Below are 56,604 nucleotides of genomic sequence, written 5' to 3' on the forward strand. Positions count from 1 at the left end.
ATCTTCTGGTGGACCCGTAATATGAGTTATCAAAGCAGAGCAACCATCCTCTGAATACTTGCCAATTAATATTCCACCAGTTTCGAATGGCATTTTATCTCGACAAAATCCTAACATTTGTTCGATGATTTCACTGCTAAACACAACTGTGTATCTAAAGATATCATGATGATAAATTTTTTTATTCATCCCACTGCTCCTTATGGACCAGTTCTACACCGCTAAACATGCCGTCATCTGATTTCTGCTCATAAATAAGTAAAGTGGGTCTACTTGCTGGATTAAGAATATAATTTTCAATCCCTTTTACTACAATTGCAGACATCAACCATACGTCATCAGTTCTCGCAGGAAAAACGGGGTGCCAACACCCAATACCGTCTCTAGGAAGTTCATTTTCCGTATAACTATTCTTTTCCTTCTCAATCCAGGGATTAAGCATACTAAAAAAAGTATCCGCAGAAAAATTTATTGTCCTATGGGTATAAAAAAATAAACGTTTTGCTGCATAACCCAATGATGCAGAAATGAATATTTTGGGACTACTGAGAGAGAGAGTCTGTAACTTATATATGACATCATCTTCTCCAGTACAGTCTAAAATCACCCGAAAATTAGTAACGTCCAACTCATCGGAAGGAAAACGCGCCATGATTCCCTCTACCTTGCTATGCGGTACACAATCATTTAGTTTTTTTGATAACGCCCACGCTTTATTTTTCCCAAGAAACCGCATATCTAGGGTATGTCTCATTAAATTTCCCACCTGCAGAAAATCAATATCAACAATTTGTAGTTTCTGCAAGTCTGCTCGTACTAATTGTTCGGCGACCATGGAACCTAGAGAACCTGCCCCAATTTGAAAAATAGAGCTTTGTGAAATTCTCGAGTCGAATCTTCCTCTAGTTAATATTTCGTTCCTATTCCAATTTTCGGTATTGATCCAGTTAATCTTGTCATTCTTATGCAATATCTGCGTTTTATCCCTATGCCAGTAACCCATTTCACCTTTACGAAACCCATTAGCATATAAATTACCATATGATAATATCGGCAACTTAATTGCCTGCCAGTTTATTACCATAGCACCTTCGCCAATGACTTCAGGAATGGGAAAACCAAGTAAAATAAAGTGATGATTTCCATCACGAAATAAAGGTGCATTGTCCTTTATAATGTCCATCAAATTTATGCTCTGAATCAATAATATTCTTTGAAGTTCTCCCCATGTAAGTGGTACATGCCATGGTTCTCTAATAGGTACTTCAGACAACTTTATCCAGATACCTTTTCTGGTGTGTTCCTCCAAGTTAGAAATTGTAGTTCCCCAGTTAGGTTGATAATAATCATTATTTTTCATTAAATATTTTCTGGCAACCCATACTTCTGGGTCACTTTTCAATTTGGAAAATTCTACTTTACCGTGTATCTGTTTTAAATCTAACCATTTTTGAAGGGAAATAGGACTTTCTGAAAAAGCAATTTTTTCAATCGACTCACTCGGAAAAGCGGGTAGTTCATACGGGTATCCTGGGCATGATAACTCGTTTTTTGAAGCCAGTTCAATCCAGTGTATCGCTCGACTGAAATGCCAAGACAACCTATTTGAAGCGTCCTGAGGTTCAATGTCATTTCCATATCTTCCAAGAACTTTAACAGACGTATCAAGACATAACTTACCTTTTCTCCATGGTCTATCATCACTATATGTTGCATTATAGTTTTGATGGGGAAACGTGACCTGAATCCCCCCTTGAGTTGCAGGATAAAAACCAATCTCCCCCCGTGGATACTCTGGGTCAATTAAAACATACCAAAAGTTCAGCTTGCCTACATATTCGGTGGTAAAAATATCTAGATTAATTGAGCAAAAAAGGACCCATTTTTGAAGCACTGGGTCCCAACGTAGATCTTCAAGTAATTCAACTTCCTTAAAACTTTCAATTGCCCTTCTACCAATTAACAACAATTCATTCGGGGCTTCTGTTTTTAGATTAAGCAAACCTTCCACCACCAGGGGTAGACTTTTCAGTTCTGGATGAAAACCCACCTATAGAACTACTGTTTGTGGTATTGGTCTCTGCAGGGGGAGGGGGAAACTTACTGCCAAATAGTTCTCTCCATTTGTTCGCACTTTCCTTGACAGTCGTAGCATCTAAAGCTTCCCGCGCTATAATAGCAGCTGTTTGCACATTCTTATAAAATGCTTCATATTCTTCATCTGTGATTCTTGCGAAAACATCATGATTTGGCACACCATGATCAGATAAGAAGGGTTTGTCAGGATAATTAGACACAATAGCTTCCAACGAAAGTGTAACACCTTCTGCTATGGAAGATATCCCGTCAGGGCAAGTTTGACCTATTAGATGTTCAAGAGGGTAGCTTTTAGGATGATTATCTGGATCATTTACACGTTTCCACCATTTCAATGCTTTGACCACATTTATAAAATGCCCATTACAAGAATCATTTTTGTTCCACGTCCAGCGTATTTGTTCTAGCGGATGGGTTTCCTTCCATTCCTGAACATTTCGATCCGGTATGTGTAAAGGGCAAGTTTTCCACTCGGCTTCATTATTTGCAAATTCTAAAAATCCCCGTACTTCACTGTTATATTGATGAGCTGGTAAGGACTTTACAATTGATTCTAATTCTTCAATGGTAGAATCAGCTTCCACACTTTCATTTTCTAAAATTCCACTCTCTGCTTCTGAAGGAGCAGAAGTAATCACCACATCTAAATCTACATAGCTAAGCTCAATTCCAATTGATCTTCCTTGGAAACGATATTTGCCTTTATAGTGTTTTTCCATGAATGGCTCGAAGACTTTCATCGCCTCTTCAGGTGAATACTCATCTTTATCTAATTTCGTAACTACAATGACATCCACATCGGAACGTTGGTCACTCTTGGGTCTAACAGCTGTCGATCTTCTATAACTTCCTTGAAGAAAAGTACTTACAATAATTGTTGAAAGAACATCATCAGCCTCTAAACGTTCACGTAAAGTTTTATGGCCTTTGATAAGCTCCTCTACTTGATTCTTTGTTAAACGGATATCAGTTAGGAAGTCATTAAAATAGGTTGGCAACTTCATCTCAAACACACTCCTTAATAGGGAAACGTTATGGTCGGTTGATATCCACCTGGTGTTTGTTTGGTAAAATCATATTCATACATAGTGCAGGCTCCAAATGATTTGGACAATTGACCAATGAAAAAAATTAATCCATTAGGACCGGAATAAAAAATATGGAGATGAGCCAGCCGTTCTTTAATCAGACGACTTCTAAGCTTTGTGCTAATTCGATTAGCAAGAAAGAACGCATGATTTGCATCCACTATCGAAGTTGCACCTGGACCTCGTCCATTTATATAACATGTGATCATCCGTCCTATAGGGAGACAAGCTTGTTCAATGTAATAGGCTACATCATCTGAAACATCGTGAGTTGCGGATATTGCAATTGCCACGTCAGATCCTTTATCGATTAACTGTTCTACATAAGTCCAATCATTGTAATCTCTGACAAGGGTTTTATCAGTAGGTCGCCAAACTCGTTTTCCCATAGTAAAACTTTTTTGGATTGGAGCTATATCTATTCCACATTTCACATCTAATTCATGACCGGCGGCGAATGCAATTGTAGCATGAGTATCGAGATCTAAGTCGTAAGCTCGTCCGGTTGAGATATTAGCCCTAACAAAATCAGTTAAAGTTGAAACTACATCGCTTTGCCATCTGAAATTATCTTTTAAGTATCTGCCATCAAAGTACTTTGTAAAACAAACCATAGCATCCGTTTCATTTTCCATATTCTCAGCCCAACGAGGAAAACTTCGAATACCTAGCTTGGTGAATAGAGCACTCTCAACTTGATTTTTTTCCGTATATAGTCCTTCAGAACGGCACCATTCAAGCAATTCATCACGTGTGAATGTTAATCTCCCTTTTTTTAACAATCCTTGTACTAAATCGACATATTTGTGAGTTGTTGAATCTGCGTCAATTGGCATCAAACCAGCTGAAATCAGCTGTATATTGAGTTGGTCGCCTAACATATTAATATTACCTGAATTGGGGTAAATCCTTAGTGACTCCAGAACATTAAACAATTCATTGTCACTATCTAATTGCAAGTGTTCCCGCCAGATTCTTCTAATCTTACCCATTCGACTTCCGTCCGTTTTTCCGACCATTAATTTGTCTAGACGTAATTCACCACCAATATTGCTTACCAGTTCAGCTAATGGATCTTGCGCCGCGATACCCCATGGTGTTACTAAGAAACAGCGGCATTCTTTTCCTTTCGCTTTCTCTATTTGCACTGCGGATTTTAATCGCTGTAAAAAAGAAACCGACTCAGCGTTAATAAAAGCTGGGTCAATGAGGCTGGAACTCTCGATTGCACCATTTTGCGTTACGTGAAATTTAATTTGGTAATAATCAGCATGAATTAGTTTTCCTCTTTCATCCGGTATGGGAGTTTGGTATTCTACTACAACATCGTCAAATGATTTTGAGGCATCATATTCATAAGAAACACTTTTTATTTTAGAGTGGGCATGAAATATATTACAAGCCTTACTCCAAAAATACAAAGCTTGATAATCATCACCCAGCATACGTGAAATAACTGATTTGCTCATATGCACCCTCATCTAATCAATTTAGGTATATTATACCATAAATCTTTCCTACCTCTGACTAGAAATCAGGTAGCATAACAAAAAACCTCTAATACGTCTAAACGAAGACGCTTAAAGGCTTTATAGTAAGTAATTCAACTAAAGTGTAAAATCCATCCTTATAAACGTTCTCCTTCTGTTCATCCATCTCCACCGCTGCCGATTAAATGTTATTTTCTCTAATTTTGCTCTTCGTTTAACCGCGTAAAATAAAAACCTCTGTCTTGATCGACTGATCGAAGAAAATTTATTCGTATATCCTTTTTTCATCTTCATACCTAAATAGCTATAGGAGCCTTAATACCAGGATGGGAGTGATATCCTTCAAACTCAAAATCATCGAATTTATAATCAAAAATGGAGTCTGGCTTACGTTTAATAACAAGTTTGGGTAAAGGATACGGCTCTCTTGTTAACTGCAATTGAACCTGCTGAATATGATTTAAGTAGATATGCACGTCGCCACCAGTCCAAATCAGATCTCCAACTTCAAGATCACACTGTTCCGCCACCATATGAGTTAGGAGGGCATATGATGCCAAGTTAAATGGAAGTCCCAAGAAGGAATCAACAGACCGCATTTGGAACATACAGGACAGCCGGCCTTCAGCTACATAAAATTGAAAAGCATAATGACAAGGCGGTAAAGCCATCTGGTCCACCTCTGCGACATTCCAAGCACTGACCAAATGCCTACGGGAATCGGGATTGGTCTTTATTTGATTTATGACATTCGTTATTTGATCAATGATTTTACCATTAGGGGCGTGCCAGGTCCTCCACTGAGCACCGTAGACTCGACCAAGATTGCCCTCCTCATCGGCCCATTCGTCCCAAATGGTAACACCATTCTCACGCAGATATTTAACATTCGTACTACCGCTTAAGAACCACAGGAGTTCATGTACGATTGATTTAATATGCAATTTTTTTGTTGTCAGCAGTGGAAAGCCTTCAGCTAAATTGATTCTCATTTGTCTTCCAAAAACGGAAATGGTGCCTGTCCCGGTTCGATCCTCTTTACGAACGCCATGTTCTAATACATCACTAAGTAAATCTAGATATGCTTTCATTGTTCACCTCTTCAGATACTTTCTTCGCCGCGGCGTAAGACATTATTAAATATCATTATATAACGAGTCAAGGTTTTTAACTATAATTTCATTACCATACATTAAACTTGAAATTTCAGACATTGTGTAATCCAACCTTATCAATTCCGAAACAAATGTCTGTCGTAATTGACGGGAATTCACTTGATACATCGCTAAAATTTTTTGGAGTTGGCGAAGGCCTAACGCTTTTACTTGATCCTTAACAAACAAGTATTCGCTCGAATCATCTCGTTCGTTTAGATATTCATCTACTACCCTAACTACATTTTTATGAAGAGGGATCTTACGTACGATACCCTTTGGAGATACAACCCTTAAGACAACCAAGTTCATATGTTGCATAACATCTTGCCTTCGTAGCCTTAAGCATTCATCTACCCTGATACCTGTATACAGGAGTATAGTCACAATAGCTTTATTTAATAAATTGGGGTCTTGTTCTAGTGAGCTTATCAACATTTTTACACGGAGCGAATCCAGTGGTAATGCACTTTTATTATCTCCTATGAAATTAATAATGTATTCCTCCCACACTGCATTAGCCTGCTTTATTCAGCTATCCAACATTCCTTATATATATCTTTAGCTTCTTCTATAGGCATTTTTTTCAAAAGCTCCTCAAACTCAAGAATGATCGCAGACGCATCCATTGAATCTGCATATTCAACTTTATCAAATGCAGCTATTAACGAACCAATCGCCTGTTTGAAAGTAATCTGATTACTTATACTATGAGAAATATTATCTATAAATAATTCACTATTAGAAAATGCCGCTTTTTGAAGAATTGGGTCTTTGGTCTTTAAAAACCCACGGATTGATTCAAGATAATTTGCAAAAGTGTCTTCACCCGGAAGTTTATCAATATGACGATCTAAAACATTGATTAATAAAGCGACTTTTTCAGTATCATTTAACAATGTCATGTTTTTTCAACCCCGATACTTTTTTGACCGCAGCTCGTTTTTAAGAAGTTGCAGTTTTTTTGAAAATTCTCGTTAGAATGCCCAGAAGTCTGCTCTTCAAGAGCCATGTATTATTCGGTGAGAAGCCGTCTATACTGCTAGCTTAGCCAGTTTGAATTACGGACTGTGTTCTTTGTTGCCAGTACGTCTTGCAAATTTTTATACTTAGTTTGCAACTGATAACTCATCAATGTTTATTATCTTCCCAAGGAAATTGAATTAGATTATTTTCATTGACGCTATGTTTGGCCCCTTCTACCTTACTCTCAATTTTCAAAATTCTGTTACTCATTTCAGCAAGTAATTGATTTTGCCTCTCGATGGTTTTCCCGCGCATGTTAGCTAATCTTTTATATTTCTTTAACTCATGTTCCATATCCTTAACCTGATAAACCCATTTGGCGACTTCCATCCTGCTTTTTTCTAATTTGTTTAGCAAGACCAATTTGTCATCGCCTCTTAATTCTGGTTCTTCATGCTCATTCATTAAGCCGTTACCGGTTAATTGACCAATTTTTTGCAATAACCGCTCGCGAAATCTGTTAGTCCATTGAAATCTTTTAGGATGCTTGAGTGTATTTCTGTCACAACCGGCTAATTCGGCTATACGCGTCCAGCTTACAAATCTAACGGAAATTTTCTCTTCTGCCTTGTGCAATCTTTTAATCTCATGCTCTATTCTTTTAAACGTGATTCTGATTTTTACATTTTGCTTCCACCAATCCGTTTGATTCTTTTGGTCATACGGGCTACCCGTTATCTCAAGGCGATCATCTTTTTCGATCCATTCATACTCTGAATTCTCATTCAGCAATTGCTTGATGAAATCTGGACAACTCAATCACTCACCTCATTTGCGTCAAAGCCTAACCCTTCTAGGACCGATCTCGCCTCTTTTACAAACGCCATGTGAATATCTTTTGCGTGTTGCATTTGTGGATCATGGAGTTTTTTTACATTCTCTTCTAGGACTTTTTTCCAGATAGGTATTTTATCTGTTGTAATCACAGCATTGTGACATTGATTGGGATTACATTGAAGTTGTCCAACACATGGTGGATGTTCCAACCTACCGCTTGGTTTAACAATGTCTTTTTTACCACCACAATACCCCAACCCAACATCAGCAAAGGGTAATGAATTCGACGCCAAGTGATCAATGATTTCATCGAGATCCCAACCTGCAAGCATCATACCCTGAAAAAATTCTTCACGTCTCTTTTTAAAATTCTCTTTATTTCCGCCTTCTATCGGTGAATCTGGATGATAAAGCGATCTGGCTAGATCCTGTTGAGTTTGCCGTATAGCTGTTGCACTATTAAATATTTCTTTAGAAATTCCTCCATAGCCAATTGTAACATTACTAACAGTTTGTACGGAGGAAACCGCACTGTGTAAATGTTTCAAATGATAAGTTATATAGGGAATTCCCAATTCTGCCCGAACCATGTGCAGTGCCAATGTATGTCTTAACCTATGCGGTGATATTTTGTTGGATTTGTCCTTAAACTGATTCAGTGTATCAACTTCATCTACATAGTCCTTAAGTGCATTTACTAAACCAGTTAGTGACATTGGCTTCGCTTCTTCATCACGGTACACTGCAAAAATATTTGAAACCAGATATTGGTTAAATGTAAATCTTGTTATTTTCTCGAGAGCTGTAACCGCATCAATAACGATTGGACATGCAATCCATTGGTCTCTATCTACTGGGACATTGCTGGGGATAAACTTGGTCTGTGTCCCTAGTAGCACCGTTTGACCCGTATCTAGTTTACGCAAGCAACCAACCTTAAATGAAATAGCCTCACTGTATCTAGTTCCGGTATATTGAATTAGCAGATAAATTGCAGCCCTTTGAAGTCGTGTAAGCTTTTTTGAAAAGTCATTGACAGATATATAATATTTCCTCAAGAAGACTTGCCTCTGCAAACTCGTTCCTTGTCTTCTTTTTCCCATCGATAAAGAATGCTTCTTATCGATTTCTCTGATTGTAACGTAGTCCTCAAACATCTGGTTTAAATCAGGGCAACATTCAAAGAGTCCTTCATTTTTTGCATCATGAAGCGTCCCCTTTATATCACACTTTTGTAGAAAACTATACACATCTTGGGTTGCTTGCTTACTTAAAAATCGGAAAAATTTATCGTCGAACGGTTTATCACAATAACTATCAAATTCCTGTCGCTTTTTCCTTCTAACAAATACAAGATTATCTAAGTCCGTTGGAATCCATTTCACTGGATATTTCATATATTGTTTGCTTACAGGACTGCATATGAAAAGGAGACTTTGTTTTAACCCATATTGTGCATATTCAAATGTATCAAGTGCTTCACTTATATCCTCTAATGTAATATCCTCTAATGTTGAAATAAACGATTCACTTTTTATTCCCACTATATCCAAACATTTTTCCTTAAGTACATGTTCTAAGAAACGAATTAGTGTCGCAATCATCCCTGCTACAGTATTAATTTTATACCCAGTCCCTCCCCTACGCTGAGTATTACTGTAAACTCGAGGTACCTTTAATAAGAAAAATGTAATTATTTTAAGATCTTTAATAATCTCCTTTGTTAGTTCTTGCGACCATCTCCCCCAATCAAACTTCAATTTATCATCGGGCACCGAATTCATTCTTTGTTTAGTTCTGTCTCTAAAATCCCAAATATCCTCTTCAAAATAATTCTTTGAGGATACAGGATGTTGGGGATTAACAGTAAACGTACCTTTTACTACGTGCTCCCATTCAATGAGTTCTGATTTAGCCAGTTTCATAACGTTTCCTCACTCACAGGTTTATAGGTTACTGGATCGATGAATACATCCATATATCTGGCCGACTCAACAGCGATCTCAATATCAGTTTCATCAAACTCACTCTTTGTCGGGTCGAGTATCTTTTCAATAATACTGAGTGTATTTTCGTAGAAAAATGAATTGGGTAAATCGTTCATGTTAGAACTCTCAATTTGTTTTTTATAAACCGCTAACATGGGAAGATGGTGCTTCATGATAATCACATTATTACAGAATAGGCACATATTAAAACGGGTACATGCTTTATTAGGCTCATAATTGGGACTATTCTTCACTTGCTCCGGCGGGTCAAATGGATTTTTGCAATCGGCTACGATTCCTTTATAAATGATTGAAGGATTGTCTGGAGAGTTACATTCATCATTGCTATACGAAGGCTTATTCTCTTTTGCCCAAACTTGGTTTTGATGTATGGTTTCTAAAGCTTTAAGAATTTCTCGTCTTGCTGTAAGTTCAAGATTCCGCTTAGATAAATAACGGAGAGTTGTTGTAATACTAGCATGTCCAGCCTGGTTCATGATCTCGAAAAAGTCATATCCTCTTCTCACTAAATTAGTAATCCTAGTTGGCCGAAAACGCACTAAGTTAAAATTGAGAGGCTTCCCGTCTGAGCTAGTCAAATTATATTTCTCGACCATTTTTTTGCACCAGTCTGAGGTTACTCCATTATCAAGGGCTTTAATCTTCCCACGATCTCTGTTGCCATATAGCTGATGAAGAAATAATTTTTTCTGCAAATGGGGCGGGGCTTCCACCCTGATATCCTTTGTTATTTGTTTAATCCGCTCAATCGTTCGTTTTATGATTCGGGCCTCTTCATTTTTTAACTCCTTGACCTCAGTGTTTTTGTCATATAAAGATAAATGAAGTTCCTTTTCACCTGAACTTCTTTCCTTATAATATTTAATGTAAGGTACTCCGCTTAAAGGATGCTCATCTTCATAACAATCTACAGAAAGATCTAAAACAGAGTCTGGATTCATCCCTGTTTCGGCTATCAATTTAACTAATAATGGCATAACTAAATCTGGCTTGACGAAGGGAGTAATTCCAAATGAAGCATAAATCCCCTTTAAACCACCAATGTGTGAATAATACTGGGTGGCTACAGATATAAACCGAGGATGCTTTTCTAAATTTTCTTTAGTACCAAATATAGGGATGCAATTCATTTTATTTTCAAAATACCATTGCAGATTATCAATATGTTTCCAGCCCCATCCTTCAGGATAGCCGATACCATTCTTCCGGGGAGGTTTTAACTGGGGATCACGCCCTTTTCCGGTTTTGACATAGGGACCTTGGTCAATTACTTTGAGTACATGAGTTAATTCCATTTGCATTGCCGAAGTAATTTGGTCATATTCTTGATCCGTGTAAGCCTCATGATTCGTTGTTTCACGAACAGGGTCGGGAACAGCAACAGGAAACACATGGTCAGAAGCCGTAAGCTTCTTCTGAATTGCATATTCCATGACCTGCTTTATTCCATATATAATCCCATGTACTGAAGCAGACGTAATGTATTTTGGATTTGTAGGTATATTAGTCTCATTTATGAAAGTTTCAAATTTAACTAACGCGAACTCATCCCAATGCTTTGCTAAGTAAAATCTTGGATCAGAAACTAGAGAATCATCATAATTTGCTGTAGTTGTTAAAAAAGTCTTATACCAATTCAATGATGATCGAATGCTTGTACGTCTCGATTTGTTCTTCATTGCAGCAACTCTTTCAAAAATATAATCTACTTGCACCAATGGCTCACTAATTGTTGGTTGTGGCAGCTTTATAGGCATTGATACTAGATTACTAATACTCATCAACTAAATTCACCTGGCCTTTATTCTGCCTCGCCTTTCCAAATGTAATTTTTGAGGCTTATAAGTACGCTCAAATATTTCTTGTGATTCTTCGAATCGGCATCTAATTCCTTGCTTTTCATCTTCATTTCTAAGATTGTCTAAAGCCGGAAATGGAATTGTCACATACATTTCGGTCGTTTTGATATCTTCGTGACCGAGAACCTCTTTAGCTAACACCAGTCTTTCTAAGCGATCGTTGCCATGCTCACTTTTCAGTATGGATACAGCGAAGCTATGACGAAATTTATGTGGTGAGAATTTACTTGGTTCCATTCCATTTCTTACCGCCGTAGCCCGAAACATTGTTTTAATGGCGTTGGCCGTCAACACATTCCCATGAATATTTAAAAAGCATGGAGGGTCCTTCAACTTCACCGTTGTTTTCATATAAGTTTTCCAGTTATTGTGAAGCAGATTTATACGTTGAATCATCGCTCTGGATATAAGCGTATACCTGGGCTTCTCCTCTCCTCCTCTCCCTTTAGAACCGCTTATATACAAATCAAAGTACATTTGATCTTCTGGGTAGTTGGATAAATTGGGAATATCATTTTTCTTGATTCTTGGAACCTCAGAGACACGAACTCCGCAATCATACAAAAAATGGACTAAACAGCGTTGACTTTCGTCGTGCATAAATGTCATAAATTCAATGATTTCTTCCTTTGTAAGATACTTAGGAACCTTCTTTTTAGATGCCGCGCTTTTAAGTTTTCCTTTTACGTATCCACTTTCCTCTCGAACAGTTCCTGCTTCCGTTGAGGTTAACCATTCCATGAAACCTTTTATTGCAACATCTCGATTTCTTATGGTTGAAGCTCCAATTCCTTCTTCCTTTAATTGAATAAAATAATTATCGATGTGGTCTCCATCAATAGCGCAAAGCAGTTCATCGACTGAATAGTCATCATTGCCTCCCAGCTCCATTACATATTCACAAAAGTACTTAAGTGATTTAGAGTACTGATGTAACGTACTAGTACTTAAACGAGGTTTCCTAGCCAGACTCCTTATATAGTAGGTCGGAAGTTGAATTACCCTCTCATGTTTATCCAAATAAATACGTTTATCGGACTCACCAATGTAAAGCATAGAGAACACCCCTTCCTATAAATTTATTATTAATTTCATACTAGCACGGTTGTATTCCTAGTCAACAGATTGTACAATTAGTCCATATTGCCAATTTAGGCAACAGGAATGATTGATTACGAAGGGATTCCGACATGAGATATTCAACGATTTTATCGCAATATATAAAGCTTTCGGGTCTATCACTCAACGAAATATGTAATAAGCTTGTGGAGAGAGGATCTCCTATAGACCGTTCTTACATAAGTAAATTAAAAAACGGTCATAAACTCCCTACTAACGATGCCATCTCGCTAGCCCTAGCTGAAGTTACTGGAGGAGATCCAGACGAACTTATTGTTGCAGGATTCATGGAAAAAGCACCGGAGCAATTAAAAAAATCGATCATGGAGATCGATTTTTTCCTCAGGGATACTTTTGATATGATAATGATATCCTCAGACAAAGAGCATTTTCAACAAGCACTTCTTTTGTTATCACGAGCGAGCATTAACAACGCATTTTTTAAAAACATCATTCCAGAACAATCGACCGATCTAGATATCGATGATTTACAGTTTACACTTTCCATTCTAAGTACGGTTGGAATAGAAATACTGTCTCTACAAGATAAACTCACACTAACTGTTGCTGTTTTAAAAATATACAGAAATATGGATTCAAATTTAATCCAACAAGAACAATTGAATAATGATTATATTCAAACAAAAAAATCACAAGATACACTAGATACCGATAAAACCAACAGCTTTCTTATTGGCCAAAAAAGCTTAGAAAAAATAGACGAGAACGAGTACGAATTTCTCTTAAAGTGTCTTGAAGCTTTTCGCATACAAAAAAAAGCATGGGAAAAGAAATATTTTATAGAATAATTACTTGAGAAGAAGCTTTGTATCAATATGAGGGAGTGGCCTAATGATTAAATCAAGTAGCCCCTCAGTATTATCATCTTGTAGTTCATAAACTAATCCAAGATATATATAGAGATTTATTACATCAAGCATATTTTGAGGGTAATTATACCCGTTTGCTTTTAATCTTCGTTTGACTTGAGTTTCCCTTGAATATAATAGTTCATATTCATCTTCCTCTTCTTGTGACATATTCAGAGGGAGTTTAATTGAGAAATCGATAAACGTATTTGATTTCACCTTTTGTTCGAGATACCTAACGATATCGTCTTTGCTTAAATCGCAGGCGATATAGTGACTAATGTAAGGTAATGATGTAATACTCGGCATAGGAAGCCACGTTCCCCAACCAAACTCATAGAATCGATTGGGTATAACACATTGCCCAGTTGGAATGAGTCCTAACCGAGTCAATGTTCTAACCGTTACTTTACCATTGGTAATAAAGTTAAAGGTGTCATTCTGAAAAGAATACATGCTCGGCTCCTGTCTGTATAACATACGGCAATATATCTAATGGCCTTTCATTGTTAGAAATTTTGTATTCAAAATCCATACAACTTTCATTTAATGATTTGTTGAAACATATTCCTGTAACCCAAAATTCCTCACTGGAGTTTGAGCAATGCATTTTGATATTAAAGTCAAGCCCGTCGACATAATCCTTTACGTTGCCTAATTCTTCATTTTTGATTTCAATAAGTTTCAAAAATCCGTCTTCATATCTTGTTCTTAACATTTTGTATTTTTCATTTTGGTGAAGTAAGACGTACTGCTCGTTTTTATAAAAAATTATCTTTTGAAATTTAAATGCTATTTGCTCTAATAATTGATTTTCCAGTATTAATGTATCTACATTTCTCACTTTAGGAATAATTGGAATCACCCTCTAATAATAATAACTAAATAATAACACTTTAAGTGATAATTATCAACTTTTTAATCTTATAGTGATATTTTTACTCGGAATTACAGACCTCTAAAATAAGGAGAATATCCGATGGGTGAATTAAAGAAAGTTATTGGTGATAAAATTCGATATATCCGTAATTCCAAGGATATAACTTTGCAACAACTTAGCCTTGCAACGGGGCTTCAAACTTCTTACCTTGGCGAAGTAGAAAGAGGCAAACGAAATACCTCTCTTGATTCTTTAGAGAAAATCATGAATGCTCTTGAAATAAAACCTGGTGATTTATTTGATTTTCGTGAAGTGGATGTAAATTCAAATGAATTTGAAGTAAGTTCCGTTTTAGAGGTTCACTATCAATTCTTAAAAGTTAAGAAAACAGAGGATGTCAAAATGATCCATCGCATAACTAAGGATATTTTTAACTCAATCGAGGAAAAGCACTAAAATGGCTATTGAAGTTCCATATGCAAGAGGCTACAATGAACTTGTTTCGGTTGAAACAAGCGAACCTCATCGTAAGGCGGCTAACCTTTTTGGCGATGAGGTATTTCGCTTGGTTATAAATATGATAGAAAAGGCCTTGGAAAGTCGGGACGCCCCATGATTGAAGCCGTGATCGCCGGCGAAACGGACCCGGGCACCTTGTCCGAACTGGCCAAACCAAAGCTGAAAAGCAAAAAAGCGGATGTAAACCATGTTCAACGGCTTGATGGGTCCTCATCTGAAACTTATGCTGGGTGCCCAACTCAGGCACATCGATTATTTAGATGAAGAAATAAGTAGGCTGGATTAAGAGATCAAGAAGCGTATGCTCCCTTTTGAGGAAGACCTGGAACCTGCTTGACACCATTCCTGGCGTAGCCAGACGAACGGCAGAAATGATCGCGGTCGAAATCGGTCTGGATATGAATCAATATCCCCTCTACCGCTCACTTGTGCTCTTGGGCAGGGCTGTGTCCAGGTCAGAATGAAAGCGCCAACGGAAACGATCATGGAAATCAATCTGTTTCTTGCGCAGCAGGACAAATTCGCTCAACAAAAGGCGCTGGCCATTTTAAAAGAGGTCTTCAGAACCCCGGAGTAAACATAAGCGATCGATCTTCCGGACGCAAAAAAGGCGAACAATCGCAAAGAAAGCTCCTGCAGATGCAGGAGCTTTTTTGACAACCCGGAAGCCTTTCACCTTTATTGTTTCACTCGCATCAAGCGCAAACCATTTAAGGCGACCAAAAGCGTTGCCCCCATATCGGACAGAATGGCGATTCAAAGCGTTAATCAGCCGGGATTAACGAGCAGTAAAGCAATCAATTTAATAGCAAGCGCAAAGGTAATGTTTTGCTTGATGATATTTAGAGCTTTACGGCTAAGTTTTATCGCAAATGGAAGTTTCCTTAAATCATCCCCCATTAAAGCAACGTCTGCGGTTTCCAAGGCGGTGTCGGTAGCGGCTCCACCCATGGCGATCCCTATGGTAGAAGCCGCAAGCGCCGGCGCATCATTAACCCCATCCACAACCATGGCAACATTGCCGTATTCGGATCTAAGCTGTTTAATAGAGAGCAACAGCAAAAGCTCCTGCAGCTGCAGGAGCTTTTTTACGATCATCGAACGTTTAAGGCGATACCATTATGGTTTAACGGCCGTAATTACTGCCGAAGCAATGTAATTTTCAACGTTAGATCCCGGCACCCAATCCTTGATAAATGTTTTCGATTCATCCTTCGGCTCCACGACCACATCCGTAAATCCGCTTCGGGTTAGCATGGCTTTGACTTCATCAACGGAGGAAGCTCCTGAAATACAACCCGAATACATCACATCCAGGTCGTTTTTGATTTCCGCAGGCAGTTCCGCGGTTGTGACAACATCCGAAATGGCCAAACGGCCGCCGGAGCGCAGCACCCGAAACGCTTCGTCGAACACTTGCTGCTTGGCCGGGGAAAGATTGATCACGCAGTTCGAGATAATGACGTCCACCGTTTGATCGGAAATAGGCAAATGTTCAATTTCCCCTAAACGGAAATCGGTGTTCGTAAAGCCGCCTTTGGTGGCATTAGTGCGGGCGCGGCTTACCATTTCCGGCGTCATGTCTACGCCAATTACGCGACCGGCTTCTCCGACTTGACGCGAGGCGAGGAAACAGTCAAAACCACCGCCGCTGCCAAGGTCGAGCACGACCTCGCCCGGTTTGAGTTCGGCAATCGCTTGGGGATTACCGCAGCCAAGACCAAGATTTGCTCCGTCCGGAACAGCGGTTAATTCTTCGCTCGAATATCCAAGCTTGGCAGACACATCCGCGTAATCCACCGGCGCATCACAGCAGCCGGAGCTTGCGGAAGTTGGCGCACAGCAGGAGCTATCCTCTACCGGCTGCAAAGCAATTTCTTTGTAACGGCTGCGAACATTTTGACGAATTTGATCATTACTTACTTGAGTCATGAACAATCACTCCCTTAGGTTAATTTTTATATAATCAACAGCAGCCAGTAGCGCAGCAAGCCGTTGGTGTTGCCGTCGCGATTTGCCGCCGCCGAAAGAATCTTCCCGATTGCTTTTGCGTGGCTTCGGACCATTTCCAAGCTTCCCTAGCGGATCGTTCAATATCGTCTTGCTTCTGTCTCATGAGCGTTTCCGCAACGTACCGATTGAGATTCATAGGGGCCACACTCCCTTATGTAAAGATAGGCTATTTCAGCTTTTCAGATGACGTAACAGCTTTCCGATAACAAATGCTGCGTCCGGCCCCACCCCCCTTAAAGTCGCAGAAGCAAAGGAACGCTGCCCTTCGAGTCCCACATAATAAAGCCCAGGGACGGTGCTTACGCCCGCTTTATGTAATGGCCTTCCTTCTGCATGCAGCGCGCCAATCGCTTGAAGGTAGGGAATATGCGGTCGGTATCCGGTCGCAAAGATCACCGTATCCACCGGTTCCTTTATCCCGTTTGGCCAAATGATGCCACCCTCATAAAAGGACGTAAACATCGGTTGTTGATCCGGCTTTCCTGCGGCCAGTCGCTCCTTGTATTGGCCCAAATCAATGACCGAAGGTGAACTCGGTGCAGTTTTGCCCAATCGCCAAAAGGGAAAGGTGTCTATACCCGTCACTTTGATCCAAAAATGAAGATCCTGCCCCCACACTTTTTGCTTCATGAGCTGAACGGGCCGTAGTACAGCTAACGACGTCTTGCTTACCTCGGCCAGCTCGACGGCGATCTGAACGGCCGAATTGCCACGCCCGACCACCACCACTCTTTGATTGATAAAAGGCTCCGGAGTCCGGTATGCGGAGGAATGAAGGATATGGCCTTGGTAAGCCCCCTGTCCCGTTATAGCTGGCGTAAATGGATTGTGAAATGATCCGGTGGCATTAATGATCGTTCGGGACCAAAACGTATCCCCTGCCATCGTGATAATCGTGAACCCCTCCCCGTCCCTTGTTATGGAGTCCACACGCTGATTGGTCATGACCGGCAGCTGAAACGTTCTGCTGTAATCTTGCAAATAGAGAGTGACTTCATCTTTATGTGGATACCGGTTCGGCTCGCTTGGGAACTTCATGCCCGGTAGCGACGCGAAGCGTGCTGGAGAAAATAATTTTAGACTGTCGTAATAGCGCGGCCAGGAACCGCCTACTTGGTCGCTTGCTTCTAAAATCAAAAATTGAAGTCCCTGCTTCTGTAGATGATATCCGGAAGCAAGACCCGCCTGCCCCCCTCCGATAACAATCGTATCTAATACCTTATTCATACCAATGCCCTCCGATTTATTTGCAATTTACAAGTTTTAGAGAAAAGAAATCACCCCAAAGGGGTCGTGCAGCATTGGCTGGATTTCGCCATGGCCTCATTCAAAAGTTTAATGGAGCGTATGACCGTTTCTTTTTCAAAATCGTTCATATGAGAGAACACTTCACCTAAGTAAGCGTTCATTTGCTGGTCAATCGTCGTGGCCACGTATTTACCTTCTGTCGTGAGCGAAAGCACATATACCCTGCGGTCGTCCGGATCAGGCGATTTTTTCACTAAATTCATTTTGATTAACGATTGGATTTGTCGGCTAAAGGTCGTAATATCAGTACCTAACGCCTCTGCTATCTGCTGAATGGACGGTTTATGCTGACGGTCAATTTCGTAAAGAATATGGCTTTGGACCAAGGAAATATCGCATCCACCGGCCGAACAGCAACTTTTATTGAGAAACCCAAAACGGCGTGTCATGATTTGAAATAGTTCGCGAGCATTTTCCACTGTGGTTTCACCTCATGTCTTAGTTATACACGAATAATTTGCATTATGCAAATATTTTAATCGCAAAAAGAAAACCACTCGGCCTGAGTGGTTTCTTGCGTACTTATTTACCGGGATATAATTTGTTCAGGGATTCTCTCTGTGATGGCTTAATATCAATGATGCTGCGAATGCTCTTTGCCTTCGCCTCGGCTTCGTCGAGCGTAACACTTAAGCCCAAAGCAAGTAAGGTGCCAGCGGCTACCGTACCGGTCCGTCCTTTTCCTCCGCCACAATGAAAGGCAACTTTCTTGTTTTGCTGGTAAGCTTCGGTGACGGCCTGGATCGCTTGTTCAAAAGCTTTTTCTTGCGGCACAGCAGAGTTGTCCGCTAACGGAATTTGAATCCATTTCGCATTCGCCGCTGGGTAGGCACATTCCGTCGCTTCCCCGCGAAGATCCACGACCACTTCAATGCCTTCGTTTTTGACCATCGATTCAACGTCAGCAGCCGCGCCCATGAAAATTTTATCCGGGATCAAAGCATGATATTTTTTTTCAGACGACATGGACTAAACTCCTTTTTTAAATGATCCAAATTCAATTGCAACCGGAGCCGATGGTGGCGCGCAGCATAAGGATAAATCCTTGGTTTCTCCGGCCGATTCAAATTCCGAATCTTCTTTTGTGTAGAAAATCTCCCAAGCGTTGCCGTCTGGATCATACACCCAAACTTTATCCTGTACCGCATAGCAGCAAGTCGTATTCATCTCGTCAATGAGCAGCAGCCCGCTTTGACGCAGCCGCTCCCCCATGGCCAGTACTTCTTCGGTGTTATTCACTTGGAAACCCAAGTGATTCAGTACACCCTTTTGTTCAAAGGGACGGACATTTAATGAAAAGTGAAGGGCCGGTTCTTCTAGTTCAAATTTTGCATAATTATCTTTGATTTTGCTTGGTTCTGCCCCAAAAAAAGCACGATAAAAATCAAGGGACTTATTAAGATCCGTACAGTTTAAAGCGACGTGCATTCTTTTGATCATAGCAGCCACCTCATTTCCCTTCTTTGACGAATTGCTCAATCCGGCTCTTAATCGAATCGCGAACACTGCGGAACTGATTCATGATTTCTTCTTCCGTTCCGGTTGCTTTTGCCGGGTCATCAAAGCCCCAATGCCATTTCGTTACGTTTTTGTTGGAGATCACCGGGCAATGCTCGTCGGCGTGACCACACAGCGTAATCACATAATCGGCACGATTTAAAATTTCAGGATCAATGACATTCGACGTATTTTTGCTAATGTCTACACCAGCTTCGTTCATGACTTGAACCGCACGCGGATTCAGTCCATGTGCTTCAAGACCAGCGCTTTTCACTTCGTATTTGTCGCTGCCCAGTACGTTCAAAAATCCATCCGCGATTTGGCTTCTGCAAGAATTACCGGTGCACAAAAAGTAAATCAGGGGTTTTTTCTCCATGGTAATAAATCTCCTTTTTTTATATGAATTCGTTAAGCGCCTTGATGCCCTCTTTTGGTTTGTTTGCTTGCCAATATGCTTTTAATGATCATCGCAACAACAACGAGTACAACGACAATCGCCACAATACATACCCATACATTCACGTTCCATGTTTGGATGACATAGAGCCATAAGTAAAGACCTATGAGGGTAAACAACAACGTTGGAACGGTTAAAATAATCCCGATTTTAAAGTAATACCCCCAGCTGATTTTCACATTTTTCGTGGACAGCACATGCAGCCAAAGCAGAGTTGCCAGTGAGCCGATCGGAGTAATTTTCGGCCCTAAATCCGAACCGATCACATTGGCATAGATCAGCGCTTCACGAATGAACCCATCGGTTTGAGTGCCTTGGATCGCCAGTGCATCGATCATGACCGTTGGCATGTTGTTCATAATGGACGACAGGATTGCTGCAATAAAGCCCATACCTATCGACGCCGCGAACAGCCCATTGTCTGCGACCGCTTGAATGACGCTGCCTAACGCGTCGGTAAGACCGGCGTTTCGCAAGCCATAAACGACCACATACATACCAATGGAGAAAATGACAACGGCCCATGGCGCACCTTTCACAAGCTTCCAGGTATGAATCGCTGGGCTTTTTCTCGCAGCGATCAAAAAGGCAATCGCGGCGATCCCGGCTACAATGGATACAGGAATCGAGAAAAATTCACTGACGAAATACGCAACAAGCAGCGCAGCTAAAATGACCCAAGATAATTTAAACAGCCTCATATCCTTAATGGCTTCACTTGGCTTTTTAAGCTGGGTAAGATTGTAGCTTTTCGGGAGGCTTTTGCGGAAATACAGATACAACACCAGCAGACTCGCGATGATGGAAAAGAAATTCGGAACAATCATACGGCTCGCGTATTCCGCAAAACCGATGTTGAAATAATCGGCAGACACAATGTTCACCAAGTTACTGACGACAAGCGGCAAGGATGCCGTATCGGCAATGAATCCACTCGCCATAATAAACGGCAGAATCATCTTTTCATCAAACTTAAGCGCCCGAACCATAGCCAGTACAATCGGCGTGATGATCAAAGCCGCGCCATCGTTGGCAAATAGCGCTGCGACCGCCGATCCAAGCAGGATGATAAACACAAACATAAGAATACCGTTTCCGCGTGCCAGCCGCGCCATATGTAACGCTGCCCACTCAAAAAATCCAATTTCATCCAGCACCAATGAGATTAAAATAATGGCTACAAACGCCAATGTCGCATTCCACACAATGCCGGTTACCGTACCCACATCAGCGAAGCTGACCACGCCGAAAATTAAAGCAAGAATCGCTCCAGCACTTGCCGACCAGCCGATATTTAATCCTTTGGGTTGCCATATTACAAAAGTTAGGGTTACTAAAAATATAAGAAACGCCGTGATAGCCATGTAATCCTCCTGCACTAGTTGCAATCATTTTTTAATTGATCAATTTTTTCTTTTAACGATGGAATATAGCCCAAAACCGCCTGGATGTAGGGTTTGTCTTCTATATTCAAGGAATAATAAATCCATTGTCCTTTACGCGTTTCGTTCACAAGACCCGCTGATTTTAATTTACGCAGATGCTGGCTGGCGTTGGGCTGTGACGTTTCGAGCAAGTCCACGATGTCACAAACACAAAGGGGTTGTTCCTTCAATAAAGCCATCATCGTGAGCCGGGTTTTGTCACCGAGCAGTTTAAAATTCTCTGCCATTTCATTGATTTGTTCCATGTAATACCTCCCTTCACTCGCTATACGATCTTTTGCTCTTTTAACAGCTGCAGTACTTTTTCTTGAATCAAATCGCGAACGGCCCGAAATTCTTCAATGCTCCCCTCGCCCTGGTTTGGAGTTGGATCAGGGATATCCCACTGCACATTCATGATGCCAAAAGGCACAATGGGGCATTTTTCATTCACTTGTTCGCAAAGCTTAATGACGATTTGGGAACTGATGAAAGCTTTCATATCAATTCGTTTCGATTGTTGATCCGATATATCGATGCCTACTTCTTTCATGACCTGAACCGTTAACGGGTGAATTGTACTTTCTTCCACGCCCGCGCTGCCAGCGATCACTTTTTCTCCAGCGTAATGTTTGGCGAATGCTTCGGCCATTTGGCTTCTACACCGATTATGAACACACAAGAAATACATGCGCAGCGGCTTATCCATATATTCACCTCACATCAAAGGAATTATGTAATAAATATATATTAATGTACTTATATAATCAACGAATTATATTGTGAAAGGTTTGTAAACAATTGCGATTAATACCAGATCATCTTAGTAAAGTAATACCTAAAAAAGCACTTAATAACCCCAGCAGCACGGAAGTCACCACATAAACCCCAGCTTTTACGACTTCCCCTTTTTGTACAAGTTGGCTTGTCTCGTAGCCAAATGTCGAAAACGTCGTGTATGCACCACAAAACCCTGTGCCGACTATCAGCCAAACCAAGTCCGAAATCGCATGGTTCGTGTGTAGGGAAAAGAATATCCCTAGTGTAAATGAGCCGGTTAAATTAATCACCCATGTTCCCCAAGGAAACGTTGATTTTCCCTTGGCGCTTATCCATTTCCCCAGGTAAAAACGAGAGAGCGTTCCTAGAACGCCGCCAAGACCAATAAGCCAAATCATGCCGTTCCCTCTCTCTTTTGCACTTTGGCCAAATGGACTCCGGCAAAAGTCAGCAGTAACCCGCCAATGATGCTTAAGAGAACATACAAAGCGGCGACAAAGAAGTGCCCATGTTGCATAAGATCAACCGTTTGGACCGAAAACGTTGAGAACGTGGTAAAAGCCCCGATCACGCCAGTACCTAAACCAAGTCGTATTTCAGGACGAATGTTCCAGCGCTCCAACGTAACCGTAAAAAACCATCCTAATAAGAAGCAGCCCAAGAAGTTAACTATTAAAATGCCAAGTGGGAACCCGTTTGATAATGGAGGAATGAAATCCCCAGTCGCATATCGCAGGATCGTCCCAATGAACCCGCCAATGACAAGCGCAACAACATTCATGCACAACTTCCTTTCATCAAAAAATAAACTCCTACCAGCACAAAAACACTGGTAGGAGTCATTAGCACAAGGCGGTTATGGCGAACTCCATCGCCGTTTGAAGATCAGATTCATTTTATGCTACAAATAAATGCGCGTCAACGAATGAAACGTCTACAACGTTCCCTCATTTTCTTTTAATGGTTTAGACCCCATAAACATGACCTTCAACATTGGAGGGGCAATCAACGTGGTCAAGATGATCGTAATGATAATTGACGTGAAGTATTGCGGCAGAAGTAATCCAGCTTGTAAGCCGGTAGCTGCAATAATCAAAGCCACTTCTCCCCTGGAGACCATACCTGATCCAATGGCTAATGAAGAACGCATATTAAACCCGGTCAGTCTTGCCCCAAATGCACCGCCAACTAATTTTGTGATGACGGCACATACGGTCAGCACCACCAAAAACCCAATCTGACTTCCCACACCCTCAAAGGAAACGTTAAGGCCGATGCTTACAAAAAAGACAGGAACAAAAATGGAATACGCGATCGGCTCAATTTTTTGTTCCACATGGTGTTTAAAGGGCGTTTGTGAGATCGCTAGTCCAGCAGCAAAAGCCCCAATAATTCCGGCCATCCCCATGAGTTCCCCGAAATAGGCAAATGCGAAGCAGACCACTAAGGCTGTGGCAATAACGGGCTCGGTCACTCGGATATTCGAAAGCCATTTTAAAACTCTTGGGACAATTAACCACCCGGCTACAAAAACTCCGATAAAGAACAAGAGTTTTTTACCAATCACAAGTCCCAAAGAAACATCGGCCCCTGTTCCAAGGAAGCTAGTCAAGACGGCCAGCAAAATCACAACCAATACATCATCCACAACTGCCGCGCCCAGGATCGTAGTCGCTTCTCGCGAATTCAACTGATTCATTTCTTTTAACACTTGAACAGAAATACTGACGGAGGTGGCGCTGAATAGCACACCAAGGAATAACGCATGTCCTTGAGACATACCAAACAATTCCCCTACCCCATAGCCGCCAACAAAAGGGAGAATGATGCCGCCAACCGCTACAGCGAAAGCAGGCTTCCAGTTTTTTCGCAGCTGGTCCATATCGGTTTCCAGTCCGGCAATAAACATCAGCAATAAAACACCGATTTCAGCAAACTGATGAATGAAACTCCCGTCTTGTATCCAGCCAAGTACCGCAGGACCTAAAATAATGCCGACGAGTAATTTGCCTAGTACCGCAGGTTGTCCTAAACGGACGGATACGTGTCCAGAAATTTTGGTAAAAAGTAAGATTAATACAAGGTACAAAACAAACTCCATTCGTTGAGTCTCTCCTTCATGATTACGTCTAATGGTTCGTATGGGCTTAAACTGAAGCCATGATAACACATAATTTATTTATTTAAAAATGTTTTTAGGTCAATAAAAAATATCGTTTTTAAAGGCTTTATTATGCGTTTTAAGACAGATAAACACCTAAGTATATCCCTAGCCACATGATTAGTATGCCGACTTCTTAAAACGTAAAATATAAAGGTATACGGTGCGTGCAATTTTCTCGGTCTAAGTTAATCGTGAGTTGAACAACATGAGCATTTTATTATGGGCAATTTGTTTCTTTGAAAAACAAGTTTCTACTGCCCCCGGATCTAATGGAACGATCGCAAAATGCTCATTCACTGAAACAGTGTTGGATCTGAACAAAGAAAAGACCCCTTCTAAATAAGGGGTCGCAATTCACATTGAATTTAGTTTGCGGTTTCACGCGACCGGCCTCTCCGACTTGGCGCGAGGCCAGGAAACAATCGAAACCGCCGCAGCCGAGGTTCTAGCACGACTTCCCCCAGCTGTAGCTCGGCAATCGTTGGTGGATGGCCGCAGCCAAGACCAAGATTTGCGCCGAACTGTCCTTAATGACCGCTAGGCGATTCGATACCAATTCTATCTATAAGCCGTTTGCTTTCTTCATTTAGCCCTAAAATTGTAACATCCTTATCTAATTGACGATATTTCGCAATTGTTTTCGCGATAGCATTAACCGCAGAGTGGTCCCATACATGCGAATGCGAAAAATCAATGATGATTTTATCCGGGTCGTGCATGTAGTCAAACTTATCAACGAAATGTGATGTGGTGGCAAAGAACAGCTGCCCTGATACCGAATATATCTTATGACCGTCCGATTGCATTCGGCTTGTGATACGCAGGTTAGATATTCTCCAGGCAAAAATAAGTGCACTCAGCAGCACGCCTGCCATAACCCCGTAAGATAGATCGTGGGTAAGAACTACGATACTGACCGTGACGATCATCACAAGTGAATCGCCAAATGGGATCTTTTTTAACTGAATAAGCGATTGCCAGTCAAATGTTCCAATCGAGACCATAATCATGACACCGACAAGCGCGGCCATTGGGATTTCTTTAACGACATCGCCGAGAACAATAATCAGGAAGATCAGAAAAACACCTGAGACAAAGGTGGAAAGTCGTGTACGGCCTCCGGATTTTACGTTTATGACCGATTGGCCAATCATGGCGCAACCGGCCATGCCTCCGAAAAACCCCGTTACGACGTTAGCGATACCTTGTCCCTTCACTTCCTTGTCCTTATTGCTGCTTGTATCTGTCATATCGTCAACAATGGTTGCGGTTAATAAGGATTCCAGAAGACCGACTAAAGCCAGCGAGATGGAATATGGCAGAATGATCAATAAATTGTCCAGGGATGGAACAAAATTAGGTAAGTGGAAAACCGGAAAGGAGCTCGTAATGGTTCCCATATCCCCTACTGTGAACACGTCAATCTTTAGACTGATCGTGATGACCGATACGATAATGATGGCTACCAAAGCAGACGGTACCGCTTTGCTGAATCGTGGGAGTACATAAATAATCAAAAGCGTTAGCGCAACCAAACCGTACATAACCCAACCTTGGCCAACAAAATGCGTCAATTGAGACATGAAAATAAGGATAGCCAAAGCGTTCACGAAACCAGTCATAACGGAATGAGGCACAAAGCTGATAAACCTACCCAGTTTTAAAAAGCCGACAATAACCTGAATGATCCCCGTCAATATTGTGGCAGCAAATAAGAATTCCACCCCGTGGTCTCGAACGAGCCCAACTATGAGTAGGGCCATGGCTCCCGTCGCGGCGGAAATCATCCCAGGCCGTCCACCAAAAAATGAAATGATGACTGCAATCGAAAACGATGCGTACAAACCAACCATGGGATCGACCCCAGCTACGATTGAAAAAGCAATCGCTTCAGGAATGAGTGCAAGTGCGACGGTCATTCCGGCTAAGATGTTCGCTTTGGGATTTGAAAACCAAGTTTTTCTCAAGCTGCTTACATTAGTTGCCAATTCGTATGCCTCCTGTAGCAATATTTTTATGACTTTCCACTCTCAGAAAAGTCGGTGTCCGATGGCTCTCCCTTAAGGATTATACAAAGCGCATATTTTTATGAAAAGGTACCTTTAAAGCCATGAAAGCGCAAACAAATTAATTTTTCGTCGATTTTCTTGTGTTTTCTCGTTAAATCTCCGTTTATTGCATTTATATATAAACCATGTATAATTGAGTTATATTGACTATAACCATTTTACCCTTTTCGTTTACCAAAAGTCAGACTTTTCTTTGACGCTCGGTTTTTAAACCCTCTATAATGAATAAATGAATAATTTGATGTGAGAGGGAGTTTTCATTTTGGAACATGAGATTATGACCATTGAACAAGTAGCGAAATACCTGCAGATCAGTGAAGTGTCCACATACAAATTAGTCAATGCAGGACGGATTCCAGCATTCAAAATTGGCCGTCATTGGCGTATTCGTAAAATCGATCTTGAGGAAGCGCTCGAAAAGGTAAAACGCGGCGAGCGTCTATAAGTCAGTCAGAAAGGATGTCTCTATGTGTAAACCGATGATCACCGAAGTAGAGAATCAATCCCCAATAGTCCGCTCCAAACGCAGAAAATCTATTGCCGCTAAACAGGACGTAAAGATCTTTTCATTGGGCGGTCTTAGTGAAATCGGAAAAAATATGTATGTCGTTGAATATGCCCATCAGATTGTCGTTATTGATGCCGGCGTTATGTTCCCCAGGAGCGATATGCCGGGCATCGACTACATCATTCCAAACTTCGAGTATTTGGTCCAAAACAGGGATAAAGTAAAGGGTATCTTTCTCACCCATGGTCACGAAGATCACATCGGCGGACTGCCCTATGTGTTAAAGGAACTGAATGTACCCGTTTATGGTGCTCCTTTGACCATTGGCTTGGTTCGTGCCAAACTAGAAGAGCATAAGCTTGATAAGCAGGCTATGCTGCATGTAATAAATGAAGATTCGGTTATCGATCTTGAACCGCTTCGCGTTCATTTTTTTCGTACTACCCACAGCATTCCAGACTCCTTAGGGGTCGTAGTCGAAACACCGCAAGGAACCATTGTGCATACCGGTGATTTTAAGTTTGATATGTCCCCCGTAGATCATCCTGCGGATCTTCACAAGATGGCTGAGTTAGGCCGTAATGGTGTGCTTGCTCTATTGTCAGACAGTACAAACAGTGAAAAACCAGGGTTTTCGCCATCGGAAAAAACGGTAGGTAAGGCCATTTTAGATACCTTCTTGTCCTGCAAAGGACGTATTCTGTTTGCTACCTTTGCTTCCAATGTGCATCGCCTTCAGCAAGTTGTGGAGGCAGCGGATTTACTAAACCGACATCTTGTCGTTTTGGGCAGAAGCATGGAACGCGTCTTCCGAATTGGACAGGAACTCGGAATTATCCGCATCCCAAAAGGACTGCTGATCGATGTCAAAGAGATTCACAAGTATACAGATAACCAACTTGTTATCCTCTGTACAGGGAGTCAGGGCGAGATCAATGCTGCTTTGTCCCGAATAGCTTCAGGTCGCCACGCTCATGTGCACATTCATGATGGGGATACGGTTGTGTTTTCTTCCTCCCCTATACCCGGCAACACACAAAATATAAATCGTACGATTGACTTGTTATTTCGCAGTGGTGCGCATGTGATCTATGGTTCATTGATCGATATACATACATCCGGTCATGGCTGTCAAGAGGACTTGAAATTGATGCTGAATATGGTCAAACCAAGGTATTTCATTCCGATTCACGGTGAATATCGAATGCTTGTGCAGCATGCGGATTTGGCTGAACGAATCGGTATTTCACGTGATCGTATTTTTATATTGGATTTGGGACAAACCGTAAAGATCTCATCAGACAGGGCAGCAATCGGACCAAAGGTACCAAGCGGCCAATGGCTCGTACGCGGTTCACATACTGGCTATATTCATCAGGACCTTCTTGATGAGCGCAATCAAATGTCGAGCCAAGGTATCATTATGGTTGTTGTTGTTTTGAATACGGCCTCAACTATCGTTGCTGGACCCGAACTCATCAGCAGAGGCTTTATTTATGTCAGAGAATCAACTGCTCTGATTCGTGAAGCCACTTCCAAGACGAAAAAGATTCTTGAGAAAATTCTTTCTCGGCAACCACAACCTCCTTTGAATAGATTGGAACATGATTTGAAACAGGCCCTATCTTCCTATTTCGTGAATAAAATAAGCAGAAATCCAATCATTCTTCCGGTGATCAGCATGGAGAAAGAAATTGGCAGTTATATCTCCTAAGGAGGTTTAAATCATGTATAAAAGAATCTTAATCGCTGCAGACGGGTCAGCACATTCCCTGCGCGCTGCGGATCATGCGTTCAAAATTGCCGCTTGTGATCCAGAAAGCATTGTCGAAATTATTTATGCACTGGATGCAGAACATGTAAAAGCTGACGTGCTGCATCATTGGAATGACCTGGATCGATCCGATGTGCGTAAACAACGGGTCATCGCTGTGGAAGAGAAAGCTGTGAAGGCCGGTGTGAAGTATGAAACGAAAATTTTGCATGGGGAACCTGGGCCTGAAATCGTCAAATATGCGAATGAAAATAAGGTTGATTTAATCGTACTTGGAAGTAGAGGTCTGAATGCCCTTCAGGAACTGGTTCTTGGAAGCGTTAGTCATAAAGTGGCCAAGAGAGCACATTGCCCTGTTATGATTGTGAAATAACACAAAAAAGACTGAATCACCTCTTGGTGATCAGTCTTTTTGTTTAATCTTAATGTGGTTTTCTGCAGCATTTATTTCGTGGGATATAGTTTGATCAGGGATGCCTTCTGGGAAGGCTTGATATCTTTGACAGACTTTTGGCTTGTAATTCGCTTTATCATCGGTATCACTTAATCCCAAGGCAAGTAAGATCCCCGCCGAAACCGTACTGGTCCTTAACCTTTCCCTCCACCACAATACGGGCGTTACGGATGGCTTGCTACTTTTATAAAAAGAACCCTAAGAAATCACTCAGGATTCCAAATAAAGCACATTTATTTCGTGACTTTTCCACTCCAAGCGCCAATGCCACCTTGCAGATGAGCAAGCCTCGTATAGCCGTTCTTGCTGAGGATCCGTGCGGCGTTCTTGCTTCTCATGCCGCTTCTGCAGTAGAGCAGTACATGGCTCTCCTTCGGAATCTCCCCGAGCCTCCCGTTAAGCTGGGACAACGGAATGTTCTTGGCACCTGGAATGCTGCCGCTTTTAAACTCAAATGGTTCACGCACGTCGATCAGCAGCCGGTCAGGCGAATTTTTCATTTCGCTCTGAAAGTCGGCGTCCCTCAGCGTCCTCAAACCTTTGGTCGGACGAAAACGAGTATAAGCAAACCAGATAACTAAAATGCCAATCGCAATATTGATGAGTGTACTGCTGTCCATAATCGATCCCCCACTTTCTTAGATGGTTGTCGCTCAAATCAGAAAAGCGGTTATGCGCAAAACGCATCGCGCACCGCATATAACTGGTGGAAGCCCCGCCTTTTGAGGATTCGTGCAGCTTTCTTGCTTTTATAGCGGCTGTCTGCAAGGATGAGAACCGAATCGTTTGGTGAGAGCTCTTTGCCCCACACAAAAGGCAGGCGGCCGATCGATATGTTAATCGATCCATTGACGTGGCATTCTTGAAAGTGCGTCGCGTCTCTGACATCAAGTAGTTTCGTGGTTTGAGATATTTCTGAAGTTTCCTTAAGGACCTTTGAGTCGACAAAGACCAAACCGCCCACAGGCCAGATGATCCGCACGATCCAAAGGAAACTAAATCCAGTGACCAGCACAAGAATAAGATTCATCTGTCCTCCTCTTTTCTGTTGTTATTGCAGTCAAACGGTGCTTCCGCTTACGCAAAATCCGGCAGCGTCTCGCATCCTCGATACCTGTAATGCCGGCATTTGGCCGGATTATCGACTCTTTACCAGCAGGGCTACAGCTTCTTGGACCAATTTGTTCGTATCTCTGCCCGCCGATTGTTCCTCAAGCAGGCATTGCTGCAAGTTCTCGGCGACAATTTGTGCCATTGCTTTATCCGCGGCATTCCGAACCGCGGACAGTTGGCTCACGACATCCTTACAGGACTGGCCTTCCTCCATTAAGCGAAGAACCCCCCGCACTTGTCCTTCAATTCTTCTCAAACGCGTTTTCATTTGCTCTGTATAATTGTAATCCATGGTTATACCCTCCTATGATATACGTGTATGGGTATATTATAAGTCAAAAAAATAATTCGTCATACCCTTAGATAAACAAGTTCACCTTCGCGTTTGTCGCATCGCCCAAATAACCGGCTACGCCCGCAAGCTCCAACCCATCAATCAATTCTTCCTGTTTCAATCCAAGAAGGTCCATCGTCATCGTGCACGCCACCAGCTTCACGCCTTGTTCCTGAGCAAGTTCAATCAGCTGAGGCAAACTTAGTGCATTATGCTTCTTCATGACATGCTTGATCATTTGTGGACCCATGCCGGCCATATTCATTTTGGACAATCCGAGCTTCTTCGCGCCGCGCGGCATCATCCATCCAAACGCCTTCTCGAGCAGTCCCTTGTCCGTTTTTACAACCTCGTCTTTGCGAAGCGTATTGAGACCCCAAAACGTAAAGAAAATCGTGACATCGTGATCATAAGCCGCGGCACCGTTCGCTATAATAAACGCCGCGATCGCTTTATCCATATCACCGCTGAATAATACGATTGTTGTTTTTTCTTTGGTCGTTTCCATCTTTGATTTCCCCTTTTTTTATTATACTTATACCCCTATAGGTATAATACAACAGTCATTGATGAATTGCAACCCCCACAAAGTGGCACATGCAAAAAAAAAAGCGAGCGCGTCCTAAAACGCGCTCGCTTCTCTCAGGGTGAGGTTTACACTTTTTTCACAAGAAATTTATAAACGCCATTATCTTCTTCATGCTTGATGAGTTCATGCTTCGTCTGCTTCACCCACGCCTGAAAATCGTTGACTGAGCCTTTGTCGGTGGAGAGCACTTCCATGATTTGTCCAGGCTGCAGCCCATCCAGCGCTTTCTTTGCTTTGACGATCGGCATTGGGCATGCCATTCCCTTCGTATCTACAGTAAGATCTGCTTGCATGTTGAAACATCCTCCTTTAATTATCGTGCACGGCACATCGGTTCGGGCCAATCTCCATCTCGCGCTGCGCTTCAATGTCCGGATTGATTTTGCCCATGTTCATCTGACGGATATCTTGGTAGCTATTCGGATGCCGCGGCAGATTTTCCGTGACAGTGCGTCTAAATTCCGATTCATCCGGGATGTTTAAGCCCGGGTTATTGCGATACAAATCCGCAAGTTCTGCGGAGACTTTGCCCTTTCTGAGCTCAGAAATTTTACCGAAATGAGCCGGAAGTACAATCAGTTCCTCCGGTAGCGCCTGATATCGGCTGTATAACGTCTGACGGAGATCACCAACCCAGTCTTCTGCCTGACCCGCTAAGTCCGGACGGCCAATGGATTCAATAAACAAGATATCCCCGGTGAGCAAATATTGGCCGTCCAAAATCAAAGACGTACTTCCAATGGTATGACCCGGTGAGTATACCGGTTCAATCACGATTGTCGCTTGTCCTACATTGATGGTATGCCCCTCTTCAAGCTTCCGGTAATCGAACGTGACTTCGACGGCATCTTTCGGGGGCAGCCAATAGGTGGCTCCCGTTTGTTCAGCCAGCTTCCTGCCTCCTGAAATATGATCGGCATGCAGGTGCGTATCAATCGTATGCTTTATTTGGACGCCGTGTTCGTTGGCGAAGCTCTCGAAGACATCGGTCATTCGCATTGCATCGACCACCGCTGCCTCGCCGGATGATAACACCATGTATGACAGGCAGCCTTTGCCTATTCGGATAAACTGATAAACGGCGCCGCCGTCTTTCAAATCACCGATTTTGACCGGCTCCAAATGCTCGCTCCAGGATTTCATGCCGCCTTCCAGATAAAAAACATGGCCTCGTCCGGCTTCGACAATCTGCTCCGCCACAAATTTCGAAGAGCCTTCTTTTGCGCAAACAACCAACAGGTTTTTATCGTTTGGAATTTGATCAAGCACTGCATCGACACCGTCGAGCAGTTCAAAATAAGGGATGTTGATGACGTCAATCCGTTCCCCTTCGATTTTCCACTCATTAAAGTCGCTTTCGTTGCGCACATCCAGTATGAATAGCTCTTGTTTGTTTAAAACGACCTGCGTAAGCTCCTTGGCAGTCATTGGGTTCATTCCGGTAGCGGTAGTCATTCCTGCTGTCCCCCTTGTTTTAGAACGTCAGCGAAACGTTGGCATCCTTTGCGAAATCGAGAAATGTGACGGCACCGCCAACCTCGATCCCTTCGATAAAGTCCTCTTTTTTCAGGTTTAGAACATCCATTGTCATCTGGCAGGCGATAATCTTCACACCCATCTCCTGCGCCATGGAAACCAGCTCCGGGATAGACGGAATATTGGCATTTTTAAATCCTTCGGCAAAATGTTCTTTACCGGTTGGCAGCGGCAGCTGGTGGTGCGCCTGTTTGTGAATCAAGTTCAATCCTTCGAAGGTGAAGAAGATGGCGACTTCCGCATCCGTCGCGGCCGAAGCCGTTGCGATGTTAAACACCTTGTAGGCATCAAATAAACCGCCGTTGCTTGCGATAATTGCTACTTTTGTACTCATGGTAGTTGACCTCCATTATATGTGGGTTTTTATCTTAATTGTTTTGTTCGGTAGGACCTGTCCAGCCGGACATGCCGGGAACCACGTTTGTTACCCGCTTAAACCCTTTTTCCGCGAGCAGTTGGCAAGCCATGTCGCTTCGGGTACCGGTCCTGCATATGACATGGATGTCCTCGTCTGGATTCAGTTCCTTCACACGATTCTCCAACTCTCCGAGTGGAATGGATTTTGATCCAGGGATTCGATTAAACGCGTACTCCGCCGGCTCACGAACATCCAAAACCGTAACCCTTTCGTTTGCTGTGAGCTTCTTCTGCAGCTCCTGAGTGGTTGTTGTAACTGTATATTTCGTTTCTTCTTTCACTTCATCCGGACTTGACTTGCGAAGGTAATGTTTCAAGACGTCGCCTTCTTCAATCGTGCCCAGATACTGATGTCCGGTATTTTTGGCCCAGCCCTGAATATCGGCTAAAGAGCCTTTGTCTGTGGCTTCGACTTCAATCACCTGACCGGCTTGCATGGCGTCGATGGCTTTTTTTGTTTTCACAATTGGCATCGGACATGCAAGGCCTTTACAATCCAGTGATTGGTCCACCTGGATGCCTGATGGTGCAGTCATTTGTAAATCCCTCCTTTTGGCTTCTCAGTAGGAGCACCATATGATGGCTGCATGCCTAAACGATTTGTTTATTCTGTCCAGTGATTTACCACTTTATCGAATAACAGGATAACACGTACTAGATTCTCTATACTAATACCCCTATAGGTATAATGATAGGCGAGACTTAAGCATTTGTCAACTCACATAAAAGAGGACTGAAACGCGGCCCTCTTCGATGCGAACCGATGGAATGTACAGGTTATCGACTTTTATCAATAACTGCGATCAGGCGCTCTTCGATATCCTTGGCAATGCCCATCAACGCGTCGTTCTCCACCAGACCAATTAATGCACTTGGCTTAGGGAGCCCGATTTTAGTCGTGCCACCGTCCGTATACACAGCGATTTTACAAGGCAAAAAGTACCCCACAAGCAAGTTCTCGGTCAATACTCGCTTGGCTTCAACGGGATTGCAGACTTCAAGAATATGATACGCCTGTTCGAAATCGACGCCCTTTTCTTTCAGCTTTTCCCTCATGTCCAGCTGCCACAAAACTCCGAACTTCTCCGCTTTGAGATTTTCCTCCAAAGCTTTCATCGCCTGCTCTGGTGATTGAGCGGTTTCAACCGTATAATGAAACATTACGTTCATCCTCCCTTAGCTTATCGTTTATCTCTCACACACGATGACATAGTGCGATTCCGTGGGAAAAGAGATCCGGCGAATTCGAAGTCCATGCTTCTCCATATTTTGTTTCATATCCTCGGAAGAAATACGGTGATGCAGAGGCGGACCTTGCTCGGATTGTCTTTTTTCCCATTCCAATATGAAGGCGATACCGCCTTCAGCCATAACCCGTTTCATTTCAGCCAATCCTTGGTCCAGTGTTTCTGCCTCATGAAGCACTAGTGAGGCAATCACTCGATCCGCGGCACCATCCGCTAACGGAATTTTTTCCATGACGCCCTGCATGTAACTAATGTTTTCAACCTTCTCTTCTGCGGCTTTTTCTCGGATCACCTCCAGCATTTTGGGCTCGACATCAAGGGCATAAACCGTACCTTCTGTCATTTTTGCAGCTGGGATGGTAAAGTACCCACTGCCTGCTCCGATATCAAGAACACAGCTTGCCGACCCCAGATCGAGTTCTGCCAATAGACGCTCCGGCGGAAAAAGCTCACGCCGCTGCGGGTTATCGAGTTTTGCCATATGTTCCGGATTAAATCGCCGTTCGTGCATGTCTGATCTCCTTTATAATCTGTTTCACTGCCAACTTGTCCGTCAGTGTTTTACCGGCTTTTGACCAGCAAATGCATGGCTTCTTTAACCAGATTTCCTGTGTTTTTTCCCTGGTCCTGTTCCTCCAAAATGCATTGCTCCAAATTGACCGCTACAATGTAAGCCAACGCTTTGTCGGCTGCACTCCGCACAGCTGAAAGCTGTGACACGACATCCTTACATCCTTTTCCCTCATCCATCATTTTCAAAACTCCGCGAACTTGACCTTCCATTCTTCTCAGCCTTCGAAACACAGCTTCATCATACTTCGCCATGGTATGACCTCCATTCTGCAATCCATCGGCATGACAAAGTGTTCTGCTAATAAATACCCATATAGGTATTATATTTAACGATCAATCGTTTTTTTAGCAATTTCCATATAACGGTCTCACTCGGCCTTAGATATCCTTGAATACCGCTTTACAGAGTTTCAATTGCACGATATAATAAAGCCGAGTAAATCAATAGGAAATAGGAGGTATCTATGCTGACTAAATTAAAAAATCTTTTTATAAATAGATGTCCATCATGTAACGGAGCTTTAGCGTATGAGAATGGTGCCATGTGTTATGTGAAACTGTGTCCACAGGGCCATTACAAAGAAGAGACTTATTGCGCGCTGGAAGTTAAAATCGTGTATGATCATTTTAAATAAGCGAACACATGTGAATGTGTTCGCTGTTTATTTGTATTCCCTTTAAACTTTTCTCACATAAAATTTATAGACGCCATTTTCTTCCTCATGCTTGATGAGTTCATGCTTCGTTTGTTTTACCCACGCCTGGAAATCGTTAACCGAGCCTTTGTCGGTAGAGAGCACCTCCATGATTTGTCCGGACTGCAGACCGTCCAGCGCTTTCTTTGCTTTGACGATCGGCATCGGACATGCCATTCCTTTTGTATCAACGATAAGATTTGCTTGCATTGTCGTTTCCCCCTTATTTATCGTGAATCGCGCAGCGGTTCGGACCGATTTCCATTTCACGCTGCTGTTCGTTCTCAGGCTCGATTTTTCCCATGTTCGTCTGACGGATTTCCTGGTATGAGTTCGGGTGCTGGGGGAGATTATCCGTTACAACACGTCGGAATTCAGCTTCGTCAGGAATATTAAGGCCCGGATTCTTTTCATACAAGTCACCCAAACGGGCGGATACTTTCCCGCCTTCGCCGAGTTCGGTAATTTTACCGAAATGTGCCGGCAGTACAATTAAATCTTCCGACAGTTCTGTGTAGCGGTTGTATAGTGTGTTCCGCAGATCTCCTACCCAATCCTCCGCTTGTCCGGCGAGGTCGGGACGGCCGATCGATTCGATGAACAAGATATCCCCTGTGAGCAGGTATTGATCGTCGACAATAAAGGAGGTACTGCCAATCGTGTGCCCCGGCGAATAAACCGCTTGAATCTTGATTTTGGTGTCGCCAACCGTAATTTCTTGGCCATCAATCAATTTTTCGTAATCAAACACAACTTCTTCGGCGTCTTTCGGCGGCAGCCAGTATGTTGCTCCCACCTGCTCGGCTAATTTTCTTCCTCCTGAAATATGGTCGGCGTGAAGATGCGTATCGATAGTGTGTTTGATTTGAGCCCCTTTTTCTTTAGCAAAGCTCTCGAAGACATCGGTCATTCTCAGCGTATCCACAATGGCTGCTTCACCGTTAGAAACAGCCATATAGGATAGGCATCCCTTACCGATACGTACGAATTGATAAAGCGCTCCGCCATCTTTCAAGTCACCGACCTTAACGGGTTCCAAGTACTCACTCCAGGACTTCATCCCGCCTTCGAGATAATATACATCGCTTCTGCCGGCTTCAATCAGCTGCTCCGCCACAAATTTCGACGACCCTTCTTTGGCGCAAACAACCAGCACCTTTTCGTTCGCCGGAATTTTGTCAAGCACGTCCTCTACACCCTCGAGCAGTTCAAAATACGGGATATTGATCGCTGTAATGCGCTCCCCTTCTATTTTCCAGTCGTTAAAATCACCTTCATTACGCACATCGAGAATAAATAACGGTTCCTTATTCAAAATGAACTGTGTGACCTGCCCTGCCGTCATTCCCCGTAAATTCGTTGTCGTCGTCATTTATCAAATTCCCTTCGGTTTATAAGTTAGAGTAACTGCATAATAAGGACCTTCGTTCAAGATCCGCCTTAAATACTTTGCTCCGTAGCGCCGTTCCAACCGAACATACCAGGAACCACGTTTTTCACCTGTTTAAAGCCCTTGTCCGCCAGCAGCTGGCAGGCAAGATCGCTTCGCGTCCCTGTTCGGCAAACGACATGAATGGCTTGATCCGCCTGCAATTCTGCCAGCCGCTCTTCCAAATCTCCAAGTGGAATCGATAACGCTCCTGGAATATGGTTAAAAGCAAATTCCGCTGGTTCGCGTACATCCAGCACGATGATTGGTTCACCGGCGTCAAGCTTCTGCTGTAATTCCGCATTCGTGAGTGTATGTGGGAATTTGATTTCTTCTTTGGCATCGCTAGGGCTGGCCTTCCGAAGAAAGTGCTTCAGCACATCCCCTTCGTGAATCGTGCCTAAATAGTGATGGCCCGTATTTTTGGCCCATCCTTGGATATCGGCCAGCGACCCCTTATCGGTAGCTTGCACCTCCATAACCTGGCCGCTACTCAGCTGTTCGATCGTTTTTTTCGTTTTTACAATCGGCATCGGACAAGCAAGTCCTTTGCAGTCGAGCGTCAGATCCGCTTTAATGACGGATGGTGTGGACATGTTCATGACCTCCAGTAATTCATTTATTTTTCTATATACTTATACCCCTATGGGTATAATATAACTAAATTTTTTTGCCCTGTCAACAGGGCACGTTTCAGCGCAAATTACTTCTTTCCAAACTCGACGTTACCGTTCCACTGGGACATACCGCCGGTCATATTGACGACATTGTAGCCGAGCGATTCCAAAAGCTCGCAAGCCAGTCCGCTGCGGTTGCCGCTTCTGCATACGACAATCGTCTCCTGCTCAGGATTAAGTTCCTTATGCCGCTCTCCGATAAACCCCAGCGGCATATGCTTGGCTTCTTTAATATGCCCGGATTCCCACTCTTCAGGTTCACGCACATCGAGAATATGAAGCCGTTCCCCTTGGTCCAAGCGTTCTTGTAATTCCGAAGGTGTGATCGCTTTTGAAAATTTGCCTGCCATTTTTCATCTCTCCCTATTATGCCAAAATGTCGATCCAAATTTTAATAACGGTTGCGGTGATCAGCCCGGCGAGTACCCATTGTAATACTTTTACGTTCATCTTTTGCCCGATTTTAGCTCCTATAGGCGAACCGATAATACTTGCGACTACCATCACGATGGACGGAATCAGCAGCATATGTCCACCCATTACTTTACCAACGGATGATCCGATTGATGATATAAAGGTGATTGCCAGCGAGGATGCGATCGCAACCCGGGTAGGGATTTTTAAAATAACGAGCATAATCGGCACGATGATAAAAGCACCAGCAGCGCCAACAACACCCGATAGAATCCCTACAACGGCGGCCGCTGTGGAAGCGATCCCTTTGTTGAATTGAAGATTCGAATAATCGTCGCGATCTATACCTTTTTTCGGAAAAAACATCATAATAGCTGCGATTAATGCCAGTACGGCATAGGTCAGGTTAATTGCTGAATCCGGAAGAAATTTGGAGCCGTAGCCCCCGATAAAGCTCCCCAGCACGATCGGAATGCCCATATAAAGAACGAGTCTTTTGTTGATTAATCCGCCTTTTCGGTAGGCGAAGACGCCTGCAATTGTGGCGAAAAACACCTGAACCGCACTAATCGCGGACACCTCTTGCGCCGTAAACGCGAGAAATCCTAGCGCAGGCGGAATATATAACAGCATCGGATACTTGATGATGGAGCCTCCAATACCAACCATGCCCGAAATGAATGAGCCAATAAATCCAATGGCAAACAAGGTAATAATCCAACCGATATCTAGATCCATAAGCCACTCCTTTCCCTGGTAGTATGTTTAACCAAATTCGTGCACATACCCCTGTAGGTGTTATTTTTCAGTGAAATGGGATGCGTTGCTGCAGAGCTTCGAAATCAGTACTGCCCTCTAAGGTAATGTTATCCCCTCCACCATCAATTTTATTTTATTATACTTATACCCCTATGGGTATTATAATAGGCTATGAAATGTCTGTTGTCAACCTTTTGGATCTCTCTATAGGTTTAGTATGAATAGTTTTGTATCTTCGGACATGATTCAATAGTTTCAAAGTTATAAACATGAGTAGAATGGGTAATGACACATGATAGTTTATTCCTCTACGGATCAGCGAGAAATCTGGCTAGCAAGGGTCAAATGGATTCTTAATTGATTTAACAAAGGAGATAACATGCGTAAAATAGCGTTTCTATTCGTTCTTATAGGCATTGTATTGCTACTTTATCCAACTCTGAACTTATGGGTTAGGGACATGAAACACCAGCAATTACTCCTAACTTTGGAGGCTGATCTGTCCGCTGAGCTGTCTGAAAAGATTACTGCTCAATCAATAGGCAAGGAATTGAATCAACTATTACCGAATGACAAAATGCCTCCTGCTTCCAGCATAGCTACATCTATACAAGATGATACGCAAGCGGAAGATACGCAAGGAATACCACTGACCTCAATTGTTAGTTCCAAATCCGGTTCATCCACTCAGCAATCGAAGCTTTTAGGCATCATTAAGAGCGATGCCATTAATCTCAAACTTCCAATTCTCAAAGGGGTTAGCTCAGAGGAACTAGCGATAGCGCCTGGTCATATCCCGGGTACCGCTCTGCCCGGCCAAATAGGGAATTCAGTTATAGCCGGTCATCGCAGTTACGCTTATGGACGAATGTTTAACCGGTTAGAAGAATTGGAAACAGGTGATACCATTCATACTGAACTCGGTGGGCAATCGTATGAGTACGTGATATATGATAAAAAGATGGTTGATCCGACCAACGTATCGGTGCTGAATCAAACCAAAAAGGACAAAATCCTTACGCTTATTACCTGTGATGAAACAGGCAAGGAGCGACTCATTTTACATGCAAAGCTGAAACAATAAACAAGATCTCACACTTTCCTACATAAACTCTGCGTCTGTTCTGTTAAATACCTATAAATAACGGTTAATTTATAGCATCTGTCATGTTAGAATATGTTTCCCAAGATACCACTCGGCGTGCCGTCACGTAACGCTTGTTGTAGTATGTATCGCTTAACTTGCTGATGGTCACGCCCTTATTGCTCGAGGAATGAGCAAACCGCCCTCCACCAAGGTAAATGCCAGCATGCGAAATTCCTTTTCCATTTGTATTAAAAAAAACCAGGTCGCCTTCACGCAGCTCACTCTTTTTAACGGCTGTACCGGCCTGAGATTGAGTCACAGTCGTTCGGGGTAGTTTTACATCGAATTGAAGAAATGTATACAATATAAATCCCGAGCAATCAAATCCTTCGGTCGAAGTCCCACCCCATGCATATTCCGTTCCTATAACTTTATTCACCGATTCTTCGAGTTTCGTTTGATTGGCAAACACACTGTTTGCTCCAGTAAATAACATCATGATAGCAATCATTATGAGTACGATTTTTTTCAATGACATTTCTTTCTCCCTTCATTCTGGGTTAGCCGCTGGGTTGGATTAAAGGTCTATATAGTACCTTATGATAAATGAATTGGCCCATATGGTTTCCCCCTGCTTATCGCATGTTTAGATTGGTTCTGACCACTTTTGTAAGGAATGCAGGCATATTCAAAGAAACCGTTCTCATTCCCCTTGTTTGGATCCCGTCGTCCATTCCAAGATCACTTCAGTGATACCATAGGCCGTTAATGTACGAGTGAGCAATGCCTTCATGCGCTCGGATTGTTGTTTGTCCACTTCACTTTTTCGTGCATGAAGTGTTACAACGCCATGTTCATTGTGAAAAGCAACTCGCTCAAGCGATGCATCCAAGGGAAAGGGGTTCTCGAACCCTTCAAGTCGGGTTCTAAGCAATTGCTGAATAACGGTTATTCTTGGTGCCCTTACAGAAGTCAAATTGATCAACTGTGTTTCCACCGGAACGACGTGACCATGTTGATATAAATAAACCGTATAGGGTTCACTCTTCTCTTGGTTTTCTTCTCGCAGTGCTTCCGAGCGCAGCAATCCTTCCTCGATCTGTCCAAATAAGTTCCATACCTCAGCTGTCTCCATAAATCCTTCAATGCGGTATAGTTCGCTATCGTTATGATCCAAAAAGAGCGTGGTCGGATTCTTTTTAGCGCGATAGCGATTGGTCGTTGCATGATCAACATCCACATAAACGACTTGATAAGCAAGATCATTCTTACAGGCGTGGATTTCCCCAATGACCGTGTTCATCGACCGACCCATCGGACAAGCAGACAGTGTAAAAAGGATCATTTTTTGAACCTTCTGCCTCATGTTGTATACCTTTCCTTTCTGATTATTTAATTTTTGATACGGCATCTTTCATAATTTCATAATTAATTGCGCCCTGAAACTTTTCCCGAATCACGCCATTAGAATCGAGAACATAAGTGGTAGGATAGGCGACAACTTGATACGTTTGCAGCACATCACCTTCCTGATCGAGAACAATTGGGAATGTGAGCTGTTGATCCTCCACGAATGCTTTTACGTTATCCGGATTTTCCTCAGTAGTCGTCATATTGACACCCACAATAACAAAGTCTTTTGATTTGTAATCCTCATAAAATTTTTGCATATGGGGCATCTCCACGCGGCACGGCGGGCACCATGTTGCCCAAAAATTAACCATGACTTTCTTGCCTTTAAAATCAGAAAGCGTAACCGGATTTCCGTTCAAGTCGGTTAAGGAAAAGTCCGGGGCAAGCTGCCCCTTTTGAATGCCCCTCTCGACGTTCGCTCCACTTGATTCCACAGCTTGTCCCGTCTCTGAAGAGGATGTACGATAATAGTCGTACCCGCCATAAACGACGAGCCCTATCAACAACACTACAGCAATAATAGTTTTTTTCATCAAGTTCAGCTCCTTATGTTAAAAATTGATGTCCCAAAACGTATATCGAGCAAGCCATGCACTGATCTTTTGCAATTGTCCGGTGAACAACAGAAAACCCATCCCGATAAGAAGCCACCCATTGATTTTAGATAGAAGAGGCATCCATCTGTTCATTTTCTTCATTATGTTCATCGAATACGTCAACAACCATGAAATCAATAAAAACGGAACTCCCAATCCAAGCGAATACACCGCCAACATCCCGATCCCATTCCACAATGTCTCCGAAGATCCGGCCAGAAGCAAAATAGACGATAACGCCAACCCCACGCATGGACTCCAGCCCGCACCAAACGCCAACCCAGTAAGAAGCGAACGGATGGCGCCGCGGCGCATATCTGGTTTGGTTTCCCACGTTTTACCGGACATCAACAGACGAAGATTTAAAATGCTGGCCATTTGCAGACCAAACACAATAATCAATAGACCGCTTATTCTTTGTACCAACTCGCGTTCTTCAGCGAAGAAGCGACCAATGAAACTTGCAGACGCACCCATAGCGATGAAAATCAGACTAAACCCCACAATAAAACTAAGAGACTGAAAGATCAGTTTCCCCCGATGCACGACAAGTTTACCCTCTTGAAAGGACGAGCCTGTCAAATGGGAAACGTAAGCGGGAATGAGCGGAAATACACAAGGCGATAAAAACGATAGCATCCCCGCAGCAAAGGCAACGAAAATCGTTAGATTATCCAAGAGAACCTCCTTTTTGCTTCTTCTCGTCAAACCAAGCCCATCCGGTCAAACAAGCGGCAACAAGTAGAAAAATAACCTGCTGTTTACTGAAAGAGAAGAGCCACATGGTACGATCGGGGACTAGAAACAAAAGGAGCACATTTCCGATCGAGAACCAAATGCCATATGTGATCAATCTTTCTACCTTATTGGATCCTTTTTGAGAAACCAATAATAAAATCAGGAGAACAGCAGTCAATACGGCGTTTACAGCATGAAACCAAGTGGGTTCCTCCCCGATAGCGAATAACAACATGTGATAGATCAACCAACCCGCAAACAAAAACCATGCCGCGATATCGATCCACATTTTTATAGACATATTCTGCTTCGGGGATCGGAACCAAACATAGGCCGCCGTAACCAGGCTCGCCGTCCATCTCCCGCGTTCCCCACCATCAAAGTAAAGTAAAGACATGGGCTGTAAGATAACCTCAATCGGATGAAAGATCAGGAAACTCCCTTTCCATACGATCAACCACAGCCAGAATGCATTCGTCGCATAGGACAAGATTAAACTCCGCTCCAGCATGTGTCGAAGCCGGTATTGTAGCATCAACCAGCCTGCTGCCCCATAACTCAGGTACAAGATCAGTTGTCCGTTCAAAACAAATGATCCGATCTGTATACTGCGCAATTTCCCCCGCCCCCTCCCTGTAGAACAGAATACCTTTCTTCTTTAAAGAAATGATAAAGTAATCCATTGGAAAAAATTACATTCAGTCCGTTTAATCTCCTATGCTAGGCTTAACTTAGACCGTTAGCTAATCATTTCCGCTACGGTAAATGTGTAAATCTACAGGAGGTATTACAATGTTGAAGAAAAAAATGACCTTGACGCTCTTGGCTACCGCGCTAATTTCTGTCACGATTTTAGTGGGACAACCTACCGTTTCGGCCGCAGGACAAGATGGCATCATCGAGAAAAGTGTTAATTTTCGGGAGAAGCCTTCCTTAAGCGGTGACCGCATTCGTTATCTGAAAGCCGGTGAACATGTCGATATATTGGGACAAGTTAATCATTATTGGTATAAAATCAAAGATCAACGTGGCTAGACTGGATACGTGACCACTCAAAGTCAGTTCATAAATACGAATGACTCCTCTTCGGACAAAGCTAAAGCAACCGATTTCCGGGACGTCCAAAAGCATTATTGACGCAGGAATGAAGTACTTGGGAACTCCTTATGTATTCGGTTCAAACCGTTCCAATACCCACACGTTCGATTGTTCCGATTTCGTCAGACAAGCATTTAAAGATGGAGCCAAAGTTATTCTTCCAGGGAATTCAAGGACACAAGCCGATTATGTAAAGAAAATGGGTGACATTAGGACAAACTGGAGGGATCTAAAACCCGGGGATATCATGTTCTTTATGTCCTACAAGGGGAGTAAAAGCAACAATTACTCCGGAATCAATAAATCCTCGCAGCGAATTACACATAATGGTATCTCTCTCGGAAACGGGAAAATACTGCATACGTACTCGGAGAATTCGGGTGGGGTTCGAATCGATAATATCGAAGAAAAGCATTGGGAATACAGATTTGTATTTGGCGGGGACGATTTAATGTAATATGACTTGGAAGGCCCTATAATCCACCAGGCTATCGGATTGAACATTTTCTTGTTCAGGTAAAAAACCATTGAAGCATGAAACCATCAATCGAATTGTGGGCGCAGGTGAACAAATTCTACACAAACATGACCCAATCAAAAAAATTAAGGATTCATGCTCATGATGCAATTACAAACTATTTTAATACTTACAAGCAAATTGAAATCAGTGCTACTTCAAGAATCTTCTGCATATAACAAACCAAAACAGACTGGCGGAGTCCATACCGGTCTGCTTAGTTATTGTGTAAGACAAACAAGATTACTTTTTAAAATCAGATTATTTCGAGTTACGGGGGATCGTTACCCAAAACGCATGTTTGTTATTCTCTGATATTAGCCCGACTCTGCCTCCATGTTTCTTCACAATTTCTTTTACAATTGCCAAACCAAGCCCACTTCCTTTTGTTTTTTCTCCGCGATGTCTCGATGGATCCGCTTGAAAAAAACGTTCAAATACAAGTTCTCGCAGCTCTTCCGGCAGTGGCTCGCCAATATTACTGACCGTGATTCGATAATGAAGAGGCTCGATTACTCCGGACACCCAAATCATTCGCCCCACATTATAGCTTGTTGCATTCTGTAACAGATTGTTCAGCACCTGCCTCAATCCATCCTCGTCACCGATGACGACTCCAGGTGCAAGAGATACATCTACCTCCATATTCTTGGTCTGGAGTTCCCATTGAAAAGACTGCGTGCAACGCGCAATCAACTCATCGATTTGTATGTTGCTATTAGTCATGCTTGTAGCTTGTCGGTCCTCCCATACTGAAAGCTGATGCAACTGTTCCACGAGCCGGGTGATATGCTGAGATTCTTCCAGCAGCGAAAGATACAAGTCCCGGTCCCCAATAAGCACACCGCTGCTTAATGCCTCTAAATAGCCGTTTAGATTACTCAGAGGAGTTCGCAAATCGTGCGAAACATTGCTCAGCATTCTTTTACGATTTTCTTCCGTTCGCTTCAAAGTCAAAGTCAGATCGTTAAAATACTGAGTCAATTGACCGATTTCGTCTTCTGACGATACTTGAATGGGTTCTGGGTATGATCCCTCTATAAGCTGACGCGTCGATTGGGTCAAACGTTTTAAAGGAGATAATATTTTTTTGATAAATACGAAATGGATGACCGCGGCAACAACGATCGCAAGCAAACTTGCCCGAATCAGGTAAAAATGCATCGTTCGGTTAAAGAAAAAGTTTTTTTCTTCACCGACAAGTCGATACTTTTCTACAAGCACACATGCAAAATCTTTGACCGAAACGCCTGCTAGCCAGATGACGATGAGCATAACCAGAACGTTAACCCCGATTAACTTCCAGGTTACCTGCTGCCTCCATAAATTAAGCTGCTTAATACGCGACAAAGCGATACCCCATTCCACGGATCGTTTCGAAAAAACACGGTACTTCGCTGGATGTTTCGATCTTTTCTCTAAGCTTTCCGACATGAACATCTACAGTTCGGTCGATTACACTCTTCTCTTCGTTCGGATAAAGCTCACCCAAAATTTGCTCCCGCGACAAGATTTGATTGGGATGTCTCATAAAAAAGTACAGCAATTTAATCTCATGCTGAGTTAGGGGAATGATGTTCCCGTTATACTTGGCTTCTCCGCGCAGAGGTTTTATGGTCAATCCTTTATAACTAATTTTGCTGCATCGATTAGAAGTTCGCCGAAGCACGGTATTCACCCGTGTGACGACTTCTTGAGGGCTAAAAGGCTTGGTTATATAATCGTCAGCACCCATTTGGAGACCTTTAATCCGCTCTGCCTCCGCAATTTTGGCCGTTAACATGATGAGGGGAATGTCACTTTTGAGTTCGTTACGCATCCATGTGCACAATTCTTCGCCGCTAAGCTTCGGCATCATTAAATCGGTAATGACAAAACAGGGATCATATTTTTGAAATGCCTCCCTGCCTTCTTCCCCATTCTCAGCCTCCAATACCTCATATCCTTCTCTTTCCAAATAGAGTTTGAGAAGCTTTCGTATTTTCATATCATCTTCAATGATCAAAATGTTTTTTCCTCGCATCGTTTCCCTCCCTTTGAGCTGGGCTTCAGTATATGATTATAGTTTAAAGAAACGTTAAAGTTCATGCCAGATCTACAATCTGGAAGTCGGAGTTATTGACGCTATTTCTTATGTTCATATATAAAAAAATTCCGAAACTCAGATTTCAAGTATTTCATGTCATTCTACTCATAGGTTCATTGCTCTTTTTCGAAGCATATCGCCTATTAATGCTGACATATAGTAGATTACGCTTTCCATACATCTTCCACTAAACAAAGAAAGGTCCAGAATGATAGGAGTAGATCTTTGATTGTATTTGATACTATGAAGTTGTTAACTGATTTTCGTACTCCTTCACCCGCCGATAAAATGTATTGGACTTCATTTCCAATAACTTCATGGCTGCGGTAGCCGTAATCGCGCTGGATCTCCACTGCTCGTACACCCGAATAAAGTTGGTGTCGATCTCCTGCTTAGGGCGCCCGAACTTCACGCCTTCCTTTCGCGCAACCTTAATCCCTTCCGCTTGGCGCTGCCGGTTCTTCTTGCGCTCCTGCTCGGCCACATAGGAAAGCAAGCTCAAAAATTGATCTTCCATCACTTTGCCAAAGTCGCCCATCGTCCGGAACTTCCGGCTGTCGAACAGCGTTTCGTTTTCCAGCACAACGATATCCGCTTGCAGCTCTCGCGTAATATTTTTCCACTCCGCAATGATGCCATCATAATCGCGGCCCAGCCGGTCCAGCGCATCCAGGTACACAAGATCACCTTTCCGAAGCATCAGCCGCATGGCTTGATACCTCGGCCGGTTAAAGTCTTTGCCGCTTTGCTTATCCATAAAAATATATCGCTCGTCGATACCCAACTCCCGAAATTTCACAAGCTGCCGCTCTGGATTTTGGTCCTTGGCCGATACTCGCGCATAAGCCATCTCCATCCTTGATGCCTCCCTAACCGAATCTGTTTCAAAAAGTATAGGGTATATCGTGGGATATTTCAATATTTGTTTTTATAGGTTTTGACACAAAAAACAGGCCCGTTTCCGGACCTGTCAAAACGTATGCTTTTTGAAAAACAAAGAAAACTATTTTGTTTACGAATCCGGCCAAAATTCAGCCAAAAAAACTTATTGTCAATGAGAACCAAGAGAAGTTGGCTCTCCTTCTTGGCCTCCGGTGTTCAGGTTGCTTTTACGAATGTTTCCATTTGTTTCAACTGTGTATACACTTCATTTCGGCCTTGTTGTTTATGCTTCCATCGATCCGCTCCAGCCTGTAACTCTCTTAAAACACGTTCAGCGGCTTCATTAGAGAGAAACGCCATACCTCTATTTCGATGATCAGCAAGATCCTTCTGAAAATGACACTTTCGATATGTCCGGCCACTTCTACAGCGGCAAGGTCCATCTGGACTGAGCGCCTGCAAGAAATCAACTGGCTTTAGCGTTTCCTCACTTGCAGGACCAATCCAAGTTCCCAGATTACCACTTTTTCGTGTCTGCTCCCATATCATATGACGGAATAACCAAGTAGTAATGCGAGCAAACGCATGCTGGTACCGTAATAGCTTATCTTCAAACTCTTTCGCAATATCGCTGGAATAACAGAAGGAATCAGGAAGATGCAACCCATTAGCCAGTGGCCCACCCACATTTAAATGAGGATGGTCTGGAAATCGTTCATACCCGATAGTAGGATGATAAGCGATAGCAAGTGGCTGCTGAAAATAGGCTTCAGAAAAACCCGGGTGCACAGCTACTTTAAATGTTGTTGGTTTCAAATCACGAATCGCCTTTTCGATATGCCCATATTCAGACGGAAGACTATGGTCCTCTGCACAGTTAGGATTATGGCGAACTTGACCGTTCTGAACCATCCCATACCGATCATGGATAATGTCAGCTGCAACAAGTAATGCCTCTTCCCTGGTTGGTGGGAGAGGATTGGCTTTTAGCAAAAACCAACCCTCCCCAAGGATTCCAGCCACCTGACCCGGTACCCATGCTACCGGGCCATAGGCATCTTGCAGCGCTTGGATTACTTGAGGTTCCACGCCGTTACCGCATGAGACTTACCAGGTTTCGAGATAATTCCACCGTTGTTTCCACCGTTGTTTCCGCCGCCGTTATGCCCTTTGTCGTCCTTGCCATGGCCTGGTTGCGGATCTGACCCAGAATTACCGTGATTACCGTTACGCTCGTCTATCATATACAGGTCAACTCGCTTTTATGATGGTGTAAACATTGATTGAGAGTCGTCCTCTGGCCCGAAACTTCAACGAGCGCCACGGTCCTCCTTTTTAGGTTACTCTTACCGAATTGCGATAGCGTGAGACAGTTATATTGTTCAGCCTCTTGCGTAGCGCAGAGCATTATAGTATGATTAAAACCGTTCTGACGGGTTTCAATCCATCTATAAAACTACTATCCGGAGTGCAGAGAGAAATCTTTGGACTCTCGTTCGTTGTTCCATTTTCTACTATAGCATATATTGTGTTTTAAAAGCAAGGAACTTGCGGTCATACACTATATATTGTGTTTGCATCCGATGGGAACAAAAGAACAAGGTAAAATATAGTATTTTTTAATAACAACTAAGTCCATAATTAAAGCTGCTTTTTCAGAAAATTAGTTATCAGACTATTTTATTATTTAAATCAAAAGCGTCTATTCCGTCGGTCGTTCATTATATTGCCTTCATGTTTCGGCATCTAGGGTATGTACTACAACCGTAAAATTCACCCTTTGCACTTTTGCGTAATATCATTTCACTTCCGCACCGGCTGCAAACATGCTCTTCCTGTGGTAGCTGTTCTTTGATTGTTTTAGCTGAGGGTGCAGCACCGGGATTTAATTTTAGTATCATTTCAATTAACTGCTCACGATTGATTAGTTGGATGTTGTTTGATTTTGCTAATGAGTAAGCTTCATCCGAATACTCCCGGTTGGCGACAACCCAACCTTCAGAAGCGCCGTAATGCGCTATGGAGGCTTTTACTTCCTGAACTGCTTTTAAACCGACAGTTTTGCTATAGCGCTTGGCCTGGACAGCGATCTTTTTTCCATTTTTAACGATCACTAGGTCGGCTCCATAATCACCGGCAGCTCGTGTCACTTGCACAGTGAAACCATGCGCTTTGAATAAATGGCCCAAATAATGTTCAAATTGCCGCCCGTCCATTTCATCAATATCTTTGATCCCCGATTTTTTCAATTTCTCCTGATACTGAATACGACGTGCAATCATGATCGCAACAAATAAACCTAGCACACCACCGGCAGCTAGTAGACTTGCGATAAACGATTTAGTCATATTAAAAACTCCAAAAAAGGAACCAAAGATGCAGAGCATCAAAAACCCTTCAATTAATTTATCCAATTCTTTTTGCTGTTTGCGTTTTTTCCTCGACATGCTGTTTCTCTCCTTCTGCCTTTTCCAACCTGCATTACTTCACGCTAGCTTTATAGAATTTCTGCGTAACACCGACCTTTCAAAATGCCAAACTCCACTTTGGCAGGAAACGCCTTCATACCGCTCATTGCCATTCCAACTGCCGACTGCGCCCTTTGCATTAACTCCGGTGGCAATCTATATGCAACAGCATCACCGTTTTGCTTAATCGTAATCAGTGCAATTCCATTCTGCACCATGCCAACACTTATTACGTCGTGTACTACACATTTTCGGATTCTTTTTTCAATGCAGGAACTTTCAAGACAGCATGTTTATTTACATCAGAATAAATCTTCGCCCCTGCTTTGTTTACAATATAGTCACTCACGATATTCCCTCCAACTTGTTTGGTTTGAAGTACGCTTATGCAGCGATCAAAAAACTGAACAGTAAAACTGAACAGCCTAAGATTTCAGTTTTACTGTTCAGTAACATCAGGCCCCATCTTTAACACATTGATGACATTATACAACATTTTCCAACATAATTATCTATTAGTTAGGATTGTTCTTGAACTATGTAGAATTACCACTAGAACTGAAAAACCGCTTACGTGGTTAAATTCCACTTAAGCGGTTGAATATATGTCTTATTCAAGGTTTATTTTCTTCCATCAAAAGTGAAGCTCTCTAATCAAGTAATCGTTCGATTAATCTAAGCTTTGGCTCATATTCTTCAACATGAAAAAATCCCTTCTTCAAATTACAGATTTCTTCAACTAATCCAGCAGGCAGATCCAGGTCGTAAAGTAGATCCGTTGGTGTTTTAACTTCAGCTTTAATGATCATTTCAATAGCCTGCTTTAACACCTTCGGTTCGGATAGTGGCAGCACATCGTCCAATGGTTCCCGAGTCCGAATCTTTCTCGTTGAGATTTGTTTCTGCATCCATAGTTTTACATAGTCTCTATTGTTACAACACAACTGTTCAATGTCCAAATCAATATGACGTATTTTCCATTATTCTATCTGCTTAATTTTACGCTTCGAACCACGTATTTTCTTTTTGTTAGAGAATGGATTTGCCATAACCTCTTCATGCCCTCCACTATTCAGGAGCATTACTCCACTTATACAGCACTTTCTCGGCTACATATTTGATTAGAGCTAGTTCCTTTTCTATTATTTCATCATTAAGATTAGGTATGAAATTAACATCCTTGGGTGCTTCTTTAGAGTGAATTAACGAACACCTAACTGTATAAATCCGTGTAGCTACCAATTGAACATCATCAGTAACACTCAAAGGTATAAGAGCAGGATATTTCTCTGAAGGTTCTGTATAGTGTCTTCCACAATCCGTAATTTCTTCAAGCCATGATGTAACTTCTGAAGCAGTTAATGAATTATTAGTAATATACTTTATTATTAAGAGTTCGTTTGGCTTAGGAAACCTCGCTTCCTTTACGGCTCTTATAAAGAAGAACTCAAGAACCTGATAATAAGCCAAATATTTATGTCTTGGTATTTTGGTATAGTTAGCAAAATTGAAATACCTTAATGGGGTTTCTTCTAATTCATTACTACTTAAGCATAGTTGTGTTCTAGTAGCATGCCCTATTAATTTACTAGCACTTTCAAATCTTGACCTTTTGAAAACTAAGTCTAAATTAACATTGCATTCAAATAATATCTGTTCAATAAATTTATAGAAGTGCTCCGTATTTTCAAAAAGTTTATCATTCCAAATCTGCAGGGTAATATCTTTCTCATTATTTCTCGCATGTTCGATAGCACCATAATCGTCCTCTACAATATACTGGTCATAAAAAGTATGCCAAAAAAGGTCACTCATCTCACCAATATGTCCTATCACTTCACCATTCTTTTCCAATGTTATTCCGCCTGTTTGCACATAATCATAGCCCTTAATTAACTTTTTCTTGGTTGATTCATCAGCAAATTCAATCAGCACTTCATAGTAATTACCGCAATAAGCAGTTGAACTGTCATATCTAAAATAGCAATAAAACATTGCAGGAGTCATATATTTCATGACATCATCGAACAGGTATCTATCCTCTGAAACAGTGATGCTTGAAGACGCTTGTTTTACTATTTCAACTTGTTTAGCCAAAGAGTCTTCAAACTCAGCTTTCATTCCGACTCCATAATAATTTCTAAAAAAATTAATGTAATCTTCCGCACACCACGTATTTATCCATTCTTTTAGTCGCTTATCTTCAATATTTCTGTGTCCATATAAACCGCCGCTCATGTGTATCACTCCTAACTCATTTACATTACCATAATTACCCATACAAACATAGAACCCTTCCGCCATGTTGGAAGGGTTCTGACACCGTCACATCTTGTTTAATCTTTTCTCACTAACAGTGAACAACACTCCACATGTGTCGTATGCTGTAACATAATATTTTTGTACGCTACTTTTAAATGAAATTAAAATAATTTCGATTTATCACTGGTTTATTTTAAAGATTTACAAATTACCGTTTCCTACTTCTGGACGCTCCCGCTTGGGCTACACCCACAACCCTAATATTATTTTCCTCCTGTCTTCATCAATATTTTTTACTACCGAAAAAGAAAGGAATCCACCGATCGCATGTTAAATAAACACGACAACCGGCCGTTCGCCACATAGAATTGAAACGCGTAATGGCACGGAGGTAAGGCCATACCGTTCACTTCAGCCGGGTTCCAAGCGCTGACTAAGTGCCGCCGCGAATCCGGACTATTTTTAATCTGCCCAATAACATTGGAAATTTGATCAACGACTTGTCCATTTGGACCAAGCCACGTACGCCACTGCGCCCCGTATACACGGCCCAGGTTTCCATCCTCATCGGCCCATTCATCCCAGATGGTCACGCCATTTTCCTGTAAATAACGAATATTCGTGTTCCCGCTCAGAAACCACAGGAGCTCATGAATGATCGATTTGACATGCAGCTTCTTAGTCGTCAATAGAGGGAACCCCTGTTGAAGATCAAATCTCAATTGTCTGCCGAAAACGGAAATGGTCCCGGTCCCTGTACGGTCCTCTTTTTGGACACCGTTATCCAATATATCCTGAAGCAGTTCCAGATAAGCTTTCATATGCCACCTCTAAAAGAGTATTCTTAACAATATTAGAACTCAATTGCGAATTGAATGTTGAGCTTGCTCATAGACAATCAACTTTAATTATAACGTACCTGTATATCTAAAAGTAGTCCTAGAACAATAATTTCATGTTAATCCGTTTTTTCTCGCTTACTAGCTATTTACTATGGGTTTGCTAAATTGAATATGGGAAAGGCGGCCCAATGGCCGCCTTTTGTTCCATTCCCTGATCGGGATGGCACTAGTATGATTAAATCCGGCGTATTCTCCGGTTGACTATTCCAATTCCTTCCCTTTCGTTTCCGGGACTAAGAAAAAGAAACATATCGCTGCAAAAATATAGATAAAAGAAATCATGCTCATCGCCCAGCTTAAGGATTGGGTCGTAGCGAGGTAGCCGATAATTAACGGAGCGAAACCGGCGATGCCCCTGCCGATATTAAAGATGAAGTTCTTGGCCGTCGCTCTCACTTCTGTTGGATAATGTTCTGATAGAAGGGCCCCGTATCCACCCATCATACCGTTCACAAAAAAACCCATTATTGCGCCTAATATCAAGAGCAGCGATGCATTCGAATTTTGGAAGAAGATCCAAACCATTACCGCGGATAATAGCTGAAAGGTTATAAACGACGGCCTTCTTCCCCACTTGTCCATTAATGTTCCAAAGAAGATAATTCCTAAGATCATGCCCAAAATTGTCGCTAAAGTCCATAGCCCGGTTTTATTAAAAGAAAACCCGAGTTCGCGAGCCATCATCGTCGGAAGCCACGTCATAATCCCGTAATAGCCTGCATTTTGAACCGTTGTTGCCACGATGAGACCGATAGTCGTAGCCGCTTTGCCTGGAGTGTTAAACAATAGCGAAATCGGGACTCCTTTTTTCACTCGTTTTTGCTTTAATTCCTTCCATATTGGGGGTTCTTCCAAAGAACGGCGGGACCACCATGCGAATAAAGCGGGTAAGGCGCCCACCACAAACGCTCCCTGCCAACCGAAGTATGGTACAACTAACATGGAAGCGAATATGGCCAGAACGATACCCAGCTGAAATCCGATCGCGACACCGGCTGTAGCCCGGGAGCGATATTTTTTGGGCCACGTTTCGGTGACCAGCGTCATCCCGATTCCAAATTCTCCGCCAAGGCCAAGACCTGCGATAAACCTGGTAATATTCATCGTTGTTAGGTCAGTAGCCAGCGCGGAGAGGCCCGTAAATACGGAAAACAATAATATCGTAAACGCGAAAACCTTGACTCTTCCGTATATATCGGCCAGCATACCGAAAACGATGCCTCCGACGACCGCGCCGATCAATGTAAACGTAGCAATGCTTCCCGCCTCTGCAGAGGTAATGCCGTAGGCAACGATGATTAACGGCAATACAAACGAAATAATCAATAAGTCCAGGCCGTCCATTGCATAACCGACGGTGGATGCCCATAATGTTTTCCACTGATAAGGCGTTATTTTCTCATTACTTTCAGTTGCCGGCGCTGCAGATTCAATCATAGTTGGATTGTTCAATGATAGACCCTCCTTAAAGTGATTACCTAAAAAGTAGTATAAAAATAAGTACTACAAATCTTCCCCTCCTGACTTTATCCCGAATAGAATATATTTTATTTGAAGTAAAACCAAAGTAATGAAATCAAGTTTCAAATAGTATCATAAGTTGCGAACAAAACCTTACACTTAGTTATAAAATATAACACAATCATATGATAAAAAGGTCATTACTTATATCGTCTTTGTTAAATCCGACAAAAATTTAGTGATTTTTCTTGGCTAATCAAACAATACAATCCTACATGATGTAATTATATGTAACATAATTGTAAGCGTATACATATTAAACCTTCATTTTTACAATTTATGAAGCTCTACGTATCTCCTTAGAATAGGTTACTTGCATGTTATCACTAAAAAAATATCCGTTGTATATCGATTAAGACAAATAACCAAACCGCAAATTGTCGGTTTGGCTAAGGCCCTATCAGGGATCGGCATCAAAACAGAAGCTTTTGAATTTTCAAACCGATTTGCAGCCACATTCGCTCTTCCGAGTTATTCATGCTGCAATTCGTAATCTGCTCAATTTTCTGCAGCCGGTATTTGATCGTATTTACGTGAACGAACAGGTTCTGGGCCGTCTCCACAAGACTGGCATTGTACTCAAAAAATGTTCGAAGCGTATCCGTCAAGTTCGTTTGATGATCCTTGTCATGCTGCATTAATTTGCCGACCGTTTCATGATAAATGGATTTCAGTTCTTCTTTATCATGAAACTGGGTCAATATACGATAGATTCGCAATTCGTTGAAATGGCAGCAAAATGGATTTCCATAAATGGTTCTTCCCAGTTGTAAGGCTTCTACAGCTTCCTTATATCCCCGGGATATTCCTTGGAAACCGGCATAACAACGGCCGAATCCAATAGAAAAATCGATTTCGAATTTTTGGTTCAGTTCCTGCTGCAGACTGCGTCCCAGGGATAACAATGGTTTTAAATATTTCTCTTCCACCCGGAATTCGAAATTGGCATCCGGATATAAGACCGCAACATGCCCCCTTGCTATACCCAGTATAACCTTTTTGCCGCGTAAAGAAAAAAACAGTTTGATTTTGTTCACTACTCTTCTCAGCAGCTCCTGTGACGAGAGAACATGATCGGAAGCGCCCTCCGTACCAATTCCAGTTTTATCCATTTGAACGACAAGTATTTGAAAATCCTGATTCAGATTCCAGTCGAAACGTTGGGCTTTTTCCTCAATCTGATCCCATTCTTCGATGTTCCCCTGCAGGATATCCATCAAAAAATCATCCTTGTAATCTTGTTCAATATCCAGACTGGTTTTCACTTTTAAAAACTCTAACGCCATAAGAGGAATGGATCTTTCAAGGATCAGGAAATCCGTTTCCCTAAATTCATTTTTTTTATACCAGTATGAGACATAACCGTATACGACTTCATTCAAAATAAGAGGAGTGACTAAACAGGAAATACTTTTCCCGCCCCATACCCGTTCAAGCCTGATGGATCGTTTAGACAGGTTAATTTCTTTTTTCTGAACACCGGTTAAGGGCTGCATCCCATCGGCCATCCTTACGGATTCAAAGGATATGATTTCCGATTCTATCGTTACGACATTGCCTGTAAACTTTTCAATCGCGGACAAAATGGACTGTATTCCCTTGCCGCCCATGGCCAGCTCGGTAAGCCAGCGAAAAAAGCTTTCCAGATCGTCATGATGGTCTTTTGAATTGGCGAACACCTTATTCATCAGCGGGGTCATAATGTCCAGATAAGAGATATGATTCATCACTTCAATGACCGGAAAAGACAATCTCTCGGCTTCCATCAAAATACACTCCGGAATTTGTTCTATATAACGGCTTGTTTTGACGGCTAGCGCCGAGCTTCCTTTGAGATACAATTGCATGACCAGCTGCTCCATGGCTTGTGGATCATCCTTAATGGAGAACAAGCTTGTCAGCAAAAGCTCGTT

Annotated in this window: 65 protein-coding genes, 4 pseudogenes and 1 riboswitch (2 of these 70 only partly in view); of the genes and pseudogenes, 9 read left to right on the forward strand and 60 right to left on the reverse strand. The window is 42.4% G+C overall.

The features are described from left to right. The 11 genes from ACZYR9_RS06485 to ACZYR9_RS06535 all read right to left on the reverse strand — a co-directional run. Positions 1-189, reverse strand: the 5' portion of a protein-coding gene (locus ACZYR9_RS06485) for a Mov34/MPN/PAD-1 family protein (protein ID WP_488977652.1). 297 nt of this gene lie to the left of the window's left edge; only the first 189 of its 486 coding nucleotides appear in the window; the start codon lies at positions 187-189; its stop codon lies off the left edge, out of view. Continuing rightward, positions 182-2,002, reverse strand: a complete 1,821-nt coding sequence (locus ACZYR9_RS06490; protein ID WP_488977653.1) for a ThiF family adenylyltransferase — start codon at positions 2,000-2,002, stop codon at positions 182-184. The genes ACZYR9_RS06485 and ACZYR9_RS06490 overlap by 8 nt, the downstream gene beginning before the upstream one ends. Further along, entirely contained in the window at positions 1,995-3,101 is a 1,107-nt protein-coding gene (locus ACZYR9_RS06495; RefSeq protein WP_488977654.1) for an SMODS domain-containing nucleotidyltransferase, read from the reverse strand. Before ACZYR9_RS06495 ends, ACZYR9_RS06490 begins: the two co-directional genes overlap by 8 nt. A gap of 14 nt (positions 3,102-3,115) precedes the next feature. Next, positions 3,116-4,654 carry an SAVED domain-containing protein gene (locus ACZYR9_RS06500; RefSeq protein ID WP_488977655.1) on the reverse strand — a complete coding sequence of 513 codons (1,539 nt, stop codon included), beginning with the start codon at positions 4,652-4,654 and terminating at the stop codon, positions 3,116-3,118. Positions 4,655-4,971: 317 nt separating this feature from the next. Further along, positions 4,972-5,766 carry a thymidylate synthase gene (thyA, locus tag ACZYR9_RS06505; protein WP_488977656.1) on the reverse strand — a complete coding sequence of 265 codons (795 nt, stop codon included), beginning with the start codon at positions 5,764-5,766 and terminating at the stop codon, positions 4,972-4,974. A 45-nt stretch (positions 5,767-5,811) separates the two neighbouring features. After that, positions 5,812-6,342 carry a tyrosine-type recombinase/integrase gene (locus tag ACZYR9_RS06510; RefSeq protein WP_488977657.1) on the reverse strand — a complete coding sequence of 177 codons (531 nt, stop codon included), beginning with the start codon at positions 6,340-6,342 and terminating at the stop codon, positions 5,812-5,814. A gap of 14 nt (positions 6,343-6,356) precedes the next feature. Next, entirely contained in the window at positions 6,357-6,734 is a 378-nt protein-coding gene (locus tag ACZYR9_RS06515) for a hypothetical protein (RefSeq protein ID WP_488977658.1), read from the reverse strand. Positions 6,735-6,960: 226 nt separating this feature from the next. Next, positions 6,961-7,614 carry a hypothetical protein gene (locus ACZYR9_RS06520; RefSeq protein WP_488977659.1) on the reverse strand — a complete coding sequence of 218 codons (654 nt, stop codon included), beginning with the start codon at positions 7,612-7,614 and terminating at the stop codon, positions 6,961-6,963. After that, positions 7,611-9,557: a tyrosine-type recombinase/integrase gene (locus ACZYR9_RS06525; protein ID WP_488977660.1), complete on the reverse strand. Its 1,947-nt coding sequence runs from the start codon at positions 9,555-9,557 to the stop codon at positions 7,611-7,613. Before ACZYR9_RS06525 ends, ACZYR9_RS06520 begins: the two co-directional genes overlap by 4 nt. Further along, positions 9,554-11,422 (reverse strand): site-specific integrase, encoded by a 1,869-nt coding sequence (locus ACZYR9_RS06530; RefSeq protein WP_488977661.1) that lies wholly within the window; start codon positions 11,420-11,422, stop codon positions 9,554-9,556. Before ACZYR9_RS06530 ends, ACZYR9_RS06525 begins: the two co-directional genes overlap by 4 nt. Positions 11,423-11,431: 9 nt before the next feature. Continuing rightward, the gene (locus ACZYR9_RS06535) at positions 11,432-12,556 is read right to left on the reverse strand and encodes a tyrosine-type recombinase/integrase (protein ID WP_488977662.1); all 1,125 of its coding nucleotides are present in this window, start codon (positions 12,554-12,556) and stop codon (positions 11,432-11,434) included. A gap of 134 nt (positions 12,557-12,690) precedes the next feature. Between ACZYR9_RS06535 and ACZYR9_RS06540 the strand changes: the two genes are divergently transcribed. Continuing rightward, positions 12,691-13,428 (forward strand): hypothetical protein, encoded by a 738-nt coding sequence (locus ACZYR9_RS06540; RefSeq protein ID WP_488977663.1) that lies wholly within the window; start codon positions 12,691-12,693, stop codon positions 13,426-13,428. Here ACZYR9_RS06540 and ACZYR9_RS06545 read toward each other — a convergent pair whose 3' ends face one another. Both ACZYR9_RS06545 and ACZYR9_RS06550 read right to left on the reverse strand, forming a co-directional pair. Then, entirely contained in the window at positions 13,429-13,944 is a 516-nt protein-coding gene (locus ACZYR9_RS06545) for a DUF6042 family protein (RefSeq protein ID WP_488977664.1), read from the reverse strand. Then, complete coding sequence (locus ACZYR9_RS06550; protein WP_488977665.1) at positions 13,925-14,353, reverse strand: hypothetical protein; 429 nt, start codon at positions 14,351-14,353, stop codon at positions 13,925-13,927. The genes ACZYR9_RS06545 and ACZYR9_RS06550 overlap by 20 nt, the downstream gene beginning before the upstream one ends. Positions 14,354-14,467: 114 nt before the next feature. On the opposite strand from ACZYR9_RS06550, the gene ACZYR9_RS06555 reads away from it, so the two are divergent. Beyond that, complete coding sequence (locus tag ACZYR9_RS06555; protein WP_488977666.1) at positions 14,468-14,824, forward strand: helix-turn-helix domain-containing protein; 357 nt, start codon at positions 14,468-14,470, stop codon at positions 14,822-14,824. A gap of 135 nt (positions 14,825-14,959) precedes the next feature. Continuing rightward, positions 14,960-15,376, forward strand: a pseudogene (locus ACZYR9_RS06560) (transposase); the annotation flags it as partial. Between the two features lie 189 nt (positions 15,377-15,565). Here the strand turns inward: ACZYR9_RS06560 and ACZYR9_RS06565 are convergent. From ACZYR9_RS06565 to ACZYR9_RS06640, 16 genes and pseudogenes are all read right to left on the reverse strand, one after another. Beyond that, a pseudogene (locus ACZYR9_RS06565) lies at positions 15,566-15,934 on the reverse strand (cation-transporting P-type ATPase); the annotation flags it as partial. Positions 15,935-16,006: 72 nt separating this feature from the next. Further along, complete coding sequence (locus ACZYR9_RS06570; protein WP_488977667.1) at positions 16,007-16,819, reverse strand: arsenite methyltransferase; 813 nt, start codon at positions 16,817-16,819, stop codon at positions 16,007-16,009. Between the two features lie 34 nt (positions 16,820-16,853). After that, positions 16,854-17,036: a hypothetical protein gene (locus ACZYR9_RS06575; protein ID WP_488977668.1), complete on the reverse strand. Its 183-nt coding sequence runs from the start codon at positions 17,034-17,036 to the stop codon at positions 16,854-16,856. A 35-nt stretch (positions 17,037-17,071) separates the two neighbouring features. Beyond that, positions 17,072-18,127 carry a flavin-containing monooxygenase gene (locus tag ACZYR9_RS06580; protein ID WP_488977669.1) on the reverse strand — a complete coding sequence of 352 codons (1,056 nt, stop codon included), beginning with the start codon at positions 18,125-18,127 and terminating at the stop codon, positions 17,072-17,074. Between the two features lie 50 nt (positions 18,128-18,177). Then, the gene (locus ACZYR9_RS06585; RefSeq protein WP_488977670.1) at positions 18,178-18,627 is read right to left on the reverse strand and encodes a MarR family winged helix-turn-helix transcriptional regulator; all 450 of its coding nucleotides are present in this window, start codon (positions 18,625-18,627) and stop codon (positions 18,178-18,180) included. Between the two features lie 103 nt (positions 18,628-18,730). After that, positions 18,731-19,174: a protein-tyrosine phosphatase family protein gene (locus ACZYR9_RS06590; RefSeq protein ID WP_488977671.1), complete on the reverse strand. Its 444-nt coding sequence runs from the start codon at positions 19,172-19,174 to the stop codon at positions 18,731-18,733. A 3-nt stretch (positions 19,175-19,177) separates the two neighbouring features. Then, the gene (locus ACZYR9_RS06595) at positions 19,178-19,648 is read right to left on the reverse strand and encodes an ArsI/CadI family heavy metal resistance metalloenzyme (RefSeq protein WP_488977804.1); all 471 of its coding nucleotides are present in this window, start codon (positions 19,646-19,648) and stop codon (positions 19,178-19,180) included. Positions 19,649-19,658: 10 nt separating this feature from the next. Next, positions 19,659-20,084, reverse strand: a complete 426-nt coding sequence (gene arsC, locus ACZYR9_RS06600) for an arsenate reductase (thioredoxin) (RefSeq protein WP_488977672.1) — start codon at positions 20,082-20,084, stop codon at positions 19,659-19,661. A gap of 32 nt (positions 20,085-20,116) precedes the next feature. After that, on the reverse strand, positions 20,117-21,529 hold the full coding sequence (locus ACZYR9_RS06605) for an arsenic transporter (RefSeq protein WP_488977673.1): 1,413 nt from the start codon (positions 21,527-21,529) through the stop codon (positions 20,117-20,119). Positions 21,530-21,543: 14 nt separating this feature from the next. Then, on the reverse strand, positions 21,544-21,855 hold the full coding sequence (locus ACZYR9_RS06610) for an ArsR/SmtB family transcription factor (protein WP_488977674.1): 312 nt from the start codon (positions 21,853-21,855) through the stop codon (positions 21,544-21,546). A gap of 20 nt (positions 21,856-21,875) precedes the next feature. Continuing rightward, a complete protein-coding gene (locus ACZYR9_RS06615; RefSeq protein WP_488977675.1) occupies positions 21,876-22,298 on the reverse strand; it encodes an arsenate reductase ArsC in 423 nt (140 codons plus the stop codon). A gap of 109 nt (positions 22,299-22,407) precedes the next feature. Continuing rightward, entirely contained in the window at positions 22,408-22,767 is a 360-nt protein-coding gene (gene crcB / locus ACZYR9_RS06620; RefSeq protein ID WP_488977676.1) for a fluoride efflux transporter CrcB, read from the reverse strand. After that, a complete protein-coding gene (crcB, locus tag ACZYR9_RS06625) occupies positions 22,764-23,150 on the reverse strand; it encodes a fluoride efflux transporter CrcB (RefSeq protein ID WP_488977677.1) in 387 nt (128 codons plus the stop codon). Before crcB (ACZYR9_RS06625) ends, crcB (ACZYR9_RS06620) begins: the two co-directional genes overlap by 4 nt. 45 nt (positions 23,151-23,195) lie before the next feature. Next, positions 23,196-23,254, reverse strand: a riboswitch (Fluoride riboswitch). A gap of 49 nt (positions 23,255-23,303) precedes the next feature. Then, positions 23,304-24,470: a cation:proton antiporter gene (locus ACZYR9_RS06630; protein WP_488977678.1), complete on the reverse strand. Its 1,167-nt coding sequence runs from the start codon at positions 24,468-24,470 to the stop codon at positions 23,304-23,306. A 442-nt stretch (positions 24,471-24,912) separates the two neighbouring features. Then, positions 24,913-25,051 (reverse strand): annotated as a pseudogene (gene arsM / locus ACZYR9_RS06635) (arsenite methyltransferase); the annotation flags it as partial. Positions 25,052-25,060: 9 nt separating this feature from the next. After that, the gene (locus ACZYR9_RS06640) at positions 25,061-26,452 is read right to left on the reverse strand and encodes a SulP family inorganic anion transporter (protein ID WP_488977805.1); all 1,392 of its coding nucleotides are present in this window, start codon (positions 26,450-26,452) and stop codon (positions 25,061-25,063) included. Positions 26,453-26,879: 427 nt separating this feature from the next. Here ACZYR9_RS06640 and ACZYR9_RS06645 point away from each other — a divergent pair, with 427 nt between their 5' ends. The 3 genes from ACZYR9_RS06645 to ACZYR9_RS06655 are packed head-to-tail and all read left to right on the forward strand — an operon-like array spanning position 26,880 to position 29,257. Beyond that, positions 26,880-27,047, forward strand: coding sequence for a helix-turn-helix domain-containing protein (locus ACZYR9_RS06645; RefSeq protein WP_216882697.1), 168 nt, complete (start codon positions 26,880-26,882; stop codon positions 27,045-27,047). Positions 27,048-27,069: 22 nt separating this feature from the next. Then, positions 27,070-28,824: a ribonuclease J gene (locus tag ACZYR9_RS06650; protein ID WP_488977679.1), complete on the forward strand. Its 1,755-nt coding sequence runs from the start codon at positions 27,070-27,072 to the stop codon at positions 28,822-28,824. 13 nt (positions 28,825-28,837) lie between these two features. Next, the gene (locus ACZYR9_RS06655; protein ID WP_216882693.1) at positions 28,838-29,257 is read left to right on the forward strand and encodes a universal stress protein; all 420 of its coding nucleotides are present in this window, start codon (positions 28,838-28,840) and stop codon (positions 29,255-29,257) included. Between the two features lie 314 nt (positions 29,258-29,571). On the opposite strand, the gene ACZYR9_RS06660 is transcribed toward ACZYR9_RS06655, so the two are convergent. From ACZYR9_RS06660 to ACZYR9_RS06735, 16 genes are all read right to left on the reverse strand, one after another. Further along, entirely contained in the window at positions 29,572-29,958 is a 387-nt protein-coding gene (locus ACZYR9_RS06660; protein WP_488977680.1) for a rhodanese-like domain-containing protein, read from the reverse strand. 50 nt (positions 29,959-30,008) lie between these two features. Next, on the reverse strand, positions 30,009-30,368 hold the full coding sequence (locus ACZYR9_RS06665; protein WP_488977681.1) for a rhodanese-like domain-containing protein: 360 nt from the start codon (positions 30,366-30,368) through the stop codon (positions 30,009-30,011). Between the two features lie 108 nt (positions 30,369-30,476). Continuing rightward, positions 30,477-30,743 carry a metal-sensitive transcriptional regulator gene (locus tag ACZYR9_RS06670; protein ID WP_488977682.1) on the reverse strand — a complete coding sequence of 89 codons (267 nt, stop codon included), beginning with the start codon at positions 30,741-30,743 and terminating at the stop codon, positions 30,477-30,479. A 67-nt stretch (positions 30,744-30,810) separates the two neighbouring features. Then, on the reverse strand, positions 30,811-31,293 hold the full coding sequence (locus tag ACZYR9_RS06675) for a DsrE/DsrF/DrsH-like family protein (protein ID WP_488977683.1): 483 nt from the start codon (positions 31,291-31,293) through the stop codon (positions 30,811-30,813). A 146-nt stretch (positions 31,294-31,439) separates the two neighbouring features. Then, the gene (locus ACZYR9_RS06680; protein WP_488977684.1) at positions 31,440-31,667 is read right to left on the reverse strand and encodes a sulfurtransferase TusA family protein; all 228 of its coding nucleotides are present in this window, start codon (positions 31,665-31,667) and stop codon (positions 31,440-31,442) included. A gap of 16 nt (positions 31,668-31,683) precedes the next feature. After that, on the reverse strand, positions 31,684-32,829 hold the full coding sequence (locus tag ACZYR9_RS06685) for an MBL fold metallo-hydrolase (protein ID WP_488977685.1): 1,146 nt from the start codon (positions 32,827-32,829) through the stop codon (positions 31,684-31,686). Positions 32,830-32,848: 19 nt separating this feature from the next. Next, positions 32,849-33,244: a DsrE/DsrF/DrsH-like family protein gene (locus ACZYR9_RS06690; protein WP_488977686.1), complete on the reverse strand. Its 396-nt coding sequence runs from the start codon at positions 33,242-33,244 to the stop codon at positions 32,849-32,851. A gap of 34 nt (positions 33,245-33,278) precedes the next feature. Further along, a complete protein-coding gene (locus ACZYR9_RS06695) occupies positions 33,279-33,863 on the reverse strand; it encodes a sulfurtransferase TusA family protein (protein ID WP_488977687.1) in 585 nt (194 codons plus the stop codon). A gap of 241 nt (positions 33,864-34,104) precedes the next feature. Then, positions 34,105-34,488 carry a DUF302 domain-containing protein gene (locus tag ACZYR9_RS06700; protein WP_488977688.1) on the reverse strand — a complete coding sequence of 128 codons (384 nt, stop codon included), beginning with the start codon at positions 34,486-34,488 and terminating at the stop codon, positions 34,105-34,107. A 27-nt stretch (positions 34,489-34,515) separates the two neighbouring features. Continuing rightward, complete coding sequence (locus ACZYR9_RS06705) at positions 34,516-35,085, reverse strand: class I SAM-dependent methyltransferase (protein ID WP_488977689.1); 570 nt, start codon at positions 35,083-35,085, stop codon at positions 34,516-34,518. A gap of 50 nt (positions 35,086-35,135) precedes the next feature. Further along, on the reverse strand, positions 35,136-35,399 hold the full coding sequence (locus tag ACZYR9_RS06710; protein WP_488977690.1) for a metal-sensitive transcriptional regulator: 264 nt from the start codon (positions 35,397-35,399) through the stop codon (positions 35,136-35,138). 425 nt (positions 35,400-35,824) lie between these two features. Beyond that, positions 35,825-36,052, reverse strand: coding sequence for a sulfurtransferase TusA family protein (locus tag ACZYR9_RS06715; protein WP_488977691.1), 228 nt, complete (start codon positions 36,050-36,052; stop codon positions 35,825-35,827). A 13-nt stretch (positions 36,053-36,065) separates the two neighbouring features. After that, positions 36,066-37,214 carry an MBL fold metallo-hydrolase gene (locus ACZYR9_RS06720; protein ID WP_488977692.1) on the reverse strand — a complete coding sequence of 383 codons (1,149 nt, stop codon included), beginning with the start codon at positions 37,212-37,214 and terminating at the stop codon, positions 36,066-36,068. 68 nt (positions 37,215-37,282) lie between these two features. Continuing rightward, positions 37,283-37,867: a sulfurtransferase TusA family protein gene (locus ACZYR9_RS06725; protein ID WP_488977693.1), complete on the reverse strand. Its 585-nt coding sequence runs from the start codon at positions 37,865-37,867 to the stop codon at positions 37,283-37,285. 107 nt (positions 37,868-37,974) lie between these two features. After that, entirely contained in the window at positions 37,975-38,298 is a 324-nt protein-coding gene (locus tag ACZYR9_RS06730) for a rhodanese-like domain-containing protein (protein WP_488977694.1), read from the reverse strand. Between the two features lie 16 nt (positions 38,299-38,314). Then, the gene (locus ACZYR9_RS06735) at positions 38,315-39,100 is read right to left on the reverse strand and encodes a sulfite exporter TauE/SafE family protein (protein ID WP_488977695.1); all 786 of its coding nucleotides are present in this window, start codon (positions 39,098-39,100) and stop codon (positions 38,315-38,317) included. Between the two features lie 400 nt (positions 39,101-39,500). On the opposite strand from ACZYR9_RS06735, the gene ACZYR9_RS06740 reads away from it, so the two are divergent. Then, a complete protein-coding gene (locus tag ACZYR9_RS06740; protein ID WP_488977696.1) occupies positions 39,501-40,205 on the forward strand; it encodes a class D sortase in 705 nt (234 codons plus the stop codon). A gap of 64 nt (positions 40,206-40,269) precedes the next feature. Here the strand turns inward: ACZYR9_RS06740 and ACZYR9_RS06745 are convergent, their stop codons facing one another. From ACZYR9_RS06745 to ACZYR9_RS06765, 5 genes are all read right to left on the reverse strand, one after another. Next, complete coding sequence (locus ACZYR9_RS06745) at positions 40,270-40,740, reverse strand: C40 family peptidase (RefSeq protein WP_488977697.1); 471 nt, start codon at positions 40,738-40,740, stop codon at positions 40,270-40,272. Between the two features lie 171 nt (positions 40,741-40,911). Then, on the reverse strand, positions 40,912-41,574 hold the full coding sequence (locus ACZYR9_RS06750) for a thioredoxin domain-containing protein (RefSeq protein ID WP_488977698.1): 663 nt from the start codon (positions 41,572-41,574) through the stop codon (positions 40,912-40,914). A 22-nt stretch (positions 41,575-41,596) separates the two neighbouring features. Continuing rightward, the gene (locus ACZYR9_RS06755; protein ID WP_488977699.1) at positions 41,597-42,154 is read right to left on the reverse strand and encodes a peroxiredoxin family protein; all 558 of its coding nucleotides are present in this window, start codon (positions 42,152-42,154) and stop codon (positions 41,597-41,599) included. An 18-nt stretch (positions 42,155-42,172) separates the two neighbouring features. Beyond that, entirely contained in the window at positions 42,173-42,895 is a 723-nt protein-coding gene (locus ACZYR9_RS06760; protein WP_488977700.1) for a cytochrome c biogenesis CcdA family protein, read from the reverse strand. Next, on the reverse strand, positions 42,888-43,571 hold the full coding sequence (locus ACZYR9_RS06765) for a hypothetical protein (RefSeq protein WP_488977701.1): 684 nt from the start codon (positions 43,569-43,571) through the stop codon (positions 42,888-42,890). Before ACZYR9_RS06765 ends, ACZYR9_RS06760 begins: the two co-directional genes overlap by 8 nt. 176 nt (positions 43,572-43,747) lie before the next feature. On the opposite strand from ACZYR9_RS06765, the gene ACZYR9_RS06770 reads away from it, so the two are divergent. Together ACZYR9_RS06770 and ACZYR9_RS06775 are read left to right on the forward strand one after the other, a co-directional pair. Next, positions 43,748-43,990 (forward strand): SH3 domain-containing protein, encoded by a 243-nt coding sequence (locus ACZYR9_RS06770; RefSeq protein WP_488977702.1) that lies wholly within the window; start codon positions 43,748-43,750, stop codon positions 43,988-43,990. Between the two features lie 109 nt (positions 43,991-44,099). After that, positions 44,100-44,510, forward strand: a complete 411-nt coding sequence (locus ACZYR9_RS06775) for a C40 family peptidase (RefSeq protein WP_488977703.1) — start codon at positions 44,100-44,102, stop codon at positions 44,508-44,510. Positions 44,511-44,831: 321 nt separating this feature from the next. On the opposite strand, the gene ACZYR9_RS06780 is transcribed toward ACZYR9_RS06775, so the two are convergent. The 10 genes and pseudogenes from ACZYR9_RS06780 to ACZYR9_RS06825 form a co-directional block, all read right to left on the reverse strand. Further along, positions 44,832-45,920 carry a sensor histidine kinase gene (locus tag ACZYR9_RS06780; protein ID WP_488977704.1) on the reverse strand — a complete coding sequence of 363 codons (1,089 nt, stop codon included), beginning with the start codon at positions 45,918-45,920 and terminating at the stop codon, positions 44,832-44,834. After that, complete coding sequence (locus tag ACZYR9_RS06785) at positions 45,907-46,593, reverse strand: response regulator transcription factor (protein WP_488977705.1); 687 nt, start codon at positions 46,591-46,593, stop codon at positions 45,907-45,909. The genes ACZYR9_RS06780 and ACZYR9_RS06785 overlap by 14 nt, the downstream gene beginning before the upstream one ends. Before the next feature lie 304 nt (positions 46,594-46,897). Continuing rightward, complete coding sequence (locus tag ACZYR9_RS06790) at positions 46,898-47,512, reverse strand: recombinase family protein (protein ID WP_488977706.1); 615 nt, start codon at positions 47,510-47,512, stop codon at positions 46,898-46,900. A 242-nt stretch (positions 47,513-47,754) separates the two neighbouring features. Next, positions 47,755-48,531 (reverse strand): hypothetical protein, encoded by a 777-nt coding sequence (locus tag ACZYR9_RS06795; protein WP_488977707.1) that lies wholly within the window; start codon positions 48,529-48,531, stop codon positions 47,755-47,757. A gap of 728 nt (positions 48,532-49,259) precedes the next feature. Continuing rightward, complete coding sequence (locus ACZYR9_RS06800) at positions 49,260-49,985, reverse strand: restriction endonuclease (RefSeq protein WP_488977708.1); 726 nt, start codon at positions 49,983-49,985, stop codon at positions 49,260-49,262. Between the two features lie 671 nt (positions 49,986-50,656). Then, the gene (locus ACZYR9_RS06805; protein ID WP_488977709.1) at positions 50,657-50,869 is read right to left on the reverse strand and encodes a hypothetical protein; all 213 of its coding nucleotides are present in this window, start codon (positions 50,867-50,869) and stop codon (positions 50,657-50,659) included. Between the two features lie 205 nt (positions 50,870-51,074). After that, positions 51,075-52,244, reverse strand: coding sequence for a hypothetical protein (locus tag ACZYR9_RS06810; protein ID WP_488977710.1), 1,170 nt, complete (start codon positions 52,242-52,244; stop codon positions 51,075-51,077). 329 nt (positions 52,245-52,573) lie between these two features. Then, positions 52,574-53,089, reverse strand: a pseudogene (gene thyA / locus ACZYR9_RS06815) (thymidylate synthase); the annotation flags it as partial. Between the two features lie 282 nt (positions 53,090-53,371). Next, a complete protein-coding gene (locus tag ACZYR9_RS06820; RefSeq protein WP_488977711.1) occupies positions 53,372-54,622 on the reverse strand; it encodes an MFS transporter in 1,251 nt (416 codons plus the stop codon). A 482-nt stretch (positions 54,623-55,104) separates the two neighbouring features. After that, a protein-coding gene (locus ACZYR9_RS06825) for a PucR family transcriptional regulator (RefSeq protein ID WP_488977712.1) crosses the window boundary here: on the reverse strand, positions 55,105-56,604 show its 3' portion. The gene runs 141 nt beyond the window's last position; the window shows 1,500 of its 1,641 coding nt (coding positions 142-1,641); its start codon lies beyond the right edge, outside the window; its stop codon occupies positions 55,105-55,107.

It is taken from the genome of Paenibacillus sp. F024 (assembly GCF_057814255.1).

Excerpts from the sequence above, each read along its gene's own strand:
- ACZYR9_RS06495 (WP_488977654.1), bottom strand. The coding sequence starts at position 3,101 with ATGAAGTTGCCAACCTATTTTAATGACTTCCTAACTGATATCCGTTTA.
- ACZYR9_RS06500 (WP_488977655.1), bottom strand. The coding sequence starts at position 4,654 with ATGAGCAAATCAGTTATTTCACGTATGCTGGGTGATGATTATCAAGCT.
- thyA (WP_488977656.1), bottom strand. The coding sequence starts at position 5,766 with ATGAAAGCATATCTAGATTTACTTAGTGATGTATTAGAACATGGCGTT.
- ACZYR9_RS06515 (WP_488977658.1), bottom strand. The coding sequence starts at position 6,734 with ATGACATTGTTAAATGATACTGAAAAAGTCGCTTTATTAATCAATGTT.
- ACZYR9_RS06525 (WP_488977660.1), bottom strand. The coding sequence starts at position 9,557 with ATGAAACTGGCTAAATCAGAACTCATTGAATGGGAGCACGTAGTAAAA.
- ACZYR9_RS06530 (WP_488977661.1), bottom strand. The coding sequence starts at position 11,422 with ATGAGTATTAGTAATCTAGTATCAATGCCTATAAAGCTGCCACAACCA.
- ACZYR9_RS06535 (WP_488977662.1), bottom strand. The coding sequence starts at position 12,556 with ATGCTTTACATTGGTGAGTCCGATAAACGTATTTATTTGGATAAACAT.
- ACZYR9_RS06540 (WP_488977663.1), top strand. The coding sequence starts at position 12,691 with ATGAGATATTCAACGATTTTATCGCAATATATAAAGCTTTCGGGTCTA.
- ACZYR9_RS06545 (WP_488977664.1), bottom strand. The coding sequence starts at position 13,944 with ATGTATTCTTTTCAGAATGACACCTTTAACTTTATTACCAATGGTAAA.
- ACZYR9_RS06555 (WP_488977666.1), top strand. The coding sequence starts at position 14,468 with ATGGGTGAATTAAAGAAAGTTATTGGTGATAAAATTCGATATATCCGT.
- ACZYR9_RS06570 (WP_488977667.1), bottom strand. The coding sequence starts at position 16,819 with ATGACTCAAGTAAGTAATGATCAAATTCGTCAAAATGTTCGCAGCCGT.
- ACZYR9_RS06575 (WP_488977668.1), bottom strand. The coding sequence starts at position 17,036 with ATGAATCTCAATCGGTACGTTGCGGAAACGCTCATGAGACAGAAGCAA.
- ACZYR9_RS06580 (WP_488977669.1), bottom strand. The coding sequence starts at position 18,127 with ATGAATAAGGTATTAGATACGATTGTTATCGGAGGGGGGCAGGCGGGT.
- ACZYR9_RS06590 (WP_488977671.1), bottom strand. The coding sequence starts at position 19,174 with ATGTCGTCTGAAAAAAAATATCATGCTTTGATCCCGGATAAAATTTTC.
- ACZYR9_RS06595 (WP_488977804.1), bottom strand. The coding sequence starts at position 19,648 with ATGATCAAAAGAATGCACGTCGCTTTAAACTGTACGGATCTTAATAAG.
- arsC (WP_488977672.1), bottom strand. The coding sequence starts at position 20,084 with ATGGAGAAAAAACCCCTGATTTACTTTTTGTGCACCGGTAATTCTTGC.
- ACZYR9_RS06605 (WP_488977673.1), bottom strand. The coding sequence starts at position 21,529 with ATGGCTATCACGGCGTTTCTTATATTTTTAGTAACCCTAACTTTTGTA.
- ACZYR9_RS06610 (WP_488977674.1), bottom strand. The coding sequence starts at position 21,855 with ATGGAACAAATCAATGAAATGGCAGAGAATTTTAAACTGCTCGGTGAC.
- ACZYR9_RS06615 (WP_488977675.1), bottom strand. The coding sequence starts at position 22,298 with ATGGATAAGCCGCTGCGCATGTATTTCTTGTGTGTTCATAATCGGTGT.
- crcB (WP_488977676.1), bottom strand. The coding sequence starts at position 22,767 with ATGATTTGGCTTATTGGTCTTGGCGGCGTTCTAGGAACGCTCTCTCGT.
- crcB (WP_488977677.1), bottom strand. The coding sequence starts at position 23,150 with ATGAATGTTGTTGCGCTTGTCATTGGCGGGTTCATTGGGACGATCCTG.
- ACZYR9_RS06630 (WP_488977678.1), bottom strand. The coding sequence starts at position 24,470 with ATGGAGTTTGTTTTGTACCTTGTATTAATCTTACTTTTTACCAAAATT.
- ACZYR9_RS06640 (WP_488977805.1), bottom strand. The coding sequence starts at position 26,452 with ATGACCGTCGCACTTGCACTCATTCCTGAAGCGATTGCTTTTTCAATC.
- ACZYR9_RS06645 (WP_216882697.1), top strand. The coding sequence starts at position 26,880 with ATGACCATTGAACAAGTAGCGAAATACCTGCAGATCAGTGAAGTGTCC.
- ACZYR9_RS06650 (WP_488977679.1), top strand. The coding sequence starts at position 27,070 with ATGTGTAAACCGATGATCACCGAAGTAGAGAATCAATCCCCAATAGTC.
- ACZYR9_RS06655 (WP_216882693.1), top strand. The coding sequence starts at position 28,838 with ATGTATAAAAGAATCTTAATCGCTGCAGACGGGTCAGCACATTCCCTG.
- ACZYR9_RS06660 (WP_488977680.1), bottom strand. The coding sequence starts at position 29,958 with ATGGACAGCAGTACACTCATCAATATTGCGATTGGCATTTTAGTTATC.
- ACZYR9_RS06665 (WP_488977681.1), bottom strand. The coding sequence starts at position 30,368 with ATGAATCTTATTCTTGTGCTGGTCACTGGATTTAGTTTCCTTTGGATC.
- ACZYR9_RS06670 (WP_488977682.1), bottom strand. The coding sequence starts at position 30,743 with ATGGATTACAATTATACAGAGCAAATGAAAACGCGTTTGAGAAGAATT.
- ACZYR9_RS06675 (WP_488977683.1), bottom strand. The coding sequence starts at position 31,293 with ATGGAAACGACCAAAGAAAAAACAACAATCGTATTATTCAGCGGTGAT.
- ACZYR9_RS06680 (WP_488977684.1), bottom strand. The coding sequence starts at position 31,667 with ATGCAAGCAGATCTTACTGTAGATACGAAGGGAATGGCATGCCCAATG.
- ACZYR9_RS06685 (WP_488977685.1), bottom strand. The coding sequence starts at position 32,829 with ATGACTACCGCTACCGGAATGAACCCAATGACTGCCAAGGAGCTTACG.
- ACZYR9_RS06690 (WP_488977686.1), bottom strand. The coding sequence starts at position 33,244 with ATGAGTACAAAAGTAGCAATTATCGCAAGCAACGGCGGTTTATTTGAT.
- ACZYR9_RS06695 (WP_488977687.1), bottom strand. The coding sequence starts at position 33,863 with ATGACTGCACCATCAGGCATCCAGGTGGACCAATCACTGGATTGTAAA.
- ACZYR9_RS06700 (WP_488977688.1), bottom strand. The coding sequence starts at position 34,488 with ATGTTTCATTATACGGTTGAAACCGCTCAATCACCAGAGCAGGCGATG.
- ACZYR9_RS06705 (WP_488977689.1), bottom strand. The coding sequence starts at position 35,085 with ATGCACGAACGGCGATTTAATCCGGAACATATGGCAAAACTCGATAAC.
- ACZYR9_RS06710 (WP_488977690.1), bottom strand. The coding sequence starts at position 35,399 with ATGGCGAAGTATGATGAAGCTGTGTTTCGAAGGCTGAGAAGAATGGAA.
- ACZYR9_RS06715 (WP_488977691.1), bottom strand. The coding sequence starts at position 36,052 with ATGCAAGCAAATCTTATCGTTGATACAAAAGGAATGGCATGTCCGATG.
- ACZYR9_RS06720 (WP_488977692.1), bottom strand. The coding sequence starts at position 37,214 with ATGACGACGACAACGAATTTACGGGGAATGACGGCAGGGCAGGTCACA.
- ACZYR9_RS06725 (WP_488977693.1), bottom strand. The coding sequence starts at position 37,867 with ATGTCCACACCATCCGTCATTAAAGCGGATCTGACGCTCGACTGCAAA.
- ACZYR9_RS06730 (WP_488977694.1), bottom strand. The coding sequence starts at position 38,298 with ATGGCAGGCAAATTTTCAAAAGCGATCACACCTTCGGAATTACAAGAA.
- ACZYR9_RS06735 (WP_488977695.1), bottom strand. The coding sequence starts at position 39,100 with ATGGATCTAGATATCGGTTGGATTATTACCTTGTTTGCCATTGGATTT.
- ACZYR9_RS06740 (WP_488977696.1), top strand. The coding sequence starts at position 39,501 with ATGCGTAAAATAGCGTTTCTATTCGTTCTTATAGGCATTGTATTGCTA.
- ACZYR9_RS06750 (WP_488977698.1), bottom strand. The coding sequence starts at position 41,574 with ATGAGGCAGAAGGTTCAAAAAATGATCCTTTTTACACTGTCTGCTTGT.
- ACZYR9_RS06755 (WP_488977699.1), bottom strand. The coding sequence starts at position 42,154 with ATGAAAAAAACTATTATTGCTGTAGTGTTGTTGATAGGGCTCGTCGTT.
- ACZYR9_RS06770 (WP_488977702.1), top strand. The coding sequence starts at position 43,748 with ATGTTGAAGAAAAAAATGACCTTGACGCTCTTGGCTACCGCGCTAATT.
- ACZYR9_RS06775 (WP_488977703.1), top strand. The coding sequence starts at position 44,100 with ATGAAGTACTTGGGAACTCCTTATGTATTCGGTTCAAACCGTTCCAAT.
- ACZYR9_RS06785 (WP_488977705.1), bottom strand. The coding sequence starts at position 46,593 with ATGCGAGGAAAAAACATTTTGATCATTGAAGATGATATGAAAATACGA.
- ACZYR9_RS06790 (WP_488977706.1), bottom strand. The coding sequence starts at position 47,512 with ATGGAGATGGCTTATGCGCGAGTATCGGCCAAGGACCAAAATCCAGAG.
- ACZYR9_RS06800 (WP_488977708.1), bottom strand. The coding sequence starts at position 49,985 with ATGTCGAGGAAAAAACGCAAACAGCAAAAAGAATTGGATAAATTAATT.
- ACZYR9_RS06810 (WP_488977710.1), bottom strand. The coding sequence starts at position 52,244 with ATGAGCGGCGGTTTATATGGACACAGAAATATTGAAGATAAGCGACTA.